We start from the raw sequence: 56082 nt of genomic DNA on the forward strand, positions 1-56082 counted from the left end.
TGGATCAATGGATGCGACGCCGACTACGTTGCGTGATCTGGCGGCAATGGAAGCGCCCACAAACCCGGCGCCGGAAACTCCTGGCACTGGGTCTGGACGAGCAACGTGCCTGGAAGTCAGCGGGAAATGGTCGAGGCCCTTGGTGGAACGCCGGAGCGTCGCACATGAATCAGGCCCTGCCACGGAAGTGGTTCGACCGTCTGGGTCTGATCTCGGTACTCGATACGGTAAGATGGCTTAGTCGTTCTTCATGAACCGCCGTGGTACGGAACCGTATGCCCGGTGGTGTGGGAGGGCGCCGGGGGTGACCCCGGCCCCTACCCGATTCAATGCAAAGTGTTGACCTGATATTTACCGACTGCTAGTGGCCAGCGTAGCGTCTTGATCCAGCGCACCTGGCACCGGCTCATCCACGCTAAAGGTGGCGCGGCTCAGGCGGCGTACGCGCTTCATAAACAGCGCAATGCAGACCAGCGTGCCAAGTGCCGCCACGATATAGCTGGTTTGCAGCGGCAGGTTAAAGCCAATCGGCGCATAGGCGAGGTAGGTGAAGGTCGCCATGGTCATAAATACCGCCGGAATCGAAGTGATCAGGTAAGGCTTACGCGATAGCACCAGATACATCGTGCCGGTCCAGAGCGCAATCACGGCGGTGGTTTGGTTGGCCCAGGAGAAGTAGCGCCACAGCAGCGTGAAGTCCATATGGGTGAGCGCGTAAGACGCCACAAACAGCGGCAGCGCAATCAGGATGCGCTTAACGATAGGCTTCTGCTCTACTTTCAAATAGTCGGCAATAATCATCCGAGCGCTGCGGAAGGCGGTATCGCCGGAGGTGATCGGCAGCACAATGACACCCAGCACGGCCAGGGTGCCACCAACGGCGCCCAGCATGGTGGTAGAGACTTCGCCCACAACAGCGGCAGGGCCGCCTGCTGCTAATACATCGGAAAGCGACTGTTCACCTTGGAACAGGCTCATGGCCGCCGCTGCCCAAATCATGGCAATCACGCCTTCAGCGATCATCATGCCGTAGAAGATTTTGCGTCCGTTGGTTTCGTTTTCAGTAGTGCGCGAAATGATTGGCGTCTGTGTGGCGTGGAAGCCGGAAAGCGCACCGCAGGAGATGGTCAGGAACAGCAGCGGGAAGATCGGTGCATTATCCGGGTGCATGTTCTGGAAAGAGAGCTCCGGGATAGGCGCGCCGGTTACCACCAAACCAATGCCGATGCCAGCGGCGCTGAACAGCAAAAGCGCGCCGAAGTAGGGGTAAATACGCCCAATCACTTTATCAATCGGCAGCAGCGTGGCAATCAGGTAGTAGGCAAAAATCGCCAGGATGATAAGCGTCAGCGACAGCGATGTCATGTTAGCGAGCAGGGCCGCCGGAGAGGTCACGAACACGGTGCCGACCAATAGCAGCAGTAAAATCGCAAAGCCATTCACCACGTGCTTCATCGTTTTGCCCAGGAATTTGCCCGCCAACTGGGGCAGGTGAGCGCCGTGGTTACGGATGGAGATCATGCCAGTTAGGTAGTCGTGAACCGCGCCTGCAAAAATACAGCCAATCACGATCCACACAAACGCCACCGGACCATAGAGAGCACCCAGGATAGGGCCGAAAATGGGGCCTACCCCAGCAATGTTCAGCAGCTGAATGAGCGAGTTGCGCGTGGTATTCATCGGTACATAGTCGATGTCGTCGCGCATACTGAACGCCGGTGTTTGACGCTTACGATCGGCGACAAACACGCGCTCGACGAACTTGCCGTAGGTAAAGTAACCCACGACTAATAGCACTATCGAGAAAATGAACGTAATCATAGAAAGCACTCAACTGGTCAGGGAGGGTGTCAAGCGAACAGCCATGCAGCAAGCCGCGCTTATTTAGCCTGGGTGAATGTACAGAGACGTACCGGTTAGTGCTTTACGACTTTAGTGGTCTGCGACTTTAGTGGCTGATTAACAAAGAAAAACGGGCAACCGTTTGGCTGCCCGAAGTGAAAATGCCATCAAATTGAGGGTTAAGAGGAGACAACGCCGCAAGCCATGCGGGCGCCGCCGCCGCCGAGGTGGGGCTCATCCGCGTAAGTGTCGCCACCAGCATGAATCATCAGGCTGCGGCCCGGCATATCTTCCATACTGAGGCGTGGGGCCAGTAACGGCAGATTGGCTTCGCCATCGCCATTGACGGTGAGTACAGGCAGGTCGCCCAAGTGGCCGTCACCGTAGGGGCCTTGGTGGGTGCCCGCCTCTTCTGGGTCGTAGTGGCCGCCAGCTGACAGCGCGGCGGTCATTTCGCCGCTGTCGTTCTCAGCGGGCTCACAGCTGGCATTTTGATGGACGTGAAAGCCGTAAACCCCCGGCTCTAAACCGGTGAGCGAAGGGGTGAGCAGCACGCCATGCTCGGTATGCTCAACGGCCACTGTGCCGATGGACTCCTCCACACCGTCGGCGCTGACCTTATGTATTTCAACATTAAGCGGTTCATTGGCCTGTACCGTGGTGGCCAGCAGCACACCCGCCGCGATACCGGTAAGGGGTAGTGAATAGCGCATAATAATTGCTCCTTTCCTTTTCCGTGGAAGCCCTCACAAAGGGCACTCTTTAACAGTAGTTGGCCTACCGCTACTCTGCCAATGGCGACGAAATCTCCGCCTAGCGTGCTGGCAACGGATGACATGAGCGCGCCAAGCCGCGACAATAGCTTGGCTATTCCGCACCTCTATTTTATGCGCCTGTGTACGCCCCTGTTTCTGTTTCATGTCCAAATGCTCTGCCTATGTATCAAGGAGTTCCATGCCGCCACTTAACATCCTCTATCAGGATGAGCACCTCGTTGCCGTGCATAAGCCTTCGGGACTGCTGGTGCACCGCTCCGCCCTGGCGCGGGGAGAAACCGAATTTCTGCTCCAGCGCCTACGCGACCAGTTGGGCAAGCGGGTCTACCCGGTGCACCGGCTGGACCGGCCTACCTCCGGCGTGATGGTGTTTGGTCTCTCCTCTGAGGTGGCCGCCCTGCTCAGCGAGGGCTTTAGCGAACGTCAAGTGGAGAAGCGCTACCTCGCGGTAGTGCGCGGCAAAGCACCAGAGCAGGAGCGGTTGGATTACCCGTTACGGGAGGAGGATGGCACGCGCCCCAAGGCGGAGATGCCTGCCATGCCCGCGATGACCGATATTCGCTGCTTGGATAGCGTCGAGCTACCCGTGCAGGTAGACCGCTACCCGGTGGCGCGCTACTCGCTGGTGGAAGCGCGGCCGCTGACCGGTCGACGGCACCAAATACGCCGCCACTTATCCCGCCGTGGCTACCCGATCATTGGCGACGCCAAGCACGGCAAAAGTGTCCACAACCGCTTTTTTGCCGAGCAGCTGGCCGCCTCGCGGCTGCTGCTCGCCGCGACCTATTTAGCGTTTGATCACCCGCTGCTTGATAAACGCATTCAGCTCAGCTGCGCCGTGGATGAGACGATGAAAAACCTGTTCGAGCAGTTTGGCTGGCAGGGGCATTTACCGCTAGATAGCGTGCGAACGCCGCCCATTGCCACGCCTTCTGCCCTGCAAGCACTGTGAGCCTGCCCATGTTATTGAATGAATCCACGACTTCCTCTAGCGATTATGACTTCCGCTTTGGCGGTATTCGGCGCCTTTACGGCCAGCGTGCGGTGCAGGCATTTCGCCGTGCCCATGTGGTGGTGGTCGGGGTTGGCGGCGTGGGTAGCTGGGCGGTCGAGGCGCTCGCCCGCTCGGGCATCGGCAAGCTTACGCTGATCGATCTGGACGACGTGTGTGTCTCCAACGTCAACCGCCAGCTCCATGCGCTGGATGGCACGATTGGCCAGCCCAAAGTAGACGTGCTGGCCGAGCGCTGCCGCCTGATTGCTCCCGAGATCGAGATCATCGCGGATACCGCTTTCGTCACGCCCACCAACCTAGCCGAGCGCATTCCTGAGGATGCCGACCATGTGGTGGATGCCATTGATAGCGTGATTGCCAAAGCGGCGCTAATCGCCTGGTGCAAGCGACGCAAAATCCCGATTACCGTCACCGGCGCAGCGGGCGGGCAAACCGACCCCACGCGCATTCAAGTGGCGGATTTGACCCGCACCGAGCACGACCCGCTGCTCTCCAAAGTGCGCTCAAGATTGCGCCGGGATTACGGCTTCTCCCGTAACCCTAAACGGCGTTTCTCGGTGGAGTGCGTCTACTCCGACGAGCAGTTGATCTACCCCAGTGCCGACGGCGAAGTGTGCCTGCAAAAGCCCGGCAGCAACGAGGCTACACGGCTGGACTGCGCTTCAGGCTTTGGCGCCGCGACGTTTCTCACCGGCACCTTTGGCTTCGTGGCCGCTTCAAAGGTGCTTGAGCGCCTCGCCAAAAAAGCCAATCAGCCTACCGTCACTCAAGCCATCCAAGAGGAAAACGAATGACCACCCCCGTTCCCGGTATTTACCGCCACTACAAAGGCAGCCTTTACGAGGTGGTGGGCACCGCCCAGCACAGCGAAAGCGAAGAGCCGCTGGTGGTCTACCGCGCGCTCTACGGCGACTACGGCCTCTGGGTGCGCCCGCTAGCGATGTTCACGGAGAGCGTGACGAAAGAGGGGAGCACCCAGCCGCGCTTTGCGTTGGAGAAGGCGTTTTAGCCCGTATCGATTGCGCCACTAGTACTCTTATGGATTGCCGCCCCCTGTTGCCAGGGAGGCGGCATTTTTGTGGTGGTGATTGCTTATATTCAATAATTAGCTATCTTTATAACAATAGTTGGCGCATAAGCGTCAAGCATACATACTCACGTATCTAGGAGATAAGCATGAAGACCTTCGCCCTATCTCAAAGCACCGGTGCGGGGTCACCCGACGTGGCGGGCTTTTTTGATCCGCGCACCTTTAGCGTTCAATACATCGTCAGCGACCCCGCTACCAAACAGTGCGCGATTATTGACCCGGTGCTGGATTTCGACGAAAAGTCTGGCGCAACGGCCACCTTTTGCGCTGACGCGCTGTTGAAATATATCGAGGAAGAGGGACTGACAGTGGCGTGGATTCTGGATACGCACCCCCACGCGGACCACTTTTCAGCAGCCCAGTACCTAAAAGAGAAAACTGGCGCACCGACGGCGATTGGCCAGTACGTCACCCAAGTGCAGGCACTATGGAAGGAGATTTATCACTGGCCAGAGATGCCCACCGATGGCCGCCAGTGGGACACGCTGTTTGTGGAGGGCGATACGTTTGCCATTGGAGAACTCAGCGCCCGCGTGCTGCACTCGCCTGGCCATACGCTGGCCTCCATCACCTACGTCATCGGTGATGCCGCCTTTGTGCATGACACCCTTTTCCAGCCTGATTTTGGGACGGCGCGCGCCGATTTTCCCGGTGGGGATGCCAAGTCCCTATGGAACTCCATCCAGCAGATTCTCGCACTACCGGGCAATACGCGGCTGTTCACCGGCCACGACTATATGCCCGATGGCCGTGAGCCAAAGTGGCAGAGCAGCGTCGATGAGCAGCGAGCCAACAACCCGCACTTGGTTGGCAAAAGCGAGGAGGCGTACATCGCCCTGCGCCACCAGCGGGATGGCGAGCTGCCCATGCCCAAGCTGATTTTGCACGCGCTGCAGGTGAATACTCGCGGCGGCCGTTTGCCGGAACCAGAAGCCAACGGCAAGCGCTATCTAAAAATCCCCCTGGATGCCCTGGAAGGTGCGGCCTGGGATTGATGTTATCCAAACCAATAGGAGGTGTGGTCATGCAAACGAAGCCATTGGAGCCAGGCGTTGAGATCACCTCAGCGCTGACGTTGGATGAGTTGGAAGAGGTAAAAGCCCGTGGTTTTCACGCGGTGGTGTGTAACCGCATCGAGGGTGAGAGCGAAGATTTTCCCGACGAGGCGCGCTACCGCGAAAAAGCTGAGCAGCTTGGCCTTGCCTGGGTGCATATCCCCGTGAAGCCAGGCGAGTACAGTGAGGCTGACATCCGCGTCTTTGCTGAAGCGCTCCAACAACTGCCGCGCCCGCTATTGGCATTTTGCCGCTCAGGTAAGCGGGCCACGCACCTGTGGGCCTACGCCAAGCGTCAGCACGAGCAGTGCGATTTGGCGGAGCTGTTTGCGGCGGCCCATGCGGCAGGGGTTGACTTGGAAGATCAGCGCCATGGCCTTGAACGAAGCTCCCAATAAAAAGCGAAGACGCGTGAAACCCTAGTACGAAGGCCCCGTATCAGCAGATACCTATTATGAGACTGCATCATGATCATTGAGCGCTGGGTGCCGCTAATCGGCTGGCTGCGAACGTATCATCGGGGCTTGCTCACGCGGGATGTACTTGCCGCGGTGATCGTCACGCTGATGCTGGTGCCGCAAGCGCTGGCCTACGCCATGCTGGCAGGGTTGCCGCCGGAAATGGGGCTCTATGCCAGCATGCTGCCGCTGGTGCTGTACGCCGTCTTTGGCACCAGCGCGAGTTTGGCAGTAGGGCCGGTGGCGGTGGCAGCACTCATGACGGCCTCGGCGCTGAGCAGTTTTGCCGCGCCGGGCAGCCCGGAGTATATCGGTGCGGCGCTGGTGCTGGCCGCGCTCTCTGGGCTGATTCTTATCGCCATGGGCGTGCTTCGGCTGGGCTTTTTAGTCAACTTTCTCAGCCATCCGGTGATCTCCGGGTTTGTGACCGCCTCGGGGATTTTGATCGCGATCAGCCAGTTGAAGCACATTTTTGGGGTCGAAGCATCCGGCCATAACGTGGTGGAACTGCTGAGAGCGCTATTGGATCAGTGGCAGCAGGTGAATGTCATCACGCTGCTGATTGGCCTTGGCGTTTGGGCGTATCTATGGGTGTGTCGCAAGCGCCTGAATGGTTGGCTGACCAAGCTGGGAATGCCTGCCAGTTGGGCAGGGTTAATGGTCAAAGCCGCGCCTATTTCGGCCGTGGTAGTGACCACGCTGTTGGCCTGGGGCTTCCAACTAGAGCAGCGCGGGGTCGATTTGGTGGGCTTTGTGCCTAGTGGCCTGCCTGCCATTACGCTGCCGAGTCTGGATCAATCGCTGTGGCTCGGCCTGCTCCCGGCGGCGCTGCTGATCAGCTTGGTAGGGTTTGTAGAGTCGGTGTCCGTGGCGCAGACCCTGGCCGCCAAGCGTCGTCAGCGTATCGACCCCAACCAAGAGCTGATTGCGCTCGGCATGGCGAATCTTGGCGCTGGCATTAGCGGCGGCTCGCCGGTGTCGGGCGGTTTTTCGCGCTCGGTGGTCAATTTTGAAGCCGGGGCAGCAACGCCGCTGGCGGGGGCGTTTACCGCGCTTGGGATTGTGTTGGCGACGCTGCTACTCACTGACTTACTGGCCTTTTTACCCACCGCCACGCTGGCCGCCACAATTATCGTGGCAGTGGGGACGTTGATTGATTTGCCTGCGGTAAAGCGGACCTGGCAATACTCCCGCAGTGACGGGGTGGCGATGGTCGCTACTTTGCTGCTGACCCTTCTGCACAGCGTGGAAGTGGGCATTATCAGCGGGGTGGTGCTCTCGCTGGGGCTACACCTTTACCGCACCAGCCAGCCCCATAGTGCGGTGGTAGGGCGGGTGCCGGGTACCGAGCATTTCCGTAACGTGAAGCGCCATCAGGTAGAAACCGACGAGCATGTCGCCATGCTGCGCATTGATGAAAGCCTCTATTTTGCCAACGCCCGCTATCTTGAAGATACCGTCATGGCGCTGGCCGCCCGCTCGCCGTCGATCAAGCACATTGTCCTCACCTGTCAGGCAGTGAATGTCATCGATGCTTCGGCCCTGGAGAGCCTGGAGGCGATCAACGGTCGGCTGAAAGACGCCGGTGCCATGCTCCACTTGGCCGAGGTGAAAGGGCCGGTGATGGATCGCCTAACGCACACGGCGTTCTACCACGAGCTCACCGGCCAAGTGTTCTTTACCACCTATGACGCTTGGCAAGCGTTGGCGCATCCGGCCAGTGCTGGGGTGGTGTCGGTGTGGCGTGGTTTTGTCACTCCCAGGCTGGGAATGGATCGGGCAGTTGCTGCCATACCTTCATACCTTCCAAAAGCTCCGCCTCGCTGAGCAGGCAGCCGTCCAGCGCTTCACGCATTCTGGCCTCATCTAGGTTTTGGCCGATAAATACCAGCTCTTGGCGCATATCGCCAAACGGCTCCTGCCACTTCTCCATAATGAATTGGCGATACTCCGGGTCCTCTGGCCAGTCGGCTTCAGGAATGGCTTTCCAGAACACGCCCGCCGGGCCGTGATGGGCAATGCCACCTGCCTGGCTCCACTGGCCTGCGTAACGGGGGCGAGTCGCCAGCCAGAAGAAACCTTTCGAGCGTAGCAGGCCTTTGCCAAACCATTCGGCGTTTAACAGGTCGTGAAACTTTTGAGGGTGAAAAGGGCGGCGAGCGTGGTAGGCGAAGCTGCCAATACCGTACTCTTCGGTTTCGGGGATGTGTTCGCCACGTAGCTCTTTCAGCCAGCCGGGCGCTTGCTGCGCGTGTTCAAAGTTGAACTTGCCTGTATTCAGCACTTTTTCTAGCGGCACGCCACCTTGGGTGATGGGCACGATGTCTGCGTCGGGATTGAGCGAGCGTAGAATCGCTTTCAAAGCGTCCAGCTCTTTCTCAGTGATCAGGTCGGTCTTGCTAATCAGTAGGACATTGCAAAACTCAATTTGGTCGACCAACAGGTCTGCGACGTTACGTTCGTCCTCTTCGCCCAGGCTCTCTCCGACCTCTTCAAGGCTTTGCGCTTGCTGGTATTGGGCGAGGAAGTTAGCCCCGTCCACCACCGTCACGAGGGTGTCTAGCCGGGCAACGTGGGAAAGGCTTTGACCACTCTCATCTTCAAAGGTGAAGGTTTCGGCGACAGGCAGCGGTTCAGAAATACCGGTCGACTCGATCACCAGGTAATCAAACTTACCTTCACGGGCCAGTTGGCTGACCTCGACCAACAGATCTTCACGCAGGGTGCAGCAGATGCAGCCATTGCTCATTTCGACCAAGCGCTCGTCTGCGCGGTTGAGCGCAACATTACTGTCGAGTGTTGACTCGCCTGGGCCGCCGCGTACCAGGGCACCATCGATATTGACGTCGCTCATGTCATTGACGATCACCGCCACCCGGAGGCCTTCACGGTTCGCCAGGATATGGTTGAGCACGGTGGTTTTGCCGGCACCTAAAAAGCCGGAAAGCACGGTCACGGGTAAGGGAGAAAGCAACGACATTGCCAAGACCTTTCATAGTATATGTTATGTGATAATATAACATTATTGGGGCGCTGAAAATGGTCTTCGCCTCTCTGTTCCTTCCTAGTGAGTAAGATAAGAGAGAGTGGGACAATAAGACAGTGGCGTTAACGTTTGTACTGGGTAGGGCAGTAGCCTCTCATCACATCGGGCGAGCGAAGCGACTGATGTTTGGTAGTGCGGCCCGTGACCCGCTTGCGCCATAGGCGGAATGAGCCTGGGGTCATCTGGTAGCGCATGACCTCGATCACATCGGGTTCCCCTAAACCAAATAGCCGTTCGATCGCTTCAAAAGGCGTGCGATCTTCCCAGGCCATTTCGATGACGCGAGACTGTTCGTCCTCTGGCAGGCGACGAAAGCGCTTTACGGCGGCTTTGGGCATGGCGCGTCCTCATCATTGACGTTTTCGAATAGAGAGCAGGCAAACCCCAGTGCCCCACGGGTTGTGCAACGTAAGCTATACGCATTAATTTTATTGCATAGGTTTTTGCAAGCGATGAGCAATAAAACAGCGCTATTTGACGGCGAGCAGGGCACGAAACAGACCGTTCATGAGTACCGGCTCGTCTCGCTGAATACGAAAGCCAGCATGTTGGATCATGGGGCTGGCTTGACGCGTGATATCGGTCGCAATGATCGAAGTGAATACGTTCAACGTGCGGCGCCCCCACCCGGCAGGTTGGGTGTCGGGTTGGAATTTATCCATGACGCACAGTTGTCCGCCGGGTTTCAGTACGCGATAGGCCTCTGCCAAACCCTGCTCAGGGCGAGGCATGACCGCCAAAATCAGGTGCATGATGACGACATCGAAGTGTTCATCAGGATAGACGAGTTGGGTGGCGTCCATGACATGACAAGCCACATCACGCTGATAGCGCTCGGCCCTGGCGCTGGCGCGCCGGACCATCGCAGGGGTGAGATCGGTCAGGTGTATTTCTAACTCGTGGGGCAAAAAGGGGAGGTCCAGCCCCGTCCCTGCTCCCACCAAGAGAACGCGCATACCGGGTTCCCAGTCCACTTGGCTGAGCGCGACACGTCTTGGTCTGCGCAACGCGGGCGCTACGAGCGCATCGTAGAGAGGCGCGTAGGCGCTGTAGCGAAGACGATTCCAGGAAGTCGTGTTCAGCATAGGGCCTCGCAAGGTGGGAGTGAGCTGGGCGCCAGGACGGCGTCGAGTGTTGGGGCTGCCATGCTGAATGCAGCGCTCACTACCTATAGCACGAACCGTAGAGAAGCACCAAAGGTGCTGGCAACCCCGCCAGTCGCGTTGGGGGGAGCGGATACGTTAGGCAGTGATAGCTCAAAAGAGTCGGGATAGTCGTGTTGGTTACTCTTCGGTGGAGGAATCTTGTCGAAAACGCGTGGCCAAGCTTTCTATGAGTTCTAGCATCAAACGGGCTTATGGGGCTGCTGTCTCAGCAGCCCTTTTTTAAGAAGGTAAACAGTGTCGTCAATGCATCCATTCTCATATATAAGATAAACGGCGATGCTAGGCTGGCCCCTGTAGTGTTTGCGAAGGGCACTCACCAAACTGCTGCTTATAGTCGTGGGTGAATTGCCCTAAGTGCCAAAATCCCCAATACGTCGCAATCTCGGTCACTGTTTGTGGCGGTTCAGCTGCGCGCAGGGCGCGCCGCACTCGGTTAAGGCGCGTCAGCCTCAAAAACTGCAATGGGCTAATGCCTAAAATCGTCGTAAAGCTATATTGCAGCGTGCGTCGGCTCACATGGGTCAGTTCACACAGCGCGTTCATGGTGATGGGGGTGTCTACATGCGCGTCGACGTACTGCTTGACTCGGTCGACCACGGCTTTGCGATGCGCGTAGCTGGGAGGCAGCTCGCCACAGGGCTGTTGGGCATCTAATAGCTCCAGCAGGCCGGTTAAAAGAATATCCTGATGTAGCTTTTCAGCAATGGCTCCCTGCTGTTGGCCTAACAGCCGCTCCAAAAGAAACAGTAGGGCGCGCAGCGTGGCAGGGTTCACATGCCGGCGGGGCGCGGTCATCCACTGCTCATCCAGCGTGATGCCCTGGCGTTCGGCAGCGGCATGTAGTGCTGGCAGACGTATCACCAGCCCGTAAATATCGAAGGCTTCCGGGGTCACCAATTCAAAATCGCGCCCGCCGGGGCGGCACATCACTTGCTGCGCGTCGAGTGGCTGCCCATTGATACGCGAGCCCGCTGGTCGGGTTGGAATGCCCAGCCATAAGGAGTCCTCCCACACCCGGCAATCCTGACGCAGCGCTTGGCCGGTGTGCTCTTTGAACACCTGGATGGCAGGCAACGCAATTTCATCCAGCCGCCCATAAAACCGCCCAGGCGTGAGCTGATCATACTGCTGCTGCCAGCGGGTGAGGTTTTGCGCATGCTCATCGGCATCAAACGCTTCTTGAATGCACTTTTTTGGTGCGCTTTGGGTAGGCGTCAAGGTCATTACCAGCTCCTGACAGCGTGAATCAACCGCGTCCACGCCTTGTTGTCGTTATTAACCAGCTGTTTCTTATTGGTTTTTATAGCCTTGGTGTGTTTTGCCAAAACTCGATACTCCCCGTTAAGTGATAGCGCTATTGTGAGAACAAGCAAGTTTTGTTCCTCAGCGCGCATACCGCGCCTTGAGTATCGAACAGGTAAGAGAAGGGAAGGCCCATGGCGCAGACCTATCACACCACGGTGGGGAGCCGCCGCTATCGCTTTAGCGGGCTCGCCGAACTGATGGCCAAAGCCACGCCGCCGCGCTCGGGCGACCGCCTTGCCGGGGTGATGGCAGAATCGGCAGAAGAGCGGGTCGTCGCCCAAATGGTGCTGGCGGAGCTGCCGCTCACCACCTTTTTGAACGACGCGCTGATCCCCTACGAGCAGGACGAAATCACCCGCCTGATTATCGACGACCACGATGCAGAGGCGTTTGCGCCGCTGAAGCACCTGACCATAGGCGATTTTCGCAACTGGCTGCTTTCGGACCACGCCACCAGTGAAGCGCTGGCCGCTGCCCGGCCCGGCATTACGCCGGAAATGGCCGCGGCGGTGAGTAAGCTGATGCGCAACCAGGACCTCATGCTGGTGGCGAAGAAATGCCACGTGACCACGGCATTTCGCAATACCATTGGGCTGCCGGGACGGCTTTCGACCCGCTTACAGCCCAATCACCCCACCGATGACGTCACCGGCATCGCAGCGAGTATTCTCGATGGTCTGCTGTATGGCAGCGGCGATGCGGTGATTGGTATCAACCCGGCTACCGATAACGTCGCCCAGAGCATCAAGCTGATGCGGCTGATGGACGACGTGATCCAGAAATACGAGATCCCTACGCAATCCTGCGTACTGACTCACGTGACCAATACGCTAGAAGCCATTGAACAGGGCGCATCGGTGGATCTGGTGTTTCAGTCCATTGGCGGCACCGAAGCCACCAACCGCAGCTTTGGGTTCGATTTGAGCACCCTGGCGGAAGCCGAAGCCGCTGCACAAACGTTGAACCGAGGCACTGTGGGTCGCAACGTGATGTATTTTGAAACCGGCCAAGGCAGCTCGCTCTCCGCCGACGCCCACCACGGGCTGGATCAGCAAACCTGCGAAGCCCGGGCCTACGCCGTGGCACGTAAGTTCAATCCGCTGCTGGTCAACACGGTGGTCGGGTTTATCGGTCCCGAGTACCTCTACGACGGTAAAGAGATCACCCGCGCCGGCCTTGAGGATCACTTCTGCGGCAAGCTCTTAGGTGTGCCGATGGGGTGCGACGTGTGCTACACCAACCACGCCAACGCCGATCAAAACGATATGGACAACCTGCTGACGCTGTTGGGTGTGGCGGGCTGCAACTTCGTGATGGGCATCCCCGGCTCTGACGACATCATGCTCAACTATCAAACCACGTCGTTTCACGATGCGCTCTATGCCCGTCGGGTGCTGGGGCTAAAAGCCGCGCCGGAATTTGAGCAGTGGCTGGCCAAGATGCAGATCTTCCAAGATGTGAGTACCCACCGTCTTAACGACCAGCTGCCCGCCGCCTTCACCAACAGCCTGCGCCACTTGCCGAAGGGGAGCGACTAAGATGCCTAAGCAACCCACGCAGGAAACCACTGCGCCGATCGTCATTGAGAACCCCTGGGAGCGCCTGCGCGCCTTTACCGACGCGCGCATTGGTCTGGGGCGCGCGGGGGTGAGCCTGCCCACCAAACAGCTGCTCGCGTTTCAGCTCGCCCATGCCCAGGCCCAAGATGCGGTTCACTGCCCGCTGGAGTGTGAGGTGCTCGCCGATGAGCTGACCCAGGCGCTTGGCTTGAGCACCGCACCGCTTGCGGTACACAGCCGTGCAGAGGACCGTGCGATGTACCTGCAGCGGCCCGACTACGGCAGACGCCTCAACGAGGCATCCCGGCAGACGCTGCAGCAGGCGGCAGAGAGCGGCCAACGGTTCGATCTGGCGGTGGTGATCGTCGATGGCCTCTCGGCGCTGGCGGTGCAGCAAAACAGCGTCCCGTTTCTTACCGCGTTGTATGACGCATTCGGGCGCGACAAGAACGAATGGCAGCTCGCACCGCTGACCCTTGTTGAGCAAGGGCGCGTGGCAATTGGCGACGAAGTGGGCGCGCTACTCAACGCGGATGCGGTGCTGGTCATGGTTGGCGAGCGCCCTGGCCTTAGCTCACCAGATAGTTTGGGGCTGTACATGACCTGGGCCCCCGAAGTGGGTTTAAAAGATGACCGACGTAACTGTATCTCCAACGTACGCCCGGCTGGGCTTGCGTATGAAGAGGCGGCCCGGCGCTTGCTGCTGCTGTTAACCGAGGCGCGGGAGCGCAAGCTCTCCGGCGTGAAGCTAAAAGACCGCAGCGAAGACAACGTCTTGGAGGGCGGCAGCGGTTCAACTCGTAATTTCCTTGTGGCTGATTGACGGTAACAGCCGCAAAAACGCGGACGACATTTTCAATAACACCGCTGACGGCTCTCCCAATAACAAGACGGAACCAGGATCACAGCACGCCGCTGACACCCATTGCGTTCCACACTGAAAAGGGCAAAACGATGACACAACCAACGGTTGATCAGGCGTATCTGGCCAAGCGCCAGCTGCGTAAAGGTACGGCAGGCTGGATGCTGCTCGCGGGCCTTGGGGTTTCCTACGTGATTTCCGGTGACTTTGCGGGCTGGAACTTTGGCATTGCCGAAGCGGGCTGGGGCGGCTTTGCGATTGCCGCTTGTTTGATGGCGCTAATGTACCTAGCGCTAGTGCTGGCGCTGGCAGAAATGTCCGCCGCTATTCCCGCGGCAGGGGGCGGCTACAGCTTTGCCCGCCAAGCCATGGGGCCTGCGGGCGGCTATTTGACTGGGCTTGCGGTATTGATTGAGTACGCGCTTGCCCCGGCGGCCATCGTGATTTTTATTGGCTCGGCGGTGGAAGCATTATTAGGCGTTAACGGGCCGCTGGTGTATCTGCTGTTTTATGCGGTGTTTATTGGCATTCACCTGGCGGGTGTGGGGGAAGCGCTAAAAGTGATGATGGTGATTAGCGGTTTGGCGGTCTTTGCCATTTTGGCCACCGCCGTGGCGCTGATCGGCGATTTCGATTCGGCCAACCTGTTTGATATTGCACCCACCGATGCGGCGGGGGCGAGCACCTTCATGCCATTCGGCTGGTACGGTATTTGGGCGGCGCTGCCTTTTGGCATGTGGCTGTTCCTGGCGGTAGAGGGTGTGCCGCTGGCGGCCGAAGAGGCGAAAGATCCCGCCCGGGATATGCCCAAAGGCATCATTGGTGCGATGCTGTTCTTGCTCTTCACCGCCCTGCTCGTAGTCGTGCTGCTGGCCGGTGCGGCGGGCGCTGAGATGATTGGCCAAAGCGGCGTGCCGCTGGTAGATGCGCTGAATGCGGCGGGTAATCCCACGCTGGCGACCCTGGTCAACGTGCTGGGCTTAGCGGGTTTGATCGCGTCGTTCTTCTCGATTATTTATGGCTATAGCCGCCTGGTATTCGCGCTCTCTCGGGCGGGTTATTTACCCAAACCGCTATCGCTCACCAGCGAGCGCAAAGTGCCTTACTTAGCGCTGATTGTGCCCGGTATTTTGGGCTTTCTTGCATCGCTGAGCGGGGAAGGCGATCTGATGTTAGGCATGGCCGTTGTGGGGGCGACTATCTCTTATGCGCTGATGGCGCTTAGCCATATTCTGCTGCGCGTGAAACAGCCCGACCTGCCGCGCCCCTATAAAACGCCGGGAGGCGTGGTGACCTCAGGCATCGCGTTGGTGCTCTCGCTCGTCGCGTTGACCGGTGTCTACGCGTTTGACCCTCGCGCGTTCAACTACACCATCGTGCTGTTCATTGCTGGAGCGGCTTACTACTTCCTCTACAGCAAAAATCATTTAGTCGCGAAAACCGCAGAAGAGGAGTTCGCGCTGGTCACCGCAGCACCTGAGGATCTCGACCCTGTCGCACCGAAGGCCGCTTCCGCGAAATTGTAATCACCACAGCAGATCGCCTAGTCTGAACCACGGCAGTGCGCCTCTGGGCTTTCGCTCAGAGGCGTTGTTATTGGCAGGCAAGGAGGAGCTTGAAGGATGTTGAACTTTACCGAATCGAACATGGCCGAGTCAGAACAGCGGCGCTGGTACGCCGTGGACGATGGCGTGATGGGCGGCGTGTCCCAAAGCGGCTTTCGCGTGGACGCTGGCGCTGGCTGCTTTGGTGGCGAGGTATCGCTGGAAAACGGCGGCGGTTTTGCCTCAGTGCGCCGTGAACCCAACGGCTTTGAACCGACCCTGGCTCATGGCCAAGGAATTGTGCTTCGTGTGCGTGGCGATGGTCGCACCTATCAGCTAAGGCTCAAAAGCAGCGCGCTGGACGAAGCAAGCGCTTACCGCGTGGCCTTCACGCCTAAAGCTCACCAGTGGGAAACGCATCAATTCACCTGGGCGCAGTTTAAGGCGGTGCGACGGGGCACGCTGCTTTTCAGCGCGCCGCCTCTCGACCCACATACTATTCACCAGCTCGGTTTCTTGATTGCCGACCGCACTGCCGGGCCGTTTCGCCTGGAGGTCGCCTCCATTGCGTCGCACTCACAGGGCTGACACTGACAGGACTAAGGTCGTCTCGTATGTAGTGTGCCGTTCACGGAATCTGGGAAGCCCTCTTTCGACGTGAGCCAGCGTGATGAAACACTCTCCCGCGTATCGCCTAGCGGCCACTGTGCTGCACGGTTTCGATGAGTACCGTGCGCGTTTCAAGCAGATCACCTCAGATGCCAGCCGCCGTTTTCGCGATGCCGCCTGGCGTGAAGCGCAGCAGGCCTCCGCCGCGCGGATCAACCTGTACGGTGAAAAAGTCGAGGAGACGCTCGACCGATTACAGCGCACCTTTGCCCAGGAGGTGCTGGCCCACTGTGAGACATGGCGGGAAGCACGAGGGCACTACGCTCAGTTGATTAGCCAGCGGCTGGATTATGAGCTGGCGGAAACCTTCTTTAATTCGCTGTTCTGCTCGGTGTTTCAGCATCGCCATATCCGCAACGACTGGATGTTTGTATACAGCTCCCGGGAGGATGCCGCGCACCGTTCGGGCATTGAGCTGTGCCGCAGGCATTACGTCAACGGCGACTGGGCGGGGGCGCTCGCTTGGGCGCTGAGCGAAGCCCCGTTCGAGTCCCCCTTTGCCGACGTCGAGCGCGACAGCCAGCTCGGCGCTGGATTGCTGGAAGCTCAGCTCCCTGTTGCGATTTGGCAGGCAGACGATGCCCAGGTGGAGCTACTCAACAGCGTGTTTTACCGCAACAAAGGGGCGTATCTGGTGGGGCGCATTCTAGGTGGCGGCGAGCAGGTCCCCTTGGTGCTGCCGATTCTACATGGGGAAGGGTATGGCGAGCAGCAGGGCGGCGACCCCTGCCTGCATTTGGATACGGTCCTCACCGAAACCGATGAAGTGTCGATCATCTTCTCGTTCACCCGCGCCTATTTCCAGGTAGAGGTGCCGGTGCCGGGGGAGTTCGTCGGTTACCTAAAACAGCTGATGCCCCACAAGCCGGAAGGCGAGCTGTACGCCGCCATTGGCTTTTTCAAACATGGCAAAACAGAATTTTTCCGCGCGCTGAACCAGCAGGTGGCTAAACGCGAAGAGCGGTTCATGATCGCGCCGGGGGTGCGGGGTATGGTGATGGCGGTATTTGTGCTGCCGAGCTTCCGCACCGTGTTCAAGATCATCAAGGATAAGTTCGACCCCGCCAAAGAGGTCACCCCCGCCATCGTGCGAGAGAAGTATCGGCTGGTAAAGCGCCACGACCGGGTGGGGCGGATGGCCGATACCCAGGAGTTCTCCAACTTTATCGTCCGCAAAGACCACTTCGAGCCGGAGTGTTTGGCCCACCTGCTAGAGGTCGCGCCCTCCACGGTGTCGCTGAAAGAGGATAAAGTGATCATTAAGCACTGCTATACCGAGCGAATGATGACGCCGCTGAATATTTACCTGGAGCAGTGCAGCGCCGATGAGCGAGTGATGGTGCTAAAAGATTACGGCAACGCCATCAAGCAGATGGCGGCGGCGAATATTTTCCCTGGCGATATGCTGCTGAAGAATTTTGGCGTCACTCGCCATGGGCGGGTGATTTTCTACGACTACGACGAGGTGAGCTATCTCACCGAGTGTCGCTTCCGCCATATTCCCAAATCCCAGGGGGACGACAGTTACATGGATGGCGGGGCCAGTTTATCTATTGGCCCCAACGATATCTTCCCTGAAGAGTTTGGCCCGTTTATGTTTGCTAACCCGGAACTGCGCACACTGTTCACAGAGCAGCACCCGGAGCTGTTCGACCCGGACTACTGGCTGGCGCTACAGCGGGCAATTCTGGAGGGGCGGGTGATCGACGTTTACCCGTATCGCAACAAGCAGCGATTCGCGGGCACCGTGGGGCAACTGGTACATTAGGCGTTTACCGGACGACGTAAGCCGAGGATAGCATGACTTCAGCCCCGCACTTGGTGGTATTTACCGGCTCGGGAATCAGCGCGGAGAGCGGCATTCAAACCTTCCGCGCCAGCGATGGCCTCTGGGAGGATCACCCGGTGGAAGAGGTCGCCACGCCGCAAGGGTGGCGGCAAGACCCAGAGCGGGTGCTGGCGTTCTATAACCAGCGCCGTGATCAGATCCGCCGCGCGAAGCCCAACGCCGCCCATAAAGCGCTGGCGGCGCTGGAGCAGGATGGCTTCCGAGTCAGCGTGGTGACGCAGAATATCGATGACCTGCACGAGCGTGCCGGTTCGCGCCACGTGCTGCACCTGCACGGCGAGATTCTCAAGGCACGCTCATCCGTCGATGCCCGGCTGCGCTACCCGCTGCCCAAAGGTGGAATCCGCCTGGGGGAGGTGTGCGACAAAGGCAGCCAGCTGCGCCCGGACGTGGTGTGGTTCGGGGAAGCCGTGCCGCTCTTCGAAGAGGCCTGCGAGCTGGTCAGCCAGGCCGATTTCCTGCTGGTGGTGGGCACCTCGCTGGCGGTGATGCCCGCCGCGTCGCTGCTGACCTACATCGACTACGATACCCCCTGTGCACTGATAGACCCCGATGCCGATGCGCTCAGCCCGCCTGGCGTGCTGGCGATCAACACCACGGCGGGGGAAGGCGTGCCAGCGCTGGTTCACCAGTGGCGCAAGCAGGGCAACTTGCTCTTGCCTTGAGTCAACGACGGGGCGGAGTGAGCGAACCGATGGATGGCAGGTTACCGGCGCGCTTCGAGAAACCACGCTTTCATGACTCCGGTAATCTGGGTGATCTCGGCGTCCGTCGCAATATAGGCGGGCATGGTGTAGAGCCAGCGGCCAATGGGGCGCAGCCATACGCCCCGCGCTCGGGCAAACGCGGCAACGCCTTTCAGCGCCTCGCTGCTGTGGGCTTCGATTACCGCCGTTGCGCCTAATACGCGCACGTCCGCTACGGCCGGATGTGCGCGCAGCGCTACGTCTTCTAATAGCTCGCGCTGTAATGTTTGGCTGAGCGCGGCGATTTTCTCCAGGTAATGCTCCTCTTCGAACACCCGCAGGCTCTCCAGCGCCACGCGGCAGGCCAGGGGGTTGCCCATAAAGGTGGGGCCGTGCATGAAGGCGTGGTGCTGACTGTCGCCAATGAACGCCTCGTGCACCCGGTCGGTGGCCAGCGTGGCCGCATGGCCCAGATACCCGCCGGTCAGCCCCTTGGAGAGCACCATGATATCCGGCGTGACGCCCGCGTGGTCGGCGGCAAACAGCCTGCCGGTGCGGCCAAAGCCGGTGGCTACTTCGTCGAAAATCAGCAGCACGCCAAACTCGTCGCACAGCGCCCGGGCGCCGCGCAGGTAGTGCGGCGAGGTCATGTTCAGCCCGCCCGCCGCTTGCAGCAGCGGCTCCATCAGTAGTGCGGCGATCTCCTGGTGGTGGCGCGACAGCACCTCACGTAGCGCAGCGAGGTCATGCTCTACCTGGGCTGGCGTGGCATCGAAGGGTGCCGTGGGGGCCGGGGCGAAGTGGTGCTGAGGCAGCAGGCTGGCGAACAGGCCGTGCATGCCCTCTTCGGGGTCGCATACCGCCATGCAGCCGGTGGTGTCGCCATGGTACGCCTTCATCAGCGAGAGCATCTTGCGCTTGCCGGGGTGGCCGCTCAGCACCTGGTACTGCAGCGCCATCTTCATGGCGACTTCCATGCCCACCGAGCCGCTATCGGAGAAGAACACATGATTCAGCCCCGGCGGGGTAATGCGCACCAGCTCTTGTGCGAGCTGGTCGGCGGGATCGTGGGTCAGGCCGCCCAGCATCACATGGCAAAGCTCCCCCGCCTGCTCGCGGATGGCGGCGACGAGGCGCGGATGGCCGTAGCCGTGAATCATGCACCACCAGGAGCAGGTGGCATCCAGCAGGCGCTCGCCGCTTTCCAGCGTAAAGTAGCTGCCGCTGCCGCCGACCACTTTGGGCGCAGGCGTTTGGGTTTTGAGATGGGCATAGGGGTGCCAAACGGGGGAGTTCATGGCGTCGCCTCCTGGGTGGCGAGGGGGAGCAGCGCATCAAGGGAGAGGTAGTACTGCGCGGTGGGCGCATCTGCCGTAGCTAAATGAGGAATGATGCCCAAGCAAGGGGCGGGCAGAGCGCGTTTCAGCAGCGCCACATTGGCTGCAAAGCGCGGGCTGTCGTCGGCAAAGGCTGAGTCCACTACGCTGCCTACCCAGCCCGCCAGCGTTAAGCCATCGGCGGCGATGGCCTCGGCGGTGAGCCGGGCATGGTTAAGGCAGCCCAGCTTCAGCCCAACCACCAGAATCACCGGCAGCCCGAGCGCGCGGGGCAGGTCGGAAAAATCCTCCTCCTCGTTCAGCGGCACTCGCCAGCCGCCTGCGCCTTCGATTAGCGTCAGATCCCGTGGCGTGTCGGTTAACGTGTCGCTGAGCGCCTGAGTAACCCTTGCCACGTTAAGCGCAGTACCTGCTTCCAGAGCGGCGAGATGCGGCGCAATGGCTGGAGCAAAGGCCCAGGGGTTCACCGTTGGATACTCCACCGGCGGGAGGCTTTGCGCCTGTAGCGCCAGGGCGTCGCGGTTGCGTAGGCCGCTGGGCGTGGCCTCGCTGCCAGAGGCGATGGGCTTTAACCCTAGCGTGGTGAGTTGGCGCTGGCGGGCGGCGCACAGCAGCGCGATGGTGGCCAGGGTTTTGCCCGCGTCGGTGTCGGTACCAGTGACGAAATAGCTGTTATTCATATCGCGCTTTCCAGTTGTAGCGTCAGGCAGTGGTAGCTCACCGGCAGCCCCTGCGGCGTGCGCAGCGACTCATAGCGAACCTGGGCGGTGGCAAGCGCTTGGCGGGTCAGCCGAGCGTTGGGTCTGGCCACTTGGGCGCCCACGCCTTTGATGGAGGCCATCACGGCATTCAGGTCGGGGTAGAAAAAACGCCGATGATCGCAGGCGTGCTGGGTGAGGCGCAGGCCGCTTTGTTGAATGGCCCGCTGTACGGCACTGGCATCCGGCGTTTGCAGCAGTGCCTCGGGCCGCTGCCAGGCGGTGGCCACCTCATGAAGCGTGCCGGGCAGCAGGGTGGTGATGCGCGCCTGCCCGCCAGGGGCAAGCACCCGCGCCAGCTCCTGCATCACCGCGCCGATATCCGGGCACCACTGAATCGCCAGGTTAGAGAACACGAGATCCACGCTTGCGTCGTCCAGCGGCAGCGCGGCGGCATCTCCCTGTTGCCAGCGTATGGCATCGCCATACTGTGCCTGGGCGTGGGCGAGCATACCCGGCGCCAGGTCGAGCCCGGTGGTGGTGGCGTTTGGGTAGTGGCTCGCCAGCCGCTGGGTCCAGTAGCCGGTGCCGCAGCCAAGGTCGAGCACCTGCTGGGCGCTCTGCGGCAGCGTTTGCCAGAGCGCTTCGCCGATATCGCGCTGGGCGCTAGCGAGATCATCGTAGCGTGGTGCCGCCCGTGAAAAAGCCCGAGCAACACGCTCCTGCCAGCGGGGCAGTGGCAGCGAGGTGACCGGTGTGTTCATCGCGGCTCCTGTAGCGCCCGCGTGGCCTGCTCGGCCAGCCGTGCCGCCAGCTGGGCGGGCTGGGAGAGCATCGGGCAGTGCCCGGCGTCTTCCAGCCGAAGCGCTTGCTGGCGCGTGCTGCTTGGTAGCAGCGGGTCGTGGGCGCCTGCCAATCGGCGGATAGGGCAGGGAGGGTTGGCAAGCAGTGCCCGGTTATCCAGCGTTTCAAGCCACATGAGCCCTTGCGCGAGCGTGTCGGTATCGGCGTGGGGTGTTTCACCTAACTGTGCTCGTAGCTGGCGATGGGCCTCGCGGGCATTGGGTTCGCCCTGGGCCTGCCAGCGCAGAAAGTGCCGCCACGTGGCAACGGGGTCGCGGCGGAAGGTGCACTGAAAGCTGGCAAGCTCGTCGCTCGTCACACCGCCATCTTCCCCGTCACTGCAAAAGCAGCTGCCTGCGCCCAGTAGCAACAGGGCCTTGGGCGGCGGCAGATGATTGAGCAGCGCCGTGGCCAGCAGCCCACCCAGCGACCAGCCCACCCAGACGGCATCGCTGGGTAGCTTAGATGCCATACGCTCGGCGAGCGCTTCAATGTGTGTGGGGGTAGGTAGCGCCGGAGCATCGCCGTAGCCGGGCCACTCCACTGCGCTGGGCTCGACAGGGCTGGGCCAATGCTCCGAAAGCGTCTGCCATATACGGCGGTCGACGCCCCAGCCCGAGAGTAGGATGAGCTTCATCGCTGCTCCTCTTGCAGGCAGGCGGCGGCGACTTCCAAGAGCCGATCGATATCGCTTTGGGTGTGGCGGGCGCTTAACGTAATGCGCAGCCGCGCCTCGCCGTTAGGCACCGTGGGCGGTCGAATCGCTCCTACCTGGATAGCGCGCTCATCGAACGTGGCCGCCCAGGCTAGGGTGCGCTGCTCGCTGCCCAGCAGCAGCGGCTGGATGGGCGTGTGGGAGTGGCCGAGTGGCAGCCCTAAGGCGGCCGCCTGCTGGCGGAAGTAGTCAATATGGCGAGTGAGCCGTTGGCGATGCTCCGGCTCCCGCTGCACGATGGTGAGCGCTTCTAGCGTGGCGGCGGCAATACTGGGCGGTTGGGCGGTGGTGTACACATAGCTGCGGGAAAACTGAATCAGGTGCTCAATCAGCGCAGCGTCCCCCGCCACAAACGCGCCTGCGGTGCCTAGCGCCTTGCCCAGGGTGCCGACCAAGATCGGCACGGTATGGCTATCAAAACCTTCTACGCAGCCCGCGCCGTGTTCACCCAGTACACCGAGACCATGGGCGTCGTCGATCATCAGCCAGGCGCCGTGCTGCTGGCTAATGTGGGCAAGTTCGCCGACGTCAGCAATATCGCCATCCATGCTGAACACGCCGTCGCTTACCACCAGTTTATGGGTGGCCGTGCTGCGCGCAAGCAAACGCTGTAAGTCGTTGACATCCCGGTGGTGGTAGCGCCGGGAGCGTGCGCCGCTCAGCGCGGCCCCGTCGAGTAGCGATGCGTGATTGAGACGGTCCTGAAATATCGCGGTGTGGGAATCCGCCAGCGCCTGCAGCACGCCCAGGTTTGCCATATAGCCCGTGGAGAACAGTAACGCTCTCTCGCGTCCGGTCCATTCGGCCAGCGCCTCTTCCAGGGCATCGTGAATGCCCAGGTGCCCGCTGACCAAGTGCGACGCGCCGGCCCCTGCGCCAAAGCGTTTCGCGCCTTCTGCCTGGGCTGCCTGGACCCGTGGGTCTTGGGCAAGGCCTAGATAGTCGTTGCCTGCAAAGTCGAGTGCCCCATGGGCAGAGACGCGGCGGTTGCGCCAGCGCTGCTGGCGCTCGCGCTCATCGCGGGCTGCCGCTAAGCGCTGGTGCCACACCTCAGACACTGGCATCCACCGCCAGCGCCGCAGCGCGCTCTGCCTGGGCGTTGCGCTGCGCTTGCTGGGCCAGCCGCTCGGCGCGCTGTGTATCGTCTTCGCAGGTGTCGCGGCGCTCGGGATGCAGGCCCAGCTTGGCAAACAGCGCACGGTCGCGCTCTGCCTGGGGGTTGCCGGTGGTCAGCAGCTTGTCGCCGTAGAAGATGGAGTTAGCACCGGCCAGGAAGGCGAGCGCCTGGGTGGATTCGCTCATCTGCTCCCGGCCTGCGGAGAGGCGCACATGGCTCTGGGGCATCATGATGCGCGCCACGGCAATGGCGCGGATGAACTCCAGTGGGTCTAAATCATCGACGTTCTCCAGTGGCGTTCCCGGCACTTTGACCAGCATGTTGATAGGCACGGACTCGGGATGTGGAGAGAGCTTGGCCAGCTGCTGCAGCAGCGCGCTGCGATCCTGTGCGCCTTCGCCCATGCCTAAAATACCGCCAGAGCACACTTTCATACCGGCGTCACGCACGGTGGCTAGGGTTTCTAAACGGTCGCTGTAGGTGCGGGTGGTGATGATTTCGCCGTAGTAATCGGGGGAGGTGTCGAGGTTGTGGTTGTAGTAGTCCAGCCCGGCAGCGGCCAGCCGGGTGGCCTGCTCGCCGTCGACCATACCCAGTGTCATGCAGGTCTCAAGCCCCAGTGCTTTCACCTGGCGCACCATCTCTTCCACCACTACTAAATCTTTATCCCGTGGGCTGCGCCACGCGGCCCCCATGCAGAAGCGGCTAGCGCCAGCCTCTTTGGCCGCTTTGGCTTGGGCCACTACCTTCTCTATTTCTAGTAACTTCTCTTTTTCCAACTGGGTGTTGTAGTGGCCCGACTGCGGGCAGTACTTGCAGTCTTCTGGGCAGGCCCCGGTTTTAATCGACAGCAGAGTAGACACCTGCACCGCGTTGGCATCGAAGTGTGCCCGGTGGACCTGCTGGGCTTGAAACAGCAGGTCGTTGAAGGGCAACGCAAACAGCGCGTTGATCTCGTCAAGCGTCCAGTCGTGGCGCGGCGCGGCATCCGCCGCGTAAGAAGCAGTTGAAGTAGTGGTCGAGGTAGCGGTCACGGGTAAACCTATATTCTTTTGAAAGTTGACAGGACTCTAGCGGGGCTGCGCTGAAGGTGTCAACTTTTTGAAGAGAGTTGGTTTACCATGAGTAGGGAAAAGAAAGGCTAAAATATGCTAGCCTTTTGAAAGTAATAAATGGCTAGTGCGTAGGCTAAGGAGGTCAACGATGCGCTTAAATGATGTTCAGCGTCAGGCCATCGTCAGCGCCGTGAAGTCGTGTTTTGGGCCGCAAGCGAACGTAAAGCTGTTTGGCTCCCGCACGGATGATCAAGCCAAAGGTGGCGATATTGATCTTCTGATCACAACGGATATCCACGATGTCAATGACATAGTACGGGCTGAAATGCGCTGCCAAGTAAAGCTTCAGCAGCTACTCGGCGAGCAAAAAATCGATATGCTGATTGATTATCCCAGCCGCCAGAATTATCCGGCCATTTTTAGCATTGCTGAGCGGGCAGGACTTCCATTATGACTCAGGATATTGCACTACTACGTTTGCAAGAAGCATGGCGTGAGTGCCAACGGCATATGCATTTTATCAATCAGCGCGAAAAACCGCTTACTTTTAGTGAGCGGATGGATAGCGCGGCATCCGCAGGATGCCCTTGCTGATGATTTGCACAGTGCTATACTACTCACGTCGACACGACCTACCGAGGGGCACTCGGAAAGTTACGTCTGTGGAGACGATGTGAGACCTGGGGGATATGAGTTGGTTCGCCACCGTAAAAATCCCCACTGTGGGACTTTTACGGCGATAACCAAGCCATTCCCTCGGGCAATCGTCTTGGAAGCAGAAACCAGGAAGGTAACAACCTGGGAATCCCCTTCCTTTCCGTCGCTAGACGGCAGCGCAAGCTGAGGGAGGGGAGGATGTCAAACTCTGCGTCCTTTGACGACCCACTGGAGCGCAGATGCCTGACGCGACCTCGCTGCCCCCTGAGCATGATGCAATGACCGACCGCGACCCGGCCACCGGGCATCCGCGCCCGCCTCGGCGTGAATTCAAAGCGCGGGGCAGCTTCGTCAAACGCTGCGAAGGCTGCAACTTGCCCGAGCTGAACTGCCTCTGCCCGTATCAGGTGAAGGCGGAGAGCGACGCTCAGGTATGGCTGTTGACCCACTCCATTGAACACTACAAACCGACCAATACCGGGCGTTTGATTGGCGATGTACTCACCAACACCCGCGTATTTACCTGGTATCGCACGGCGCCGGACGAGGCGCTGGCCGCGCTGCTGCAAGATCCGCGCTATGCGCCGTTCGTGATTTTTCCTGATGACCAGCCAGATTACGCCGACCGCGTGGTGGATATTGACGCGGTGCATGCCGCCAAGCAGCAGGCGCGCATACCGGTATTCATCATTTTGGATGGCACCTGGCGACAGGCGCGGCGCATGTTCCGCAAAAGCCCTTACCTGGATGCACTGCCGGTACTGCCGCTGCGCACCGAGCGGGAGACCCGCTACCGGCTGCGCAAGCCCGCCTCGAAAGCGCATCTGTGCACCGCCGAGGTGGCCATTGAGCTGCTGCGCCAGAGCGGTGATGAAGCAGCGGCAAGCGTGTTGGATGATTACTTTGACGTGTTCAACGATAGCTATGCGGAAAGCCGCTACTATCGCAAGATTGCCGAGCCCACCCCTGCTATGCAGCGGCTGTTAGACAGGCAACAGTAGGAGCGTTAAGGGGTTTGGCCCGGCAACCAGCGTAACAGGACTTTGCGCACCCAATACCAGCGGTTGATCAGCAGCGCGGCGAAGATCAGGCTGCAGCCCAGCAGTTGCAGCGCGGTCATGGTTTCGCCAAACCACCATGCCGCTATCAGTGCAGTCCATACCGCCTCTAACATCAAAATGACCGCTGCATGGCTTGGGGTGGTCATGCTCTGAGCTTTAATCTGCAAGAAGAAACGCAGTGAGCTTGCCAGCAGTACACAGGCCATAAACCAACCCAGAATCGATTTGTTCAGTGCCAGCGGCTGGTGTTCCACTACCAGTGATAGGCTGGTCAGCACCACGCCCACTGAGATGAGTTGTAGCGTGGTGAGAGGTAGGGCGGGAACGTTACGCACCACGCGGGTATTGACGTTGATCAGTAGCGCAAAGCAGAGCGCGGCGCACACCATCAGCAGCTGGCTGGCTTCGATATTAAAGCCTGCGTTGAGCGATAGCAGGGCAAACCCAAGCAGCGCCACGGGTAGCGCGACCCAGGTGGAGCGAGGCGGGCGGTCGCCAAACAGCAGCCGCGCCACTACCGGTACCAATAAAATGCCGAGGCTGTTGATAAACGCGCTTTCGCCTAAATGGTCGGAGTGGTACAGCCCTAATACCCAAAACGCAATGGCCGCACTAAATAACACGCCGACCAGCAGTCCGCGCTGTATTCTACGGGCGGGCATTTTGCGCAGCGTGGGCCAAGCAAATCCCAGTAGTATCAACCCCGCCAATAAAAAGCGCGTCCCTATAAACAATAAGGGCGGCATGCCTGCCAGCGCTTCTTTAGAAAAAATCCAACCACCCGCAGCCAAGGCGGTGACGAGCAGAAGCAGCGCATCCGCCTGCCAGGGGGCTTGTTTAACGCTGTTCACGCCGCGCCGCTGCCAAAGAGCGCGCCTGCAATTCTAAAGCCTGCCACCCAGGTACCAATGGCAGAACCTACGGTGGCTAAGATAAACACCAACAGGGTGCGAGAGACACGGTTTTTCCACCAGCCTTTCAGCTGCGTCACATCATGGCGCAGGGTGGAGAAGTCGCGCACCTTGGGCTTGCGCATATACAGCTCGACCCCCGCCGCTACAAAGCCCGCGCCAATGGTGGGGTTAAGCGATGTAAGTGGTGCAGCGAAGAAGGTAGCAATCACCGTGACCGGGTGAGCAAGCGCCGCAATCGTCGCGCCGCCAGACAGAATGCCGTTAATCAAGAACCACTCGATGACCAGCTGCCAGCCAAGGTCGGTATTGCGTGAAAAGCCCACCACAAAACCGGTAATGACGAGCGCCGTAATCAGCCAGGGGGCGGCTTTCCACAGTTTGGAAGGGGGCGGTGTGGCTTCGAGAGACTCACGCTCCACCGTGGGGTTGTCCGGCAGCGGTGTTTCCAAGTGCTCGCCCGTGCCTTTCAAGTGTCCAGCGCCCAATACCACCAGCACGTTCTGGTAGCGCCCAGGCGGCGCTTCCTCCGCCAAACGCAGCGCCATATAGCGGTCACGCTCGCGAATTAAGGGCGTGTAGAGCGCTTCGGATTCAGCGGCAAACTCGCTGAAGGTGGCCTCTAGCATGTCACCCTCTTTGAGCTTTTCGATGTCCTCTTTGGAGACATCCTGGCGAGAAAGCACGCTGCCAATCAGCCCTGAAAACAGCGAGAAGCGCTGCCACCAAGGCACGTTGCGATAAATGCGTTTCAAAGTGATGCCGACATCTCGGTCTACCAGCAGTAGCGGCAGGTTGCGCGTACGGCACTCTTCAATGGCTGCACGCATCTCAGCCCCCGGCTGAATACCGGACTGCTCGGCGATCCGTTGCTGAAAGGCACCGAGCGCCAGGCTCGCCGCCACCATGCCCGCTTTGCCTTGCTTGAACACCTGAAACAAGTCCTGCTCGCCCATGGCGTCTGGGTTGTCCATGCTGTGGTGACGGGCGTCACACAGCTCAATGGCGACGGCATCGAAGTGACCGCTGTCGATCAGTTGGCGAACGTCGTTGGCGCTCTCGGCAGAGACGTGGGCGGTGCCTAGCAGGGTGTAGTACGTGCCGCCCACCTGAATGGTTTTCAGCGGGCCGCTGGTAGCTGGGAGGGAGCTGCTTTCCTGGGCCTGCGGTGTTGCATCATCTTGATTCATTAAAAAGTCTCAACAAAAAAAAGTAACGAGTGATGCGCGTTTAGCGGCGCCAAAAAGCCGGGGTAAACAGCACCAGTACCGTAAAAATTTCCAAGCGGCCCAGCAGCATGGCAAGCACTAAAATCCATTTGGCGAGGCTGGGCAGATCGCCATAGTGGCTGCTGGCTTCTCCTAAGGCGGGGCCAAGATTGTTCAGCGCCGAGCCAACGGAGGACCACGCCGTTACCTGATCGACCCCCGTCGCCATCACGCCCACCAGCATCAAAAAGAACAGCATCACATAGGCAGAGAAAAATCCCCAGACGGCCTGGGCGATGCTATCGGGAACGCTCACTTTGCCGACTTTAACGGCAATCACGGCATTGGGGTGAATGAGCCGCATGACTTCGCGCATGCCCTGTTTCAAGATCAGGATAATACGGATGACCTTCATCCCCCCGGCGGTAGAGCCGGAGCATCCGCCGACAAAAGCGGCCACAAACAGCAGAAACGGTAGTGCGCCCGGCCACCCGGAAAAGTCCGCCACGGCAAAGCCTGCGGTGGTGGCCACTGAGACAACCTCAAACAGCGCATGGCGTAGCCCCACGATATCGTCGTAGGTGTCGGTGAGCCACAGGGTAATCACGGTAATCGTGGTGAGCCCGGCTAAAAACAGCATAAGAAAGCGCGCTTCCGGGTCCTGGAAGTAGTGCAGTAAGCGTTTTTCCCGCCAGGCAATAAAGTGCAGGCTAAAGCTGAAGGCAGAGATCAGCATAAAGCTAATGCAAATAAGTTCGATGGCGGCGCTATTAAAGTAGCCAATACTGGCATCGTGGGTTGAAAAGCCGCCGATGGCGACGGTGGAAAAACTGTGCCCCAGCGCATCAAACCAGCTCATCCCCGCCAGCATATAGGCGACCATGCAGGCAAACGTGAGCGTTGCGTAGATATACCAGAGCGCTTTAGCGGTTTCGGTAATTCGTGGGGTTAGCTTGGAGTCTTTCAATGGCCCTGGAATTTCGGTGCGGTAAAGGGCCATCCCCCCCACGCCCAGGGTAGGCAAAATAGCCACGGCCAGTACCACGATCCCCATACCACCTAGCCACTGCAGCTGCTGGCGATAATAGCGCACCGATTCCGGTAAAAAATCGATGCCGGTAATCACTGTGGCACCGGTGGTCGTCAGGCCGGAAAACGACTCAAAGACCGCATCGGTAATGCTCAGTGAGCCTTCGCCAAACAGCATGAGCGGCAGCGAACCAAATAGGGCCAGTACCGTCCAGAACATCGCGGCGATAATAAAGCCGTCACGGATACGTAGCTCTTTGTGAGCACGGCGGTTGGGCAGGTAGAGAAACAGCCCCGTCATGACGGTAATCCCAATGCCGCTCATGAACGCGTGCCAGACGCTGTCTCGAAACCAGAGCGACATGAGCATGGGGGGCAGCATCGTTAGGCTGAAAAGCATCAGCAGCAGGCCCAAAATACGTAGAATGACCCGCAAACTCATAGTGGTGGTTGTCTCATACGCTGGCCGGCTCCTTAGAAAAACGTTAATCCGACCTGGAACAGGCGCTCAACGTCGCGAATACGCCGCTTATCGATCACAAACAGAATGATATGGTCGCCGCTTTCCACCCGCACGTCGCCATGGGCGATAATGACCTCTTTGCCCCGCACGATGGCGCCGATGGTGGTGCCGTCGGGTAGGTCGATCTCGCGGATGGTACGGCCCACCACCTTGGACGACTGCTTATCGCCATGGGCAATCGCTTCGATGGCCTCCGCCGCACCCCGGCGCAGCGAGTGCACATTGACGATATCGCCCCGGCGCACGTGGGTCAGCAGGCTGCCGATGGTGGCCTGCTGAGGGGAAATAGCAATGTCGATATCGCCGCCCTGCACCAAATCCACGTAGGCGGCGTTGTTGATGAGGGTAAGCACCTTCTTAGCCCCCAGCCGCTTGGCGAGCAGCGACGACATGATATTCACTTCGTCGTCGTTGGTCAGCGCGCAGAAGATATCGCAGTCTTCGATGTTCTCCTCTTCCAGCAGCCGCTTGCTGGTGGCGCTGCCGTGGAGCACCACGGTGCGATCCAGCCGCTCGGAAAGCGTGGTGCAGCGCTCCAGGCTGTGCTCGATGATCTTCACCTGATGGCTGTGCTCTAAGTGCTCCGCCAGCCGTTCGCCGATATTGCCGCCCCCGGCAATCACCACGCGGCGGAAGTCCCGCTCCACCTTACGCAGTTCGCTCATTACGGCGCGAATATCCCGGCGGGCGGCCAAAAAGAACACCTCGTCGTCGGCTTCAATCACCGTGTCGCCCCGGGGAATGATCGGCCGGTTGCGGCGATAAATCGCCGCCACGCGGGTTTCCACGTTGGGCATATGCTTGCCCAAAAAGGCCAAATCCTGGCCCACCAGCGGGCCGCCGTAGAAGGCTTTCACTGCCACCAGCTGCACTAAACCCCCGGCAAACTCCAGTACCTGTAGCGCGCCCGGGTGCTCAATCAAGCGGCGCACGTGGTCGGTGACCACCTGCTCGGGGCTGATCAGTACGTCGATGGGGATCGCTTCGTGGGCAAACAGGCCCTTACGAGTGAGGTAAGCGGTGGAGCGCACCCGGGCAATTTTGGTGGGGGTGCGAAACAGCGTGTGGGCCACCTGACAGGCGATCATATTGATCTCGTCGGTGTTGGTCACCGCGATCAGCATATCGGCGTCTTCGCAGCCCGCCTGGCGTAGCACAATGGGGTAGGAGCCTGCGCCGGTCACCGTGCGGATATCCAGCTTGGTGTGCAGCTCGCGCAGTTTTGCGCCGTCGGTATCGACGACGGTGATGTCGTTCTCCTCGCGGGCAAGGTGCTCCGCTAGGGTGCCGCCGACCTGGCCGGCGCCAAGAATGATGATTTTCATTGCTGAGCATCGGTTCCGTTATAAGCGCCAGCGCGTTTCCGGCTTGCGGTGTGCGCTGCAATAAAGACGGCGGCCAGTGTAAACCAGCCGCCGTCGAAAAGCAGGTAGGGAATTACTCCAGAGTGAAGCCGACTTTGACGGTCACTTGCCAGTGGGCCACGCGGCCATCTTCAATATGGCCTCGGGTGTCGGTGACTTCGAGCCAGCGCATGTTTTGAACGCTTTCGGAGGCTTTCGCCAGGGCGTTCTGCACGGCTTCCTCAATCCCTTTCTCGGAAGACCCAGTAAGCTCAATATGTTTGTACGTGTGATGACTCATGTTTGCTCCATCCTTGTCATGAATTTACTGCCGGGCAACCGCCTAGGCAGTGCGCTTTTCTAGTCTGGCATAAAAAAAGCCATCGTGACTGCTTTCGGCCGGAAACAGCTGGCGTCCCTGACCGCTCTGCTCTCCCCAGGCCACATCGTGGGGCGTGGTGGCGTTGGCATCCGGTGTGCGGGCCAGAAACGCATCGATTTGTGCCGCATTCTCTTCGGGCAGCACTGAGCAAGTGGCGTAGAGCAGCGTGCCGCCAGGACGCAGTAGCGGCCAGAGGTTATCCAGCAGTTGGCGCTGCAGTTTAGCGAGCTGACGAATATCCTCTTTACGGCGTAGCGCTTTGATATCCGGGTGGCGACGAATCACGCCCGTGCCCGAGCAAGGGGCGTCCAACAAAATGGCGTCAAACGGTGTGCCGCTCCACCAGTCGCGGGTAGTGGCGTCGGCGTGCTTTAGCTCGGCGCTCAGCCCTAAGCGGCTGAGCGTATCGTCCACCCGCGCCAGCCGCTGGTTGTCGTTATCAATGGCGGTGAGTGCAATATCAAACTGCTCTAACAGATGGGCGGTTTTGCCGCCAGGCGCGCAGCAAGCATCCAATACGTGAGCACCGGGGCGTGGGGCGAGCGCCGGGCCAAGCAGCGCTGCAGAGAGCTGCGCCGCTTCATCCTGCACGCTGACGTGGCCCTGCTCAAAACCGGGCAGTATGGCAACGTCGCAGGGCGTTGTTAGCGTAATGCCGTCTGGAGCGTGACAACAGAGATGCCCGTCTAAGCCTTGCTCGGTCAGCTGCTGGAGATACGCTTCACGGTCGTTATAGTGCTGGTTGACGCGTAGGGTCATCGGTCCTGGCTCGTTATTGGCCTGGGCAATGGCACGCCACTGTTCGGGCCAAGCGTGGCGCAGGGCGTCCAGCAGCCAGGGCGGATGCTCCAGGGCAACGTTTTCGTCACGATCAACGACTTCTTGCAGCGCGTCGGCTTCACGCTGCAGGCGTCGCAGGCAGCCGTTCAATACTCGGGTGGCCCACTCTTTGCCAAGCAGGCGTGCTGCCCCGGCGGTTTCTCCTACCGCTGCGTGGGCAGGAATGCGCATATAAAGCAGCTGATAAATACCTACCAGCAGCAGAGCGTGGATATCGGCATCGCGCTTTTTAAATGGCTGTTTGAGGAGCTGGCTAGCCAGTGCTTCTAGGCGTGGAAGGCGGCGGCAGGTGCCGTAACAGAGCTCTTTCAGCAGGCCACGGTCTCGGGCCACTACGCTATGTTCATCCAAGCTGGCCAGCGACCCTTTATCAGTGAGAACCGGGACGAGGCTACGGGCAGCGGCTGCGCGGACATCTAGGCCGCTGCCGCCTTTGGCTGGGCGTTGCTGGCTCATTGGCTAGCTCCTTGCGGGGTTTGCCCAAGGCGAACGCCGACGGTGAGTGAGGTTTGGCGGGCGTTTAATAAGTCGCGTACCGCCATCGCTTTGCCGCCAGGTAGCTGGGCACGGCTGACACACAGCACTTCTTGCCCTTGTTCGCCGCAGGCAATACGCAGGTGATCATCGCCATGTTCCAACAGCGTACCGGGGGGCGATGGCGGCTGTTCACCTTGCTCGACGCTGGCCATGAGTAGGCGCAGGCGGTCGTTACCTAGCGTGCACCAAGCCACCGGCCACGGGTTGAAGGCGCGGATTTTGCGCGCCAGCTGCTCGGCGGGCTGGCTAAAGTCTAGCTCGGCCTCGGCCTTGCTGAGCTTGGCGGCGTAGGTCACGCCCTCTTCCGGCTGAGGCGTTGCCTCTAGGCTGCCGTTGTCGAGGTTGTCCAGCACGTGGATCAGCGCATTAGCACCTTGAATGGCCAGCCGGTCGTGGAGGTCGCCACCGGTGGTGCGGGAGGTAATTGGGGTACGCACTTCATACAGCATGGCGCCGGTATCCAGCCCCGCATCCATTTGCATGATGGTCACACCGGAGACGCTGTCGCCCGCTTCAATGGCGCGCTGAATCGGCGCCGCACCGCGCCAGCGGGGCAGCAGCGAGGCGTGCACGTTAATGCAGCCTAGGCGCGGCGTGTCCAGCACCGCTTGGGGTAGCAGCAGCCCATAGGCGACGACGACCATCACATCGGCGTTCAGTGCCGCCAGTTCGGCTTGATCATCGGCGTCTTTGAGACTGGCGGGTTGGACCACCGGCAGCCCGTGCTCTTGTGCTAGCTGTTTGACCGGGCTGGGCGTGAGCTTGCGGCCGCGTCCAGCAGGGCGGTCGGGTTGGGTGTAAACCGCCACCACTTCGTGTTCGCTGTCGAGAACGGCAGCAAGGCTGGAGGCGGCGAAGTCTGGCGTGCCAGCAAAAACAACGCGTAACGGTGACATGGTGGAGAGCCCTTAGGAGAAGAGAGAAAGTGCCATCTATGAAACGCACAAAGGCCGAGAGGCAGCGCTGTTGTTACAGGCGAGTGCCTGCGGGCAGCGTGTCAGCTCGGCCAGTGGCCAGGTGATGAGGTGCCGGTTAGGCGTCGTTCATCAGCTTGTGGCGCTTTTGCATTTTTTTCATCACCCGGTCGCGCTTGAGCGGTGAGAGGTAATCCACAAATAGTACGCCTTCCAGATGGTCGTACTCATGTTGAATGCAATGGGCCAGTAGGCCATCTGCTTCCAGCTCGTAGGGCTCACCGTTACGATCCAGCGCGTTGAGCTTCACTTTCAGGTAGCGCGGCACTTCAGCGTAGTATTCAGGGATCGACAAACAGCCCTCGGAGAGCGGCTCTTTGGCATCGCCAATGGGCTCGTAGCGCGGGTTAATCAGCACCAGCGGTTGGGAGTTATCGTCGCTGACATCCATGACGACCACGCGGCGATGGACATCGACTTGCGTTGCGGCAAGGCCGATGCCGCGCGCGTCGTACATGGTCTCCAACATATCGTCGACGAGCTGGCGGACCTCGTCGTCAACGGTTTCCACCGGTGCCGCCTTGGTGCGCAGGCGCTCGTCGGGGAATTCGAGAATAGGAAGTTTGGCCATGGCGTTACAATCACCGTTATGCTGAGTCTTTAAGATGAGCTGGCTGCCACCTGTGTCGGCGAGCCTAACTACTTTACTATTGACCACTATATCATGCTGATAGCGATCCTGGGCACGCGCGACACCGTGCAGCCCCTTAAACCGCTTCACCAACGACTGCCCGGGGAGAATCGGATGGTGGCTCTAAAGCCTCTTTATTATAGCGTCTTTGGCGTGCTCTTAATGTGGGTGCTGTCGGTCAGCCAGCCAGCCTTAGCCGTGGAAGGGCTGCGCAACGATGCGCCACAGCGCTACGAAGTAGTGCCTGGCGATACGCTTTGGGATATCTCCGCCCGTTATTTACGCTCGCCCTGGCAGTGGCCTTCGCTATGGCAGGCGAATCCGCAAGTTCGTAACCCGCACCTTATCTACCCCGGCGATGTGCTGGTATTGGGGACATGCCAAGGCCAACCATGCCTTTCTGTGGAGCGGGGCCAAGGGGTCGTAAAGCTCTCGCCGCAGATGCGTACAGTGCCTAAACGAGAGGCGATTACTCCTATTCCGATGGAGGTGGTGCGCGCCTTTCTACGGGAGCATCGCGTGGTGGAGCCAGGAGAGAGCCCGCAGGAGCTTGCGTATGTGGTGGGCGGCGATAACCAGCGCTTGATTAGCGGCGCAGGCGATACCCTGTACGTGCGTGGCAGCGTACCCGCCAGAACGCGCCTGGGCATCTACCGTCCAGGCGAGCCCTATGTATCAGCCAATGGCGCACTGTTGGGCGATGAGTTGATCAATATTGGCGAGGCGCGCTACCTGGGCAGCGAGGGCGATATTGCTCGCATCGAAGTGCTTAGCGCCTACCAAGAAGTGCGTAATAACGACATCCTGCTGCCTTTAGAAGATCGTGAGCTAAGCGATGCCTTTGTTCCCCGTGCACCGTTGAATAACGTGTCGGGCCAGATTGTTGCGGTACCGGGCGGAGTACGATTTATTGGGCGGCTGCAAGTGGTGGCACTGGATCTGGGAACGCAAGACGGCCTACAGCCGGGCCATGTATTGCGCGTAGACCAGCAAGGGGAGTTGGTAACTGACCCACGTACCCAAGAGCTGCTGCGGTTGCCCAATACCGAGGCAGGATTGGTGATGGTGTTCAGGCCCTATAACCATATGAGTTACGCCTTGGTCATGCAGGCCTCAAGGGTGCTGGCAGTGGGAGATAGTGTACACACGCCGACGCGCTAAGGTGTGCATCAAGATTTGATATAAGGGGAGCTCTATGGACGCTAAGGAGTGGCTGGCGGTAAATGCTTTGCCCGGTATGGGCGCTGCGCGGATTGCGCAAATGGTGGCGCGCAAGCCTCAATGGCCACAAGGGTGGCTAGCGACTTTGCCCAGCAATGCCGCCAATGCCCTGCGATTGTGGCTGGCGCAGCCAGAACGCAGCCCGCTGCAACAAACGGTCAATGACACCCTCTCCTGGTTACAAGAAGGCCCCAACCGCCATCTGCTTCACCGCGACCATCCTGCATGGCCAGACCTTTTAAACCAACTTCCTGACCCGCCAGCAGTACTATGGGCCCAGGGCGATCTTCGCGCGTTAGAGGCCCCGGGCCTTGCCATGGTAGGTACTCGTCGCCCAACGTCGGAAGGGAGTGGACATGCCCAGGCGTTTGCCCGGGAGTTGGCCAACCGAGGCTGGTGCATTGTCAGCGGGATGGCGCTGGGTGTGGATGGGGTGGCTCAGCGTGCGGCGCTCGCCGCAGGTGGAAGCTCCATTGCCGTGCTTGGCTGTGGTATTGATGTCATCTACCCCGCCCGCCATCGTGATTTGTATGAACAGCTCAGTACGCTACCCGGCGGCTTGCTGCTCTCTGAGCATCCACCAGGCACCGTGGCCCGTCCGGCCTTCTTCCCCCGGCGCAACCGAATTGTAACGGGCCTTTCGCTAGGCACCTTAGTGGTTGAAGCAGCCGAGAAGAGTGGCTCGCTCGTCAGCGCCCGCCTCGCCCTAGAGCAGGGTCGCGAGCTGTTTGCGCTGCCGGGTTCGCTACACAATGTCCAGGCTCGTGGCTGCCTGCAACTGTTGCGTAGCGGCGCCACCCTGGTGCGCCATGTGGACGATATTCTCGAAGAGTTACAGCATTGGGTGTCGCGCTTTGTGCCTGCGCCGCTAGCAGTTGCAGCCGATGAGCCGTTGGCTCATCAACCGAGTGTTGAAGTACCGTCGGCGGATAATCTGTTAAACGCCTTAGGCCCATCGCCTACCCCCATTGATGTGTTGGTGCAGAGCACCGGTATCTCGGTCAGCGAGTGCCAGCAGCGGCTATTGATGCTGGAGCTGGATGGCAAAGTGACGCAGCAGGCGGGTGGTTGGGTGCGGCTGGCAGCGCCATGGTAAGATGCAAACTCAATTTTGTGATTGGCTGAGAGCTTATCAGGAGCGTCTATGAAACCGGCGGTTGACGTGAAAGCGGCGGTGAGCGCGCTGCGTAAAGGCGGTGTGATTGCCTGCCCCACCGAAGCGGTATGGGGGTTAAGCTGTGACCCCGATAACGACGAAGCGCTGGCGCATCTCATGCGTATGAAGGAGCGCGACCCGGCCAAGGGCGTGATTTTGGTGGCGGCGAGTATCGCGCAATTTCAGCCCTGGCTGAACCAGTTGCCGTTGGAACTCCATGCGCCGTTGGCGGCCAGTTGGCCAGGCCCGAATACTTGGCTGGTGCCGGACAATGGTCGCAGCCACGGCCTAGTACGCGGCGCTCATCAAAGCGTGGCGCTACGCGTCACCGACCATCCGCTGATGAAAGCACTGTGCGAAGCCTTTGGCGGGCCGCTCGTCTCCACTTCCGCTAACCGTGCAGGCGATCCGCCCGCTATGAGCGCGGAAGAAGTCGCCACGATCTTTGGCGATGACGTAGCCGCCATCGTGGCGGGCGAATTGGGCGGCAATGCCAAACCCAGCACCATCCGCGATTTAGTGACCGGCAAAGTGATGCGTGACTAGCCGCTCGGCTTCGTCACACTGTCAGCGATTCACGATTCACGATTCACGATTCACGATTCACGATTCACGATTCACGATTCACGATTCACCTCACCAGGAGTTACCGTGGCCCACGAGCACCTAGACGACGTTAAAGCGTACCTTCTCGACCTTCAGGAGCGGCTCTGTGAAGGGCTTGCTGCCGCCGATGGGCGGGCCGCGTTCAAAGAGGATAGCTGGCAGCGCGAAGAGGGCGGCGGAGGCCGCTCGCGGGTGATGGAGTCGGGCGCTATTTTCGAAAAAGGCGGCGTCAACTTTTCCCATGTCCACGGTGCGCAGCTGCCGCCGTCTGCGACTGCTGCCCGGCCCGAGCTAGCCGGGCGCAGCTTCCACGCGGTGGGAGTCTCCTGGGTGATGCATCCTGAAAACCCCAATGTGCCGACAAGCCACGGCAACGTTCGCTTCTTTATTGCCGCAAAAGAGGGTGAGCCGCCGGTGTGGTGGTTTGGTGGCGGTTTTGACCTAACCCCCTACTATCCGGTGTTTGAAGATGTGGTGCACTGGCACCAAGTGGCCCGCGAGGCCTGCGCGCCCTTTGGTGAGGGCGTTTATGAGCGCTATAAAACCTGGTGCGACGACTATTTCTATCTAAAACACCGCGAAGAGACCCGCGGCGTTGGTGGGCTATTTTTTGATGACCTGAACGAAGGCAGCTTTGAAGAGTGCTTCGCGTTTCAGCGCGCGGTGGGCGACAGCTTTCTGGACGCTTACCTTCCCATTGTCGAGCGCCGAAAGCAGGACGCGTGGGGCGAACGCGAGCGTGATTTCCAGCTTTACCGCCGCGGCCGCTACGTGGAGTTCAATCTGGTGTGGGACCGGGGTACGCTGTTTGGCCTGCAAAGCGGCGGGCGCACGGAGTCCATTCTGATGTCCATGCCGCCGCTGGCCCGTTGGGAGTACGCTTTCACTCCCGAGCCGGGCAGCCGTGAAGCGCAACTGCACGACTATTTGGTGCCACGCGATTGGTTGGCCGAGGCCACCCAGCAGAACAACGCCTAAGGAGCTTCGATGACTGACCGCTACTGTGTGTTTGGTAACCCAATCAAACACTCTAAATCGCCGCTGATCCACGGTGAGTTTGCCAGCCAGACTCATCAGGCCATGAGTTACACCGCCGAGCTGACGCCGGTAGAGGGGTTTGCCGACGCATGGCGGGCGTTTATCGCCGATGGTGGCCGTGGTGCCAACGTGACCGTTCCCTTCAAAGGCGATGCCTTTGCGCTTTGCGATACCCTGAGCCACCGCGCCAAGCGCGCACAGGCGGTGAATACGCTGATTGTGGGCGGTAACGGGCGTACCTATGGCGATACCACCGACGGTATCGGGTTAGTGCGGGATTTGGCCTATCACCGCGTCCCTCTGGCGGGTAAGCGTGTGCTGGTCATCGGCGCAGGCGGCGCGGTGCGTGGCGTATTGGAACCGCTGCTGGCGGAGCAGCCCAGTGAGGTCGTTATCGTCAACCGCACGGCAGAGAAAGCCGAGCAGTTGGCCCAAGCGTTTGCCGACTTGGGCAATATCCAGGGCGGCGGTTTAGCATCCATCGACGGGCAGTTTGATCTGGTGATTAACGGTACCAGTGCCAGCCTATCAGGCGAGCTGCCGCCGCTGCCGGAGACGCTGTTTGCCAAAGGTGCCTGGGCCTACGATATGATGTACGGTTCAGAGCCGACGGTGTTTCTACAGTGGGCGGGGCCGCGAGGCGCCAAGCTGCTGGATGGTTTGGGGATGCTGGTTGAGCAAGCCGCCGAGTCGTTTTTTCTATGGCGCAACGTTCGGCCTGAGACGGCCAGCGTGCGCACGCTGCTGCGGCAATCGCTCAACTATTAGCCGGTAGGGGGATAGGAGATAGTTGAGGCAATGGGGGCGAACGCCCCCATTCAGGTTGTGCTTGGGCTAACGCGGTTTGGTATAAAACCCCACCATACACATCACCAGCCCCACCACGGATAACAGCATGCCGCCATTCACCAGCAGCGGCGAGCGCTGCAGCCACGACACAAAAGGTTGTGGCGTATCGTAGCAAGCTCCTTCCAGATAGTTCCAGTAGCCGCCCTCAAGCTGGCAGGCGCGAACGTCGCCCAGCTCCCAAAAATAGACGCCCAGCAGTACTAAAATCGGCAGGACTAACAGCAGTAAACCCAAACGGATCATCGAAACCTCTAAGCGCCGCTATGGACGCGGGCAGTTGGGAGTGCGGCCGTTGTTGCGGGCCTGCTCATAACTCGTCAGTGCCCGATCCATGTTGGCTTGGAGGCCCTGAATGCGCTGGCCTTGCCCGGGGTGGGTCGACATCCATACGGGGGGCGCGCCGCCGCCGGTGGCTGCCTGCATGTTCTCCCACAGAGTGACGCTTTCACGTGGGTTGAAGCCTGCTTGGGCCATGAGGTCTAGGCCAATCACATCGGCCTCGCTCTCATGGGCGCGGGAGAATGGTAGTACGATGCCGTACTGAGCGCCCATGCCGAGTACCCCCATCAGCTGCTGGCCACCGGCGGACTGCATGCCGGAGGTGCTGGAGAGTACCGATAGGCCTAATGACGTGGCGCTCTCGGTTGAGGCGCGCTCATTGGCGTGGTTGGCCAGCACGTGACCAATCTCATGACCAATCACAGAGGCTAATTGGTCCTGGGTTGTGGCAATATCCAGCATGCCCGTGTTCACACCCATGTAGCCGCCAGGAAGTGCAAAGGCGTTGGGCTGCTCGGATTCAAACACCCGGATTTGCCAGTCTAACTGCTGCTGCTCGGCAGGCAGTTCTGCCACAATGGCATCCGCAATACACTGCACATAGCGCTGGCTTGCCTGACCCGCTGTGGGCAGTTCCTGCTGATATTGGGTAAACGCCTGACGGCCCATCTCGTTCAGCTCGCTATCAGAGAGCAGCAATAGCTGCGAGCGACCGGTGGGGGAGGTCGTACAGGCGGCGATTGAGGCGCAGAGCGCCGTAACCGCTAATGGGCGAAGCCAACGCATAGATAGTTTCCTTATAGACGAGTGGGGATCCTTGCACACAAGTTGACATCCTCCCTTCCCTCAACTTGCGCTGCCGTCTGGCGACGGAAAGGAAGAGGATTCCCAGGTTGTTACCTTCCTGGTTTCTGTTTCCAAGACGATTGCCCGAGGGAATGGCTTGGTTATCGCCGTAAAAGTCCCACGGTGGGGATTTTTACGGTGGCGAACCAACTCATATCCCCCAGGTCTCACATTGTCTCCACAGACGTCACTTTCCGAGTGCCTCTCGGTAGGTCGTGTCGACGTGCGTAGTATAGCACTGTACAAAACGTCAGCAAGGGCATCCTGCGGATGCCGCGCTATCCATCCGCTCACTAAAAGTAAGCGGTTTTTCGCGCTGGTTAATAACCACTGTTAGTGGTAAACCAACCCTTATCATAACGCTCTCTGAGGATGACGATGGATACTGAATTAAGCCAGCGCCTAGCGCGGTTACTCGATCATGTCGACCACTGGCTGCCGCCAGCGCCCACGCCGGTTGAGTGGGACACCCATGTAGCGGCCATCTGGCAGCGCCACCCACTGGGCGGGCGGTTGGTGCCGGTACCCCCGAGAGACACCATGACGCTGGACGACCTGCTGGGCATTGAGCGCCAAAAGCTGGCGTTGGTCGATAACACCCGGGCATTTTTGCAGGGGCTGCCAGCTAACCATGCGCTGCTCTGGGGCTCACGAGGTAGCGGGAAATCGTCTGTGATACGCGCGCTGCTCAACTCGCTGGCCACAGAGGGGTTACGGCTGATCCAGGTTGACCGACATGATCTATCGAGTCTGCCGCTGCTAGTGGAACAACTGCGGGATCAGCCGCATCGCTTCGTAGTGTACTGTGACGATCTCTCCTTCGAGGGTAACGATGACGCGTATAAGGCGCTCAAGAGCGTGCTAGACGGCGCGCTGACCGGGCCACCAGATAACGTACTGCTCTATGCGACCTCGAACCGTCGTCACCTGCTGCCGGAGTCGATGGATGACAATAGCGGTTCACGGTTGGTGGGGGAGGAGTTGCATCACGGCGATGCGGTGGAAGAGAAAATCTCGCTGTCAGACCGTTTCGGCCTGTGGTTAGGCTTTCATCCGTTTAGCCAAGCCACCTATCTTGAAGTGTGCGAACACTGGGTGAGTCGTATTGGTGGACAGCAAGAGTGGGATGAGGCCGCCCGTGCGGAGGCGGTACGTTTTGCCACGCTACGCGGTGGGCGCAGCGGCCGGACAGCGTGGCAGTTTGCGGCCCACTACGTAGGCCGCAAACGCCTTCATGAGCGCGGTGAGTAGCGCGCTTGGCAAGACTTAGCGTTGGGGGATGAGCTGCCCGTCGGCGCCCACGTTCAAGCGAATGGTCGGGGTGAGCAGGCCAGCGGGCAGTGTCATGCCCAGGCCGCGCAAATCCCCTGGGGTAATGGCCAGTTCACTGCCTGCAGGCAGCTCCCCTTGGCTGGCGAGTTGGCTGGCCAGCTCTAGCATTGGCGTCATTTGCTGGTGGTCTGCAGCTAGAACATCAAAGGCCACCGGCAGGCGGAGATTGGCGTCTTCCCCAGACGTGAGGGTAACGTTCTGCCCATAATTGCCTTGCACTGGGTCTACGCCAGGCATGTCCAGCGTCCAGCGAAAGCCAGACATCTCCACCGGAGGCATGCCAGCGGGCAGGCCAAGCCCCATCGCCAAGGTGGCTTGCACCGGCAAGCTGCCAGCACCCAGGCTAGAGGCCAGCAAGCTCGATAGATCGCTGGTGTCCAATCCAGCATTGACGCTGTAAGGGCCAATGCGTACGTCCTCAATCCCCAGCGATGTGACCGCCAGACGAAACGCAAACAACCCTGTTTGAGGCAACGCCAAGCAGCCGGTTAGCAGGCTCGCCAGCAGCAGTAAAACCAAGCCGCGTCCGCGACGAAAAGCGTAGTGCATGTACGTCCCTCCTAAGAAGGGCAAGTGTTGATAAGAAAGGATCGGTCGAGCAGGTGACGAAAAGCGTCGCTATTTGAGGGCGGGAGGGGGGCTCTGTCAAGTAGATTCGGTGGTAGTGCCAACAAAAACGCCCGCTGCGTATACAACGGGCGGGGAAGCAAAGTGCCGCGCTTAACGGCGGCTTTTGCGCGCCTCTTTGGTACGGTTAAGCTCGCGCTTTTTGGCTTTCTCTTTATCGCTGGCGCCCGCCATGTTATCGAACGGGTTGTTGCCCGACCGGAACTCAAAGCGCATCGGCGTGCCGCGCACCTTCAACACTTTACGGAAGGTATTGGTCAGGTAGCGACGATAAGCCTCAGGCAGCGATGCTGTCTGGTTGCCATGCACCACAATAATCGGCGGGTTGCTGCCACCCTGGTGAGCCATACGCAGCTTGATGCGGCGGCCGTTGACCATGGGGGGCGGATGCTGGCTTACCGCATCCTGCAGCAGCGTGGTGAGACGGTTGGTCGACCAGTGCGCGTTGGCGGCGTTAAACGCCCGCTCAATGGAGGGGTACAAGTCGCCCACTGCGGTGCCATGCAGCGCGGAAATAAAGTGCAGCTCGGCGTAGTCGGCAAAGCCCAGACGGCGCTTGATGTCGGCGCGCATCTTCTCTTTGGCTTCGCTCTCCAGCCCGTCCCACTTGTTGACCGCCAGTACCAACGCACGCCCTGTGGTGAGCACGTAGTCCAGCAGGTGCAGGTCCTGCTCAACCAAGCCGCTGCGGGCGTCCAATACCATGACGGCCACGTGGCTCTCTTTGATCGCATCCAGCGTTTTGATGATCGAGAACTTTTCGGCGATTTCACGCACGTTCTTACGCCGCCGAATGCCGGCGGTGTCGATCAGCACGTACGGCTTGCCGTTGCGCTCGAAAGGGATTTCGATAGCGTCGCGGGTGGTGCCCGCTTCATCGAATACTACCACGCGCTCTTCACCGAGCAGGCGGTTGACCAGCGTAGATTTACCCACGTTCGGGCGGCCAATCACGCCAATGCGAATGCCTTTGCTGCCTGTATCGGCAGGAATGCTGGCATCCCGTTCGGGGAAGGGTTCAAGCACCGTATCAATCAGCAGCGATACGTTGCGGCCATGAGCGGCGGCAATCGGCCACGGGTCACCCAGGCCCAGTTTCCAGAAATCGGCCATGGCCGAGTGCTCTTCCAGGCCGTCGGTCTTGTTGACCACCAGCCAGGTCTTTTTCTGGTTGACGCGCAGGTGGTTGGCAATCGCTTCGTCGGCGACGTTCAACCCGGCGCGGGCATCGACCAGGAACAGCACGATATCGGCTTCGTCGATGGCCGCGAGGGACTGCTCGGCCATCGCGGCATCGATGCCTTCTTCGTCACCGCTGATACCGCCGGTATCGATGACGGTGTACGCCTTTCCACCCAGCATGCCGTTACCGTATTTACGGTCACGGGTCAGGCCAGGAAAGTCTGCCACCAGCGCATCGCGCGAGCGGGTCAGACGGTTAAACAGCGTCGATTTGCCCACATTGGGGCGACCGACTAATGCAATGACGGGTGTCATGGAGTGACTTCCAGGGTTTCCAGGCGACCATTGTTGGCCTGGACATGAATGGTGCTGCCTTCCGTGACCGGGCGCACGCTAATACCCGAATCATCGATACGGGTGCGGCCGACCAGGTTGCCTTCGCGGGCGTCGATGAGGTGGACATAACCCTCAAAATCACCCACGACGATGCGGCCATCGGCAAAGGCGGGGGCGGTGAGCCAGCGATCTTCCAGGTCATCGTTACGCCAGATCTCTTGGCCGCTGTTGGCGTCCAAGGCAACGATGTGGCTGTCGTCGCTGACCACAAATAAGAAGTCGCCCACCAGAATCGGCGTGTGGCGGCTGGAGAGGTTGGTTTCCCACAGCACACCGCCACGGGTCGCTTCCAGCGCAACCACACGGCCGTTGTAGCTAGTCACGAACAGGAGGCCATCGGGGCTAAGTACTGGCTGGCCAGACAGGTCCACTAGGCGCTCAACGTCGCTACGGCCACGTGGTGTGGCAATCTGCATTTCCCAAAGGGGCTGGCCGCTGCGGTTGTCCAGCGTCGCCAGGCGTCCGTTGGCCGTACCCACGAAGGTGACCGGGTCGATGACCATTGGCGTTCCGGTGCCGCGCAGCGTTAAAGCAGGCTGAGAGCTGGTGTAGACCCAGCGCTCTTCGCCGCTGGCGCGGTCCAGAGCGGTAATTTGGCCGTCCACGCTCTGAACCAGCAGTAGCTGCTGGTTGGCTTGCGGAGCTGCCAGTACTTCGCTGGTGACCCGCGAACGCCAGGCAACGCTACCGTCGCGCTGGTCGAGGGCAATCACTTCACCGTTGCGGGTGCCCAAGTACACCTGGCCTGCAATCGCGTTCAGCGCACTAGAAATAGGGGTATCCAGCTCGACTTCCCACTCACGCTCGCCGCTGTTGGCATTGAACGCGGCCACTAGACCGTTGGTGTCTGCTGCAAAGACCGTATCGCCTTCACGGGATGGGGCGATGGGGTAGCGAGCGGGGCCAAAGCCATCGCCAACGCGGCGACCCCAAACGCTGTCCAGCGAAGAGGTTTCATCAAAGCTGCGCAGCTCTTTGGGCGTGAACGCTGGCTCACCTTTGCTGGCACAGCCAGCCAATAGCGCCAGCGCCATGGCGCCGAGCGTGGTGCGCATCAGATGTTTAGAAAAAAGCGGTTTTGACAGGCTAGTCGTTATCACTGTGTCGCCTCCTCGGCGCCGAGATCGTCAAGCTTGAACTGCACGCCGTAAAGCGGCTGGTTCTGCGTTTGGGCGATAGACTGCGCGGTTTGCCATGCATCGCGAGCCTGCTCTGGCTGGTTCTGAGCCAGGAAAGCATCGCCTCGCACGTTGGCTTGTTGAGCGGCCAGCGCATCGGAAATAGGCTGATCAAGAAGCGCTAGCGCGGCTTCCGGGTTACCTTCAGCCACTTCAATGCGTGCCAAGCGCAGCCATGCCAGGCTTTGCACATAGCGGCGTGAGGAGTTGCTGGCCACGTCCTGCAGTGCCTGCTTGGCCGCTGAAAGGTCGCCTTGCTGTACCGCAAGGCGGGCTTCCAATAGCTGTGCCAGTTCGGCATACAGGGTGTTGCCGTAGTCGTCGGTGAGCTCATCAATCAGCGTTTGTGCCGCGCTTAACTGATCCCCTTCCAAGGTGGTGCCAGCGGTCATGTTGATGAGCTGCTGGTATCGGGCAGAAGCTGCCTCTGACTTACCCTCTTGGTAGTTCTGCCATGCGTTCCAACCAAAGACGCCCGCCGCAGCGAGAACGGCACCGGCAATGAGCGAGGTCCCGTTCTCTTTCCACCAGCGTTTGACGACTTCTAGCTGCTCTTCTTCGCTTCTCAGCTCCGCCACGGGCGGCCTCCTGTTTCATGGGTCAGCCGCTTTTGCGGCTAACGAGTGTTCATCCGCCCCAGGCATCGCTGGGGGCAGTTACGTTAATGAGACGGTAGGTTAGGCAGTAACTCGCGAAGCGTCTCGGCCAACGCTGCCTGGGCCACCTGCTGCTGCTCGCGGTCATCGCGCAGAAACTTCAGTGTGGCGGTTTGGTTGGCGAGCTCATCCTCACCCAGCAGAATTGCCACCGGCGCGGCGCTCTTATCCGCCTTCTTCATCCGGCTTTTGAAGCTTCCGCCGCCGCAGTGTAGCTGTAAGCGTAGAGATGGCAGCGCGCTTCGCAGCTGCTCTGCTAGCATGAGTGCAGCAACAGTGGCGCTGTCATCCATGGGCACCAGATAGACATCGCATCCGCCCATGGCATCCGCTGGTACCAAATTCAGAGTTTCCAGCAGCAGTACTAAGCGCTCAATACCCATGGCAAAGCCCACCGCGGGCGTGGGCTTACCACCGAGCTGCTCGACCAGACCATCGTAGCGGCCGCCAGCACACACGGTGCCCTGGCTACCTAGAGCTGTGGTGGTCCACTCAAATACGGTGCGGCAGTAGTAGTCCAGGCCGCGCACCAAACGCGGGTTGACCACGTATGGAATGTCGGCGGCATCCAGCATCGCTTTGAGCTGCTCGAAATGCGCGCGGGACTCGTCATCCAGATGATCCATCAACTGCGGGGCCGCGTTGAGCATCTCGGCCATATCAGGATTTTTAGAATCCAGAATGCGCAGCGGGTTGCTGGTTAAACGCCGCTTGGAGTCTTCATCCAAAACGTCCTGGTGCTGCTCAAAGTAGGCCACCAGTTTGTCTCGGTAGGCCGCCCGCGCTTCGGCGGAACCCAGGGAGTTAAGCTCTAGGGTGACGTGCTCCATCAAGCCAAGCTCTTGCCATAGCCGTGCCGAGAGCAGTATGACTTCGGCATCGATATCCGGGCCATCAAAGCCGTAGGTTTCCACGCCCACTTGGTGAAACTGACGGTAACGCCCTTTCTGAGGCCGTTCGTGGCGGAACATCGGCCCTTGGTACCAAAGCCGCTGGGTTTGGTTATGCAGCAAGCCGTGTTCCATTGCCGCCCGCACGCAGCTGGCGGTGCCTTCAGGGCGCAGAGTCAGGCTGTCACCGTTGCGGTCGTCGAAGGTGTACATCTCTTTCTCGACGATATCGGTGACTTCGCCAATCGAGCGGGCAAACAGCGCGGTTTGCTCCACGATTGGCGTACGAATTTCATCGAAGCCGTAGCGGTGCATCAATTGGCGTACTTTGCCCTCAAAAAATTGCCAGCGAGGGCTGTCGCTGGGCAATAGGTCGTTCATACCACGGATGGCTTGAATCTTTTTAGCGGCGGACTTGCTCAATGAAAACTCCTTGTCTGGGCGGCAGCGCGAGGCGCAAGGCGTGCCGCCTGTTGCAGGCAACGCAGGTGTCAAACGCTGCGTGCAATCATGTTCTCTTGCTGCTGCTCTTTCTGGCGTACCTTGTCGCGGATCAGCTTTTCCAGGTCATCTACTAGATGATCGTTGCGCAGCTTACTCGCCGGTTTGCCATCGATGTAGACCAAGTTGGCGGGTGAGCCGCCGGTTAGGCCGATATCGGTCTCTTTAGCTTCGCCGGGGCCGTTGACCACACAGCCAATCACCGAGACATCCAGCGGCGTCATCACATCTTCCAGGCGCTCTTCAAGCTGGTTCATGGTGCTGATGACGTCAAAGTTCTGTCGCGAGCAGCTGGGGCAGGCGATAAAGTTAATGCCCTTGGCGCGCAGCTTCAGGCTCTTGAGCATGTCGAACCCGACCTTGATCTCTTCCACCGGGTCGGCAGCCAGCGAGACGCGGATGGTGTCGCCGATACCGTCCATCAACAGCATGCCTAGGCCAATGGAGGACTTCACTGTGCCCGAACGCAGGCCGCCTGCTTCGGTGATACCCAGGTGCAGCGGCTGCTCGATGCGGGTGGCAAGGTCGCGATAAGCGGCCACCGCCATAAACACATCAGACGCTTTCACGCTGACTTTAAACTCCTGGAAATCGAGGCGGTCCAGGTGGTCAATATGGCGCATGGCAGACTCAACCAGCGCGGCGGGCGTAGGCTCGCCGTACTTCTTTTGCAGATCTTTTTCCAGCGACCCGGCGTTCACCCCGATACGGATTGGAATGCCGTAATCGCGGGCGGCGCTTACCACAGCGCGTACGCGATCTTCCCGGCCAATATTGCCGGGATTGATGCGCAGACAGTCAACGCCTAGCTCAGCGACGCGCAGGGCGATTTTGTAATCGAAATGAATGTCGGCAACGAGGGGGATGGCTACGCGCTGCTTGATTTTGCCGAAGGCTTCAGCGGCGTCCATATCCGGCACAGAGACGCGTACGATATCTGCTCCGGCTTTTTCCAACTGCTGGATCTGGCCGACGGTGGCGTCCACATCCAGGGTATTGGTGTTGGTCATGCTCTGTACGGAAATCGGCGCATCGCCGCCCACGGCCACATTGCCAACATGAATTTGGCGTGACAGACGGCGTTTAATCGGAGAAGGGGCGTGCATAAGACGAGTCACTCTCCCAGGGTAAAGCGGGCAACGTTATTGGTACCGGCGCGCTCGGCAAGGTTGACGAGCTCACCTTGGTAGCGCAGTTCTACACCGGTGGCGTTGCCGACGGTTAAACGAAAAGGCGGTTCGCCCTCAACGCTCGCGGTGGTGCCGGGGGTTTGTAGACCGACAAACACACGCTGGTTGTTGGCATCGAAAATCTCTGTCCAGGACTGCTCGTTAAACGTCAGCTCCAGCAAGTTGGGGTTAGCAGCGGGGGCGGCATTGGCCACCTCTTCAGCAGGTGCCTCAGCTACATCGGTCGCTGCGTCGGCGTCAACCGCCGGGGCCGCAGGTTCGTCGCTAGCGGCAGCGGTTGGCTCATCGTTGTCAGCAGCGGGCGCACTGCTATCGCTAATATCGCTGTCGGCGGGCTCGCCGCTGACCACATCGTTAGTCAACTCCTCCGTTGCGGCGGGCTCATCAGGTGTGACCACCGGAGTAGGCTCTGGAGCTGGCTCGGGTTCGCTGATGGGCGCTTCGTTCTCTTCCATAGCGGGTGAGGCGCCGATGCTCGGCGGCTCGCTGCCACCTCTGCTTTGCCACCAAGCAACCGTCACGGCAATCAGCCCGGCAATCACCAGCAGAGTGACTAACTTAAAGAGCCATGCGCCTACTTTGGATGGCGGCTTAGTCACGGTAACCGGGGCCACCTTGCGTTCGGCATCACGGGTGCCGTGGCGAACCTGGTAAGCTTCAAGCACCACACGTTCGTCCATGCCTAAATATTTGGCATAGGCGCGCAAGTAGCCGCGACGATACGCAGCGACGGGAATCTCTTCGTAATTATCGCGCTCTAGGCCATCCACCACAGCAGGGCGCAGGTTCAGTGCTCGGGCGGCATCCGTCAGCGGGACGCCCAGCGATTCGCGTTGACGAGAAAGCAACTCACCGGGGGTTGCTGTGCTGTGGGCCGTAGTAACACTATCTTGTAACTGTGTGTCGCTCATAGCTGAGCATCCTTCAATAATGTGGTGATCAGGGCGGCAATCAGTTGTTTAGCAAGCGCTGGTAGTCGGCAGCCGCGGCGTCGTCACCGCGGGCGAGGGCGACATCAATCGCCAGTTCCAGTGCCGCTGGGTCTGGGCCGGCTAACTGCAGATAGTTCTGCAGCGGTGCCCAGGCCTGATCATAATTGCCCTGTGAAACTTCCAGTTCGGCTAACATTAAATACCCGCGTGGGTTGCGCGGGTCGATACTTTGCGCGCGTTGCAAACGTTCGCGCGCTTTATCAAATTCATCTATTGCCAAATAGCACTGCCCCAGGTTGGTAAATAGCTGGGCACGATTGGCGTACTGGGCATCCTGAGATGCTATTTCTAACTGTTCGCAGGCCTGTGAAAACTGTGCCTGCTGATACAAAAACGCGGCGTAGTTGTTACGCGCGCGAGTAAACGAGGGCGCTGCATTCAACGCCTGCTGGAAGTAGCGGTTGGCTAGATCACTCTCTCCCTGCTGTTGATAGACCAGCGCGAGCGCCTGAAGTGCCTCAGGGTGGCGCGGGTCCAGTTCAAGAGCACGATCAAGGGCATTCAACGCGCGGGGCAGGTTATCACGCTCTAGGTAGGCGACGCCAAGCTGGGTGTAGGCTTCTGCCGCGTCGGGGTTGGCGTCGTCACTGATCCCTTGGCCAGAGGTGGCGCAGCCCGCCAGCAGCAGGCTGCCAGCAAGCACGGACAGCATGGGCATCCTAAAAAGGGTAATGCGCCTGCGGTGACCGATCATCTACGCCCTCTTAAGTCGAAACTATTGAGCCAGTGCTGCAAGGTGGATGCTTTGTAAGCACCCGGCAAAAGCGTGTCCATCAAAGCGCTGTGTCAGGTGGATGTCAAGACAGCAGCGATTAGTCAGCGTCAAGCTGAACGGACTGAATATAGCGTGCGCTACGCTTGGTACGGTCTTTTACGCGGCCCACTAGCTGACCACAGGCGGCATCAATATCGTCGCCACGGGTCATGCGCACGGTAGCGTTGTACTCTAAGTCGTACAGCCACTGTTGGAAGCGCATCACTTGGTTACGCGATGGCTTCTCGTAACCTGAGTTCGGGAAAGGGTTAAACGGAATCAGGTTGATTTTACACGGCAGCTCTTTGAGCAAAGCGGCCAGTTGTTCGGCGTGCTCTTGCTGATCGTTGACGTCTTTGATCAGCGTGTACTCAATCGTGACCTGACGGTTATCTGGGCACTTGGCCAGATAACGGTGGCAGGCATCCAGCAGCGCACGAATATTGTACTTACGGTTGATCGGTACTAGCTCGTTGCGCAGCTCATCGGTGGAGGCGTGCAGCGAGATAGCAAGGCTCACATCTATCTCATCGCCCAGCTTGTCAATCATCGGTACAACACCCGATGTGGAGAGCGTGACGCGGCGCTTGGAGAGCCCGTAACCGTTATCGTCGAGCATCAGCTTCATGGCGGGCACGACGTTATCGAAATTGAGCAGCGGTTCGCCCATACCCATCATGACCACGTTGGTCACCGGGCGATTGGCGGTATCACGGCGCGGGCCAACACTGCGTTGGGCAACCCACACCTGGCCGATAATCTCGGCGGCGGTTAAGTTACGCTGGAAGCCCTGTTTACCGGTAGAGCAGAAGCTACAGTCCAGCGAACAACCCACTTGGGAAGAGACACACAGCGTGCGCCGCTTACCGTTTTCAGCGGGAATCAGCACCGTTTCTACGTAGCTGCCATCCTCAACCTCTAACACCCATTTACGGGTACCGTCGCTGGAAGTGCCTTCGTAGACAACGCCCGGGCCGCGAATTTCAGCGACTTGGGAGAGCTTGTCGCGCAGCGGTTTCGACAGGTTGGTCATCGCCGTGAAGTCGTCGATGCCTTCCTGGTGAATCCACTTCATTACCTGAGTGGCGCGGAATTTCTTTTCGCCAATTGATAAAAAGAAAGCTTCCATCTGCTCGCGGGAAAGCCCCAGCAGGTTCTGGCGTGCCGGTGCCGCTTGTTGAGCAGTCGCGCTGTCAGGAGTCGTGTTGGGGGCAGGCGTATGTTGAGCTACGGTGGTGGTCATGGTGGTCAGCGTTCAGAAAGAGGCGGGGGCAAAGCCCCCGCGAAAATGGCCGGCAACGAAGGTTGAAACGGCGGCGCTTGGTTTAGCGCGGGCAGATTTCGTCGTTACCGAAGAAGTAGCTAATTTCGCGCTCAGCGCTTTCCGGAGAATCAGAGCCATGGACAGCGTTGGCGTCGATTGTTTCCGCAAAGTCAGCGCGAATGGTGCCCGGAGCGGCTTCTTTCGGGTTGGTAGCACCCATCAGCTCACGGTTTTTAGCGATGGCGCCTTCGCCTTCCAGCACTTGTACCACTACCGGACCAGAGGTCATGAAGCCAACCAGGTCTTTGAAGAAGGGACGCTCTTTGTGCTCGGCGTAGAAGCCACCAGCCTTCTCTTCGGAGAGGTGCATCATTTTAGCGGCAACGACCTTCAGGCCCGCTTTTTCAAAGCGTGCAATGATCTCGCCAATGGCATTTTTAGCAACGGCATCGGGCTTGATGATGGAAAGAGTACGTTCAGTCGCCATGCAGAAATCTCCTTAAAAGGGATAAAGCAGAAATTGCCGCCCCGGAAAGCCGGGGCGGCGCAGGAAAAAAGTGGTCGGCTAGGGCCGTATGTTGCATCGGCTGCCGAGTGGCCGCGATTATAGCGCCTCCCGGGGGGTATGAATACCGGTGATATGCGCAACAGCCACGGCGGATAGCTTAGACTGTGAAGCTTTCACCGCAGCCGCACTGATCTTTTACATTGGGGTTGTTGAAGCGGAAAAAGCGATTCAAGCCTTCGTTGACGTAATCCACTTCGCTGCCGTCTAGCATCTCGACGGCATCAGGAGCCACGTAGACGCTTGCGCCGTGATCTTCGAAACGCACATCGTCATCCTGTGCTTCATCGGCAAAATCAAGCACATAGCTGTAGCCGGAACAGCCGCTGGGTTTAACGGATACCCGCAGGCCTAGACCCTGGCCGCGCTCGTCGAGCACACGCTGAATTTGTTCAGCTGCAGCGGGCGTAATGTTTAGTGTTGCCATGGAGCGTTCTCCTTTAAGAAGTCGTTAGCAGTGCGTCAGGAGAGCGTCAGCCGCCTAACGTGCGGTCGCACGTAAGCCGCTCACCGCGTGGCGCAGTAGGGTTAATGCGTGGTCGATATCGGCCTCTTGGGTAAAGCGCCCAAAGCTAATACGCAGCGATGAGAGCGCGAGCCGACGGGGCGTACCAATGCCCAGTAGTACATAAGACGGGTCAACGCTTGCCGAGTTGCAGGCAGAGCCGGTAGACACGGCCACATCCCGAAGCGCCATCAGCAGTGCCTCGCCATCCACGCCTTCAAACGCCAAGTTCAAGATGTTGGGAACGGCGTTCTCCAGTGGGGAGTTGGGGATGATGCCTTCCAGGTTTGATAAGCCGCTTAGAAAGCGTTCGCGTAGCGCCGCAATATGGGCCTGATCCGCATCCTGCTGCTGTTGCATGACGTTAAACGCTTCACCCATCCCGGCAATCTGATGAGTCGGCAGCGTGCCGGAGCGCATGCCGCGCTCGTGGCCGCCACCATGAATGAGTGCCTCGACGCGAATATCTGGGTGGCGTTTCACATACAGAGCGCCGACCCCTTTAGGCCCGTAGGCTTTGTGGCCTGATAGCGACATCAAATCAATATGCTGAGCGACCACGTCGAGCGGAATACGCCCCACCGCCTGGGCGGCATCGGTGTGGAACGCCGCCCCGAACTCATGGGTGACTTCCGCTAGGGCGGCAATATCATGAATGCTGCCTAGCTCATTATTCACCGCCATTAGCGATACCAGTGCCGTGTCGTCGCGCATGGCGGCACGCAGTTGCTCAGGGGTGATGCGTCCATCGCGCCCTGGGGTTAGCCAGGTGATCTCGAAGCCTTCGCTCTCCAGTGCCTTGGCGGTGTCTACCACCGCTTTATGCTCAATGCTGGAAGTGACAAGGTGCATGCCACGTTCGCGGTTAGCACGCATAAAGCCAATTAGCGCTAGGTTATTGGCTTCGGTGGCGCCGCTGGTCCAGACGATTTCACGCGGATCAGCGCCGATCATATCGGCCACTTGGCGGCGCGCCTGTTCCACCACCTGCTCGGCCTGCCAGCCCAGCATATGGCTGCGGGAAGCGGGGTTGGCGAACAGCTGGTCTACCGTGAGGTAGCGCTGCATCACCTCAGCCACACGACCATCGACCGGCGTCGTGGCGGCATAATCGAGATAAATGGGCAGAGAGGGAGTGGAGGTCATCGTCATAGATTCCAGCGTGCAGTAAATACCTTCAGGGGGAAGACGCGAGGATGCCAGCATCGACCCGCTGTTTTTGCCGGGTAGCGATGCGGATCACATCAGGGCGCTGTATCAACTGCGCCAGCGTAATATCGTCGAGAAAACTGCGAATTTGACCGGATAGCTCGCACCATAAATGGTGCGTTAAACAGGTATCGCCCTGCTGGCAGTCGGATAGCCCCTGGCAGCGGGTCGCGTCGACGGTTTCGTTGACTGCATCAATCACCAGAGAGACGCTGATCTCCTCGGGTGCTTTGGCCAGTAGGTAACCGCCACCCGGCCCGCGCACGCTGCTAACTAGCCCCGCCCGGCGCAGCCTTGCGAAGAGTTGCTCCAGGTAAGAGAGCGAGATCTCCTGTCGCAGGGAGATATCTCCCAGGCTGGTAGGGCCGCTGGGGGCGTTAAGCGCCAAATCCAGCATGGCCGTAACGGCGTAACGGCCTTTTGTCGTCAAGCGCATAGCAGGTACCCCTCGTCGCTGAGCTTTCAGCGCGCTGGCAGCAAATGTTGCGCCATTATGGAAATCCTGAGTGCTTTGGTCAACTATTGCGCGTGGTGCTGCTTTCCGGTGATGGGCTGCTGCGTTCCTGGGCAGTATGACCAAGGCCAGGGCAGCCGGTATCGTTTTCATCCAGAATATCGGCAAAGTCCTCATCTCGCAGAGCCGGTAACTGGCCATCGCGGTAGTTGGCGTCGAGCTTGCGAAGCGTTGAGCACATGCGCTCGATACGCTCGTCCACGGCGTGCATATGATCGAGCATGGCCTGCATCGAGCGCGCCACCGGGTCGGGCATGTCTTGGCTGACGCCATAGGCATCGAAACCAAACTTCTGGCAGATGGCTTCCCGGCGGGCCGGGTCGATATCCAGCGCCTCTTCCATATCCGGGGCGGCGCGTTTGACGATTTTGCCGGGGATGCCGACCACCGTTGCTCCCGCTGGCACCTCTTTTGTAACTACCGCGTTAGAGCCAATTTTGGCACCTGCGCCCACGGTAAACGGCCCCAGTATCTTGGCGCCGGCACCAACAATCACACCATCTTCCAGCGTAGGGTGACGTTTGCCTTTGTTCCAACTGGTGCCGCCTAGCGTCACGCCTTGGTAGAGCGTGACGTTATCGCCCACCTGTGCGGTTTCACCAATCACCACGCCCATGCCATGGTCGATAAAAAAGCGCCGCCCAATGGTTGCGCCTGGGTGGATTTCAATGCCAGTGAGCCAGCGGGAGAAGGTCGATAGCGTTCGTGCTAGCCACTTAAAGTTCTTTTTCCACAGCCAGTGGCCGCAGCGGTGCAGCAACAGGGCGTGCAGGCCGGGATAGTTGGTCAGCACCTCAAGAAAATTACGTGCCGCCGGGTCGCGGTCAAATACGCTATTGATGTCTTCACGCAGGCGTTGAAACATGGGTGATCCTTGGGCGTTAAGGGAGGCAGCAGTAATACAGTATTGGAATATGGTGAGTGCAAAGCGGCAGTCGAAAAGACGATGTTGGGGCGCGTTGTTGTAACTTCAAGTTTAGGCCATTGCCGCTTTGCTGGCGCCTCTTGTGATTAGTACGCCGTTATGTGCTACGCGGATGTGTCGGCGTTCTCTTGGTTCACACTACCGGTTCCACTCTTTTTAGCGGATTTTTCAGTCGCCGAGAGGATGCCGCGCAGAATGTTCATCTCCATCTTTTCAGGCCGTGCCCGTAAATAGAGGCGTCGCAGGCGTGCCATGAGCTGGCGCGGCAGGGCAGGGTCGTGAAACTCGATGGCGATTAGCGTGCGCTCTAAGTGCTCGAAGTAGCGCTCAAGCTCTTCGTGGGTTGCTAGCTCGTCATTATCATCGGCAGCAGTTGGGGCATCTGCCTGGCTTAGCCACGCCATGCGACACTCGTAGGCCACCACTTGAACCGCCGCGGCAAGGTTGAGCGAGCTAAAATCGGCGTTGGTCGGAATATGCACATGGGCATGGCAGCGCTGCAGCTCGGCGTTGGTTAAGCCGCTGTCTTCACGGCCAAACACCAGCGCCACACGGGCATTTTCTGGCTGGCATTCGCCGGGTAGGCGCTCGGCAAGTTCCCGAGGCGAGATCATCGGCCAGGGC

Annotated in this window: 58 protein-coding genes (1 of these 58 only partly in view); 21 read left to right on the plus strand and 37 right to left on the minus strand. The window is 59.6% G+C overall.

Annotated elements, in window-relative coordinates:
* Positions 1-351: 351 nt before the first annotated feature.
* The gene (locus tag BMY49_RS05405; RefSeq protein WP_089675153.1) at positions 352-1821 is read right to left on the minus strand and encodes a carbon starvation CstA family protein; all 1470 of its coding nucleotides are present in this window, start codon (positions 1819-1821) and stop codon (positions 352-354) included.
* Positions 1822-2021: 200 nt separating this feature from the next.
* Complete coding sequence (gene sodC, locus BMY49_RS05410) at positions 2022-2555, minus strand: superoxide dismutase family protein (protein WP_089675154.1); 534 nt, start codon at positions 2553-2555, stop codon at positions 2022-2024.
* Between the two features lie 81 nt (positions 2556-2636).
* Here sodC and BMY49_RS17390 point away from each other — a divergent pair, with 81 nt between their 5' ends.
* The 7 genes from BMY49_RS17390 (at position 2637) to BMY49_RS05440 (ending at position 8063) form a co-directional block, all read left to right on the plus strand.
* Positions 2637-2810: a hypothetical protein gene (locus BMY49_RS17390; protein ID WP_164834377.1), complete on the plus strand. Its 174-nt coding sequence runs from the start codon at positions 2637-2639 to the stop codon at positions 2808-2810.
* Entirely contained in the window at positions 2797-3570 is a 774-nt protein-coding gene (locus tag BMY49_RS05415) for a pseudouridine synthase (RefSeq protein ID WP_089675155.1), read from the plus strand. Before BMY49_RS17390 ends, BMY49_RS05415 begins: the two co-directional genes overlap by 14 nt.
* 8 nt (positions 3571-3578) lie before the next feature.
* Positions 3579-4427 (plus strand): tRNA cyclic N6-threonylcarbamoyladenosine(37) synthase TcdA, encoded by an 849-nt coding sequence (gene tcdA / locus BMY49_RS05420; RefSeq protein WP_089675156.1) that lies wholly within the window; start codon positions 3579-3581, stop codon positions 4425-4427.
* Entirely contained in the window at positions 4424-4642 is a 219-nt protein-coding gene (locus tag BMY49_RS05425) for a DUF1653 domain-containing protein (protein ID WP_089675157.1), read from the plus strand. Before tcdA ends, BMY49_RS05425 begins: the two co-directional genes overlap by 4 nt.
* A gap of 167 nt (positions 4643-4809) precedes the next feature.
* Positions 4810-5718 carry an MBL fold metallo-hydrolase gene (locus tag BMY49_RS05430; RefSeq protein WP_062373251.1) on the plus strand — a complete coding sequence of 303 codons (909 nt, stop codon included), beginning with the start codon at positions 4810-4812 and terminating at the stop codon, positions 5716-5718.
* A 29-nt stretch (positions 5719-5747) separates the two neighbouring features.
* Positions 5748-6176 (plus strand): protein tyrosine phosphatase family protein, encoded by a 429-nt coding sequence (locus BMY49_RS05435; protein ID WP_089675158.1) that lies wholly within the window; start codon positions 5748-5750, stop codon positions 6174-6176.
* A gap of 69 nt (positions 6177-6245) precedes the next feature.
* Entirely contained in the window at positions 6246-8063 is a 1818-nt protein-coding gene (locus BMY49_RS05440; RefSeq protein WP_244154920.1) for a SulP family inorganic anion transporter, read from the plus strand.
* Here BMY49_RS05440 and zigA read toward each other — a convergent pair.
* From zigA to BMY49_RS05460, 4 genes are all read right to left on the minus strand, one after another.
* On the minus strand, positions 7990-9216 hold the full coding sequence (gene zigA / locus BMY49_RS05445; RefSeq protein ID WP_089675159.1) for a zinc metallochaperone GTPase ZigA: 1227 nt from the start codon (positions 9214-9216) through the stop codon (positions 7990-7992). The genes BMY49_RS05440 and zigA overlap by 74 nt on opposite strands.
* A 128-nt stretch (positions 9217-9344) precedes the next feature.
* Positions 9345-9620: a TIGR03643 family protein gene (locus BMY49_RS05450; protein ID WP_044630516.1), complete on the minus strand. Its 276-nt coding sequence runs from the start codon at positions 9618-9620 to the stop codon at positions 9345-9347.
* Positions 9621-9752: 132 nt separating this feature from the next.
* Positions 9753-10367, minus strand: coding sequence for a class I SAM-dependent methyltransferase (locus BMY49_RS05455; RefSeq protein ID WP_044630515.1), 615 nt, complete (start codon positions 10365-10367; stop codon positions 9753-9755).
* Positions 10368-10727: 360 nt separating this feature from the next.
* Positions 10728-11672 (minus strand): helix-turn-helix domain-containing protein, encoded by a 945-nt coding sequence (locus tag BMY49_RS05460; protein WP_062359952.1) that lies wholly within the window; start codon positions 11670-11672, stop codon positions 10728-10730.
* A gap of 212 nt (positions 11673-11884) precedes the next feature.
* On the opposite strand from BMY49_RS05460, the gene BMY49_RS05465 reads away from it, so the two are divergent.
* The 6 genes from BMY49_RS05465 to BMY49_RS05490 all read left to right on the plus strand — a co-directional run bounded on the left by BMY49_RS05465 (position 11885) and on the right by BMY49_RS05490 (position 18901).
* Positions 11885-13291: an ethanolamine ammonia-lyase subunit EutB gene (locus tag BMY49_RS05465; protein ID WP_089675160.1), complete on the plus strand. Its 1407-nt coding sequence runs from the start codon at positions 11885-11887 to the stop codon at positions 13289-13291.
* A 1-nt stretch (position 13292) separates the two neighbouring features.
* A complete protein-coding gene (eutC, locus tag BMY49_RS05470; RefSeq protein WP_089675161.1) occupies positions 13293-14135 on the plus strand; it encodes an ethanolamine ammonia-lyase subunit EutC in 843 nt (280 codons plus the stop codon).
* A gap of 131 nt (positions 14136-14266) precedes the next feature.
* Positions 14267-15700 carry an ethanolamine permease gene (gene eat / locus BMY49_RS05475; protein WP_044630510.1) on the plus strand — a complete coding sequence of 478 codons (1434 nt, stop codon included), beginning with the start codon at positions 14267-14269 and terminating at the stop codon, positions 15698-15700.
* A 96-nt stretch (positions 15701-15796) separates the two neighbouring features.
* The gene (locus tag BMY49_RS05480) at positions 15797-16306 is read left to right on the plus strand and encodes a CIA30 family protein (RefSeq protein ID WP_062373239.1); all 510 of its coding nucleotides are present in this window, start codon (positions 15797-15799) and stop codon (positions 16304-16306) included.
* Between the two features lie 82 nt (positions 16307-16388).
* Entirely contained in the window at positions 16389-18155 is a 1767-nt protein-coding gene (gene aceK / locus BMY49_RS05485) for a bifunctional isocitrate dehydrogenase kinase/phosphatase (RefSeq protein WP_089675162.1), read from the plus strand.
* A 32-nt stretch (positions 18156-18187) separates the two neighbouring features.
* Entirely contained in the window at positions 18188-18901 is a 714-nt protein-coding gene (locus BMY49_RS05490; RefSeq protein ID WP_054640787.1) for an SIR2 family NAD-dependent protein deacylase, read from the plus strand.
* Positions 18902-18942: 41 nt separating this feature from the next.
* On the opposite strand, the gene bioA is transcribed toward BMY49_RS05490, so the two are convergent.
* The 6 genes from bioA to bioB are packed head-to-tail and all read right to left on the minus strand — an operon-like array spanning position 18943 to position 24666.
* Complete coding sequence (bioA, locus tag BMY49_RS05495) at positions 18943-20220, minus strand: adenosylmethionine--8-amino-7-oxononanoate transaminase (protein WP_089675163.1); 1278 nt, start codon at positions 20218-20220, stop codon at positions 18943-18945.
* Positions 20217-20939 carry a dethiobiotin synthase gene (gene bioD / locus BMY49_RS05500; RefSeq protein ID WP_089675164.1) on the minus strand — a complete coding sequence of 241 codons (723 nt, stop codon included), beginning with the start codon at positions 20937-20939 and terminating at the stop codon, positions 20217-20219. Before bioD ends, bioA begins: the two co-directional genes overlap by 4 nt.
* Positions 20936-21721 (minus strand): malonyl-ACP O-methyltransferase BioC, encoded by a 786-nt coding sequence (gene bioC, locus BMY49_RS05505; RefSeq protein WP_089675165.1) that lies wholly within the window; start codon positions 21719-21721, stop codon positions 20936-20938. Before bioC ends, bioD begins: the two co-directional genes overlap by 4 nt.
* Entirely contained in the window at positions 21718-22437 is a 720-nt protein-coding gene (locus BMY49_RS05510) for an alpha/beta fold hydrolase (protein ID WP_089675166.1), read from the minus strand. Before BMY49_RS05510 ends, bioC begins: the two co-directional genes overlap by 4 nt.
* A complete protein-coding gene (gene bioF / locus BMY49_RS05515; RefSeq protein WP_089675167.1) occupies positions 22434-23579 on the minus strand; it encodes an 8-amino-7-oxononanoate synthase in 1146 nt (381 codons plus the stop codon). The genes BMY49_RS05510 and bioF overlap by 4 nt, the downstream gene beginning before the upstream one ends.
* Positions 23566-24666: a biotin synthase BioB gene (bioB, locus tag BMY49_RS05520; protein ID WP_089675168.1), complete on the minus strand. Its 1101-nt coding sequence runs from the start codon at positions 24664-24666 to the stop codon at positions 23566-23568. Before bioB ends, bioF begins: the two co-directional genes overlap by 14 nt.
* 169 nt (positions 24667-24835) lie before the next feature.
* On the opposite strand from bioB, the gene BMY49_RS05525 reads away from it, so the two are divergent.
* Together BMY49_RS05525 and BMY49_RS05530 are read left to right on the plus strand one after the other, a co-directional pair.
* On the plus strand, positions 24836-25141 hold the full coding sequence (locus BMY49_RS05525; RefSeq protein ID WP_081136616.1) for a nucleotidyltransferase family protein: 306 nt from the start codon (positions 24836-24838) through the stop codon (positions 25139-25141).
* Positions 25142-25583: 442 nt separating this feature from the next.
* The gene (locus BMY49_RS05530) at positions 25584-26345 is read left to right on the plus strand and encodes a tRNA-uridine aminocarboxypropyltransferase (RefSeq protein ID WP_089675169.1); all 762 of its coding nucleotides are present in this window, start codon (positions 25584-25586) and stop codon (positions 26343-26345) included.
* Positions 26346-26350: 5 nt separating this feature from the next.
* On the opposite strand, the gene BMY49_RS05535 is transcribed toward BMY49_RS05530, so the two are convergent.
* The 8 genes from BMY49_RS05535 to def form a co-directional block, all read right to left on the minus strand.
* Complete coding sequence (locus BMY49_RS05535) at positions 26351-27256, minus strand: DMT family transporter (RefSeq protein ID WP_089675170.1); 906 nt, start codon at positions 27254-27256, stop codon at positions 26351-26353.
* Positions 27253-28506, minus strand: coding sequence for a TraB/GumN family protein (locus BMY49_RS05540; RefSeq protein ID WP_089675171.1), 1254 nt, complete (start codon positions 28504-28506; stop codon positions 27253-27255). The genes BMY49_RS05535 and BMY49_RS05540 overlap by 4 nt, the downstream gene beginning before the upstream one ends.
* A 40-nt stretch (positions 28507-28546) precedes the next feature.
* Complete coding sequence (locus BMY49_RS05545) at positions 28547-29995, minus strand: TrkH family potassium uptake protein (protein ID WP_089675172.1); 1449 nt, start codon at positions 29993-29995, stop codon at positions 28547-28549.
* A gap of 32 nt (positions 29996-30027) precedes the next feature.
* Positions 30028-31401: a Trk system potassium transporter TrkA gene (trkA, locus tag BMY49_RS05550; RefSeq protein WP_062359928.1), complete on the minus strand. Its 1374-nt coding sequence runs from the start codon at positions 31399-31401 to the stop codon at positions 30028-30030.
* Positions 31402-31513: 112 nt separating this feature from the next.
* A complete protein-coding gene (locus tag BMY49_RS05555; protein WP_054641697.1) occupies positions 31514-31720 on the minus strand; it encodes a dodecin in 207 nt (68 codons plus the stop codon).
* A gap of 42 nt (positions 31721-31762) precedes the next feature.
* Entirely contained in the window at positions 31763-33097 is a 1335-nt protein-coding gene (gene rsmB, locus BMY49_RS05560) for a 16S rRNA (cytosine(967)-C(5))-methyltransferase RsmB (protein ID WP_089675173.1), read from the minus strand.
* Positions 33094-34074 (minus strand): methionyl-tRNA formyltransferase, encoded by a 981-nt coding sequence (fmt, locus tag BMY49_RS05565; protein ID WP_089675174.1) that lies wholly within the window; start codon positions 34072-34074, stop codon positions 33094-33096. Before fmt ends, rsmB begins: the two co-directional genes overlap by 4 nt.
* 136 nt (positions 34075-34210) lie before the next feature.
* Entirely contained in the window at positions 34211-34723 is a 513-nt protein-coding gene (def, locus tag BMY49_RS05570) for a peptide deformylase (protein WP_089675183.1), read from the minus strand.
* 174 nt (positions 34724-34897) lie between these two features.
* Between def and BMY49_RS05575 the strand changes: the two genes are divergently transcribed.
* The 5 genes from BMY49_RS05575 to aroE all read left to right on the plus strand — a co-directional run bounded on the left by BMY49_RS05575 (position 34898) and on the right by aroE (position 39572).
* Complete coding sequence (locus BMY49_RS05575) at positions 34898-35944, plus strand: LysM peptidoglycan-binding domain-containing protein (RefSeq protein ID WP_089675175.1); 1047 nt, start codon at positions 34898-34900, stop codon at positions 35942-35944.
* 34 nt (positions 35945-35978) lie between these two features.
* A complete protein-coding gene (dprA, locus tag BMY49_RS05580; protein WP_089675176.1) occupies positions 35979-37100 on the plus strand; it encodes a DNA-processing protein DprA in 1122 nt (373 codons plus the stop codon).
* A gap of 48 nt (positions 37101-37148) precedes the next feature.
* A complete protein-coding gene (locus BMY49_RS05585; RefSeq protein ID WP_044628939.1) occupies positions 37149-37706 on the plus strand; it encodes an L-threonylcarbamoyladenylate synthase in 558 nt (185 codons plus the stop codon).
* 105 nt (positions 37707-37811) lie between these two features.
* A complete protein-coding gene (gene hemF, locus BMY49_RS05590) occupies positions 37812-38744 on the plus strand; it encodes an oxygen-dependent coproporphyrinogen oxidase (protein ID WP_074211029.1) in 933 nt (310 codons plus the stop codon).
* A 9-nt stretch (positions 38745-38753) separates the two neighbouring features.
* Positions 38754-39572: a shikimate dehydrogenase gene (aroE, locus tag BMY49_RS05595; protein ID WP_062373210.1), complete on the plus strand. Its 819-nt coding sequence runs from the start codon at positions 38754-38756 to the stop codon at positions 39570-39572.
* Between the two features lie 66 nt (positions 39573-39638).
* Here aroE and BMY49_RS05600 read toward each other — a convergent pair whose 3' ends face one another.
* Both BMY49_RS05600 and BMY49_RS05605 read right to left on the minus strand, forming a co-directional pair.
* A complete protein-coding gene (locus tag BMY49_RS05600) occupies positions 39639-39896 on the minus strand; it encodes a hypothetical protein (RefSeq protein WP_044628936.1) in 258 nt (85 codons plus the stop codon).
* Positions 39897-39914: 18 nt separating this feature from the next.
* Entirely contained in the window at positions 39915-40718 is an 804-nt protein-coding gene (locus BMY49_RS05605; RefSeq protein WP_062359912.1) for a M48 family metallopeptidase, read from the minus strand.
* A gap of 438 nt (positions 40719-41156) precedes the next feature.
* Between BMY49_RS05605 and BMY49_RS05610 the strand changes: the two genes are divergently transcribed.
* Positions 41157-42029 carry an ATP-binding protein gene (locus BMY49_RS05610; RefSeq protein ID WP_089675177.1) on the plus strand — a complete coding sequence of 291 codons (873 nt, stop codon included), beginning with the start codon at positions 41157-41159 and terminating at the stop codon, positions 42027-42029.
* Positions 42030-42044: 15 nt separating this feature from the next.
* On the opposite strand, the gene BMY49_RS05615 is transcribed toward BMY49_RS05610, so the two are convergent.
* From BMY49_RS05615 to trmJ, 15 genes are all read right to left on the minus strand, one after another.
* Complete coding sequence (locus BMY49_RS05615; RefSeq protein ID WP_044628933.1) at positions 42045-42659, minus strand: hypothetical protein; 615 nt, start codon at positions 42657-42659, stop codon at positions 42045-42047.
* A gap of 171 nt (positions 42660-42830) precedes the next feature.
* Entirely contained in the window at positions 42831-44234 is a 1404-nt protein-coding gene (gene der / locus BMY49_RS05620) for a ribosome biogenesis GTPase Der (protein WP_054644943.1), read from the minus strand.
* Complete coding sequence (gene bamB / locus BMY49_RS05625) at positions 44231-45370, minus strand: outer membrane protein assembly factor BamB (RefSeq protein WP_058579888.1); 1140 nt, start codon at positions 45368-45370, stop codon at positions 44231-44233. The genes der and bamB overlap by 4 nt, the downstream gene beginning before the upstream one ends.
* A gap of 41 nt (positions 45371-45411) precedes the next feature.
* Positions 45412-46071, minus strand: coding sequence for a YfgM family protein (locus tag BMY49_RS05630; protein ID WP_089675178.1), 660 nt, complete (start codon positions 46069-46071; stop codon positions 45412-45414).
* Between the two features lie 83 nt (positions 46072-46154).
* The gene (hisS, locus tag BMY49_RS05635; RefSeq protein ID WP_089675179.1) at positions 46155-47462 is read right to left on the minus strand and encodes a histidine--tRNA ligase; all 1308 of its coding nucleotides are present in this window, start codon (positions 47460-47462) and stop codon (positions 46155-46157) included.
* A 68-nt stretch (positions 47463-47530) separates the two neighbouring features.
* Positions 47531-48646 (minus strand): flavodoxin-dependent (E)-4-hydroxy-3-methylbut-2-enyl-diphosphate synthase, encoded by a 1116-nt coding sequence (gene ispG, locus BMY49_RS05640; RefSeq protein ID WP_044628928.1) that lies wholly within the window; start codon positions 48644-48646, stop codon positions 47531-47533.
* An 8-nt stretch (positions 48647-48654) separates the two neighbouring features.
* Positions 48655-49641: a RodZ domain-containing protein gene (locus BMY49_RS05645; RefSeq protein WP_062373191.1), complete on the minus strand. Its 987-nt coding sequence runs from the start codon at positions 49639-49641 to the stop codon at positions 48655-48657.
* A gap of 40 nt (positions 49642-49681) precedes the next feature.
* Positions 49682-50416 carry a type IV pilus biogenesis/stability protein PilW gene (gene pilW, locus BMY49_RS05650; RefSeq protein WP_044628926.1) on the minus strand — a complete coding sequence of 245 codons (735 nt, stop codon included), beginning with the start codon at positions 50414-50416 and terminating at the stop codon, positions 49682-49684.
* Positions 50417-50534: 118 nt separating this feature from the next.
* Entirely contained in the window at positions 50535-51719 is a 1185-nt protein-coding gene (rlmN, locus tag BMY49_RS05655) for a 23S rRNA (adenine(2503)-C(2))-methyltransferase RlmN (RefSeq protein ID WP_044628925.1), read from the minus strand.
* Positions 51720-51801: 82 nt separating this feature from the next.
* Positions 51802-52227, minus strand: a complete 426-nt coding sequence (gene ndk, locus BMY49_RS05660) for a nucleoside-diphosphate kinase (protein ID WP_044628924.1) — start codon at positions 52225-52227, stop codon at positions 51802-51804.
* Positions 52228-52405: 178 nt separating this feature from the next.
* A complete protein-coding gene (locus BMY49_RS05665; protein WP_058579867.1) occupies positions 52406-52732 on the minus strand; it encodes a HesB/IscA family protein in 327 nt (108 codons plus the stop codon).
* Between the two features lie 54 nt (positions 52733-52786).
* Entirely contained in the window at positions 52787-53962 is a 1176-nt protein-coding gene (locus tag BMY49_RS05670) for an aminotransferase class V-fold PLP-dependent enzyme (protein WP_371827817.1), read from the minus strand.
* A gap of 25 nt (positions 53963-53987) precedes the next feature.
* A complete protein-coding gene (locus BMY49_RS05675; protein WP_044628921.1) occupies positions 53988-54455 on the minus strand; it encodes a Fe-S cluster assembly transcription factor in 468 nt (155 codons plus the stop codon).
* Between the two features lie 79 nt (positions 54456-54534).
* Positions 54535-55398 carry a serine O-acetyltransferase gene (gene cysE / locus BMY49_RS05680; RefSeq protein ID WP_062359893.1) on the minus strand — a complete coding sequence of 288 codons (864 nt, stop codon included), beginning with the start codon at positions 55396-55398 and terminating at the stop codon, positions 54535-54537.
* 164 nt (positions 55399-55562) lie between these two features.
* Positions 55563-56082: the 3' portion of a tRNA (cytosine(32)/uridine(32)-2'-O)-methyltransferase TrmJ gene (trmJ, locus tag BMY49_RS05685; RefSeq protein WP_054641571.1), read on the minus strand. Its footprint extends 260 nt past the window's final position; 520 of the gene's 780 nt are visible here — the last part of the coding sequence; its start codon lies off the right edge, out of view — the gene reads right to left on this strand; its stop codon occupies positions 55563-55565.

This window comes from Vreelandella aquamarina (assembly GCF_900110265.1).
Lineage (GTDB): Bacteria > Pseudomonadota > Gammaproteobacteria > Pseudomonadales > Halomonadaceae > Vreelandella > Vreelandella aquamarina.

Coding starts and splice junctions, on each gene's coding strand:
- BMY49_RS05405 (WP_089675153.1), bottom strand. CDS start 1,821: ATGATTACGTTCATTTTCTCGATAGTGCTATTAGTCGTGGGTTACTTT.
- sodC (WP_089675154.1), bottom strand. CDS start 2,555: ATGCGCTATTCACTACCCCTTACCGGTATCGCGGCGGGTGTGCTGCTG.
- BMY49_RS17390 (WP_164834377.1), top strand. CDS start 2,637: ATGGCGACGAAATCTCCGCCTAGCGTGCTGGCAACGGATGACATGAGC.
- BMY49_RS05415 (WP_089675155.1), top strand. CDS start 2,797: ATGCCGCCACTTAACATCCTCTATCAGGATGAGCACCTCGTTGCCGTG.
- tcdA (WP_089675156.1), top strand. CDS start 3,579: ATGTTATTGAATGAATCCACGACTTCCTCTAGCGATTATGACTTCCGC.
- BMY49_RS05425 (WP_089675157.1), top strand. CDS start 4,424: ATGACCACCCCCGTTCCCGGTATTTACCGCCACTACAAAGGCAGCCTT.
- BMY49_RS05430 (WP_062373251.1), top strand. CDS start 4,810: ATGAAGACCTTCGCCCTATCTCAAAGCACCGGTGCGGGGTCACCCGAC.
- BMY49_RS05435 (WP_089675158.1), top strand. CDS start 5,748: ATGCAAACGAAGCCATTGGAGCCAGGCGTTGAGATCACCTCAGCGCTG.
- BMY49_RS05440 (WP_244154920.1), top strand. CDS start 6,246: ATGATCATTGAGCGCTGGGTGCCGCTAATCGGCTGGCTGCGAACGTAT.
- zigA (WP_089675159.1), bottom strand. CDS start 9,216: ATGTCGTTGCTTTCTCCCTTACCCGTGACCGTGCTTTCCGGCTTTTTA.
- BMY49_RS05450 (WP_044630516.1), bottom strand. CDS start 9,620: ATGCCCAAAGCCGCCGTAAAGCGCTTTCGTCGCCTGCCAGAGGACGAA.
- BMY49_RS05455 (WP_044630515.1), bottom strand. CDS start 10,367: ATGCTGAACACGACTTCCTGGAATCGTCTTCGCTACAGCGCCTACGCG.
- BMY49_RS05460 (WP_062359952.1), bottom strand. CDS start 11,672: ATGACCTTGACGCCTACCCAAAGCGCACCAAAAAAGTGCATTCAAGAA.
- BMY49_RS05465 (WP_089675160.1), top strand. CDS start 11,885: ATGGCGCAGACCTATCACACCACGGTGGGGAGCCGCCGCTATCGCTTT.
- eutC (WP_089675161.1), top strand. CDS start 13,293: ATGCCTAAGCAACCCACGCAGGAAACCACTGCGCCGATCGTCATTGAG.
- eat (WP_044630510.1), top strand. CDS start 14,267: ATGACACAACCAACGGTTGATCAGGCGTATCTGGCCAAGCGCCAGCTG.
- BMY49_RS05480 (WP_062373239.1), top strand. CDS start 15,797: ATGTTGAACTTTACCGAATCGAACATGGCCGAGTCAGAACAGCGGCGC.
- aceK (WP_089675162.1), top strand. CDS start 16,389: ATGAAACACTCTCCCGCGTATCGCCTAGCGGCCACTGTGCTGCACGGT.
- BMY49_RS05490 (WP_054640787.1), top strand. CDS start 18,188: ATGACTTCAGCCCCGCACTTGGTGGTATTTACCGGCTCGGGAATCAGC.
- bioA (WP_089675163.1), bottom strand. CDS start 20,220: ATGAACTCCCCCGTTTGGCACCCCTATGCCCATCTCAAAACCCAAACG.
- bioD (WP_089675164.1), bottom strand. CDS start 20,939: ATGAATAACAGCTATTTCGTCACTGGTACCGACACCGACGCGGGCAAA.
- bioC (WP_089675165.1), bottom strand. CDS start 21,721: ATGAACACACCGGTCACCTCGCTGCCACTGCCCCGCTGGCAGGAGCGT.
- BMY49_RS05510 (WP_089675166.1), bottom strand. CDS start 22,437: ATGAAGCTCATCCTACTCTCGGGCTGGGGCGTCGACCGCCGTATATGG.
- bioF (WP_089675167.1), bottom strand. CDS start 23,579: ATGCCAGTGTCTGAGGTGTGGCACCAGCGCTTAGCGGCAGCCCGCGAT.
- BMY49_RS05525 (WP_081136616.1), top strand. CDS start 24,836: ATGCGCTTAAATGATGTTCAGCGTCAGGCCATCGTCAGCGCCGTGAAG.
- BMY49_RS05530 (WP_089675169.1), top strand. CDS start 25,584: ATGCCTGACGCGACCTCGCTGCCCCCTGAGCATGATGCAATGACCGAC.
- BMY49_RS05540 (WP_089675171.1), bottom strand. CDS start 28,506: ATGAATCAAGATGATGCAACACCGCAGGCCCAGGAAAGCAGCTCCCTC.
- BMY49_RS05545 (WP_089675172.1), bottom strand. CDS start 29,995: ATGAGTTTGCGGGTCATTCTACGTATTTTGGGCCTGCTGCTGATGCTT.
- trkA (WP_062359928.1), bottom strand. CDS start 31,401: ATGAAAATCATCATTCTTGGCGCCGGCCAGGTCGGCGGCACCCTAGCG.
- BMY49_RS05555 (WP_054641697.1), bottom strand. CDS start 31,720: ATGAGTCATCACACGTACAAACATATTGAGCTTACTGGGTCTTCCGAG.
- rsmB (WP_089675173.1), bottom strand. CDS start 33,097: ATGAGCCAGCAACGCCCAGCCAAAGGCGGCAGCGGCCTAGATGTCCGC.
- fmt (WP_089675174.1), bottom strand. CDS start 34,074: ATGTCACCGTTACGCGTTGTTTTTGCTGGCACGCCAGACTTCGCCGCC.
- def (WP_089675183.1), bottom strand. CDS start 34,723: ATGGCCAAACTTCCTATTCTCGAATTCCCCGACGAGCGCCTGCGCACC.
- BMY49_RS05575 (WP_089675175.1), top strand. CDS start 34,898: ATGGTGGCTCTAAAGCCTCTTTATTATAGCGTCTTTGGCGTGCTCTTA.
- dprA (WP_089675176.1), top strand. CDS start 35,979: ATGGACGCTAAGGAGTGGCTGGCGGTAAATGCTTTGCCCGGTATGGGC.
- BMY49_RS05585 (WP_044628939.1), top strand. CDS start 37,149: ATGAAACCGGCGGTTGACGTGAAAGCGGCGGTGAGCGCGCTGCGTAAA.
- aroE (WP_062373210.1), top strand. CDS start 38,754: ATGACTGACCGCTACTGTGTGTTTGGTAACCCAATCAAACACTCTAAA.
- BMY49_RS05600 (WP_044628936.1), bottom strand. CDS start 39,896: ATGATCCGTTTGGGTTTACTGCTGTTAGTCCTGCCGATTTTAGTACTG.
- BMY49_RS05605 (WP_062359912.1), bottom strand. CDS start 40,718: ATGCGTTGGCTTCGCCCATTAGCGGTTACGGCGCTCTGCGCCTCAATC.
- BMY49_RS05610 (WP_089675177.1), top strand. CDS start 41,157: ATGGATACTGAATTAAGCCAGCGCCTAGCGCGGTTACTCGATCATGTC.
- BMY49_RS05615 (WP_044628933.1), bottom strand. CDS start 42,659: ATGCACTACGCTTTTCGTCGCGGACGCGGCTTGGTTTTACTGCTGCTG.
- der (WP_054644943.1), bottom strand. CDS start 44,234: ATGACACCCGTCATTGCATTAGTCGGTCGCCCCAATGTGGGCAAATCG.
- bamB (WP_058579888.1), bottom strand. CDS start 45,370: ATGCGCACCACGCTCGGCGCCATGGCGCTGGCGCTATTGGCTGGCTGT.
- ispG (WP_044628928.1), bottom strand. CDS start 48,646: ATGCACGCCCCTTCTCCGATTAAACGCCGTCTGTCACGCCAAATTCAT.
- BMY49_RS05645 (WP_062373191.1), bottom strand. CDS start 49,641: ATGAGCGACACACAGTTACAAGATAGTGTTACTACGGCCCACAGCACA.
- pilW (WP_044628926.1), bottom strand. CDS start 50,416: ATGATCGGTCACCGCAGGCGCATTACCCTTTTTAGGATGCCCATGCTG.
- rlmN (WP_044628925.1), bottom strand. CDS start 51,719: ATGACCACCACCGTAGCTCAACATACGCCTGCCCCCAACACGACTCCT.
- ndk (WP_044628924.1), bottom strand. CDS start 52,227: ATGGCGACTGAACGTACTCTTTCCATCATCAAGCCCGATGCCGTTGCT.
- BMY49_RS05665 (WP_058579867.1), bottom strand. CDS start 52,732: ATGGCAACACTAAACATTACGCCCGCTGCAGCTGAACAAATTCAGCGT.
- BMY49_RS05670 (WP_371827817.1), bottom strand. CDS start 53,962: ATGACGATGACCTCCACTCCCTCTCTGCCCATTTATCTCGATTATGCC.
- BMY49_RS05675 (WP_044628921.1), bottom strand. CDS start 54,455: ATGCGCTTGACGACAAAAGGCCGTTACGCCGTTACGGCCATGCTGGAT.
- cysE (WP_062359893.1), bottom strand. CDS start 55,398: ATGTTTCAACGCCTGCGTGAAGACATCAATAGCGTATTTGACCGCGAC.